The organism is Spirosoma gilvum, assembly GCF_054776815.1.
Genome location: NZ_BAAHBH010000015.1, coordinates 57672 through 115342 on the forward strand (window position 1 = coordinate 57672; position 57671 = coordinate 115342).

Annotated in this window: 47 protein-coding genes and 2 pseudogenes (1 of these 49 only partly in view); 17 read left to right on the forward strand and 32 right to left on the reverse strand. The window is 44.3% G+C overall.

Annotation, left to right across the window (positions count from 1 at the left end):
* Positions 1-787 precede the first annotated feature (787 nt).
* The 4 genes and pseudogenes from ACYVFD_RS30530 to ACYVFD_RS30545 all read left to right on the forward strand — a co-directional run bounded on the left by ACYVFD_RS30530 (position 788) and on the right by ACYVFD_RS30545 (position 5224).
* Complete coding sequence (locus ACYVFD_RS30530; RefSeq protein ID WP_461094406.1) at positions 788-1330, forward strand: hypothetical protein; 543 nt, start codon at positions 788-790, stop codon at positions 1328-1330.
* Positions 1331-1396: 66 nt separating this feature from the next.
* On the forward strand, positions 1397-1816 hold the full coding sequence (locus ACYVFD_RS30535; RefSeq protein ID WP_461094407.1) for a hypothetical protein: 420 nt from the start codon (positions 1397-1399) through the stop codon (positions 1814-1816).
* A gap of 1194 nt (positions 1817-3010) precedes the next feature.
* A pseudogene (locus ACYVFD_RS30540) lies at positions 3011-3772 on the forward strand (FG-GAP repeat domain-containing protein); the annotation flags it as partial.
* Positions 3773-3877: 105 nt separating this feature from the next.
* Entirely contained in the window at positions 3878-5224 is a 1347-nt protein-coding gene (locus tag ACYVFD_RS30545) for a T9SS type A sorting domain-containing protein (RefSeq protein WP_461094532.1), read from the forward strand.
* A 606-nt stretch (positions 5225-5830) separates the two neighbouring features.
* On the opposite strand, the gene ACYVFD_RS30550 is transcribed toward ACYVFD_RS30545, so the two are convergent.
* The 3 genes from ACYVFD_RS30550 to ACYVFD_RS30560 all read right to left on the reverse strand — a co-directional run bounded on the left by ACYVFD_RS30550 (position 5831) and on the right by ACYVFD_RS30560 (position 12951).
* Complete coding sequence (locus ACYVFD_RS30550; RefSeq protein ID WP_461094408.1) at positions 5831-7204, reverse strand: cellulase family glycosylhydrolase; 1374 nt, start codon at positions 7202-7204, stop codon at positions 5831-5833.
* Between the two features lie 940 nt (positions 7205-8144).
* Positions 8145-8813, reverse strand: coding sequence for a hypothetical protein (locus tag ACYVFD_RS30555; RefSeq protein WP_461094409.1), 669 nt, complete (start codon positions 8811-8813; stop codon positions 8145-8147).
* Positions 8814-9627: 814 nt separating this feature from the next.
* The gene (locus tag ACYVFD_RS30560) at positions 9628-12951 is read right to left on the reverse strand and encodes a CotH kinase family protein (protein WP_461094410.1); all 3324 of its coding nucleotides are present in this window, start codon (positions 12949-12951) and stop codon (positions 9628-9630) included.
* A gap of 132 nt (positions 12952-13083) precedes the next feature.
* On the opposite strand from ACYVFD_RS30560, the pseudogene ACYVFD_RS30565 reads away from it, so the two are divergent.
* Positions 13084-14149 (forward strand): annotated as a pseudogene (locus tag ACYVFD_RS30565) (IS701 family transposase).
* A 294-nt stretch (positions 14150-14443) separates the two neighbouring features.
* Here the strand turns inward: ACYVFD_RS30565 and ACYVFD_RS30570 are convergent.
* From ACYVFD_RS30570 to ACYVFD_RS30580, 3 genes are all read right to left on the reverse strand, one after another.
* Positions 14444-15205: a methyltransferase domain-containing protein gene (locus tag ACYVFD_RS30570; protein WP_461094411.1), complete on the reverse strand. Its 762-nt coding sequence runs from the start codon at positions 15203-15205 to the stop codon at positions 14444-14446.
* A 1017-nt stretch (positions 15206-16222) separates the two neighbouring features.
* Positions 16223-16615, reverse strand: coding sequence for a hypothetical protein (locus ACYVFD_RS30575; protein WP_461094412.1), 393 nt, complete (start codon positions 16613-16615; stop codon positions 16223-16225).
* Between the two features lie 373 nt (positions 16616-16988).
* Positions 16989-17459 carry a nuclear transport factor 2 family protein gene (locus ACYVFD_RS30580; RefSeq protein ID WP_461094413.1) on the reverse strand — a complete coding sequence of 157 codons (471 nt, stop codon included), beginning with the start codon at positions 17457-17459 and terminating at the stop codon, positions 16989-16991.
* Between the two features lie 1538 nt (positions 17460-18997).
* Between ACYVFD_RS30580 and ACYVFD_RS30585 the strand changes: the two genes are divergently transcribed.
* On the forward strand, positions 18998-19684 hold the full coding sequence (locus ACYVFD_RS30585) for a TMEM175 family protein (protein WP_461094414.1): 687 nt from the start codon (positions 18998-19000) through the stop codon (positions 19682-19684).
* 104 nt (positions 19685-19788) lie between these two features.
* Here the strand turns inward: ACYVFD_RS30585 and ACYVFD_RS30590 are convergent, their stop codons facing one another.
* Positions 19789-20895: a sensor histidine kinase gene (locus tag ACYVFD_RS30590; RefSeq protein WP_461094415.1), complete on the reverse strand. Its 1107-nt coding sequence runs from the start codon at positions 20893-20895 to the stop codon at positions 19789-19791.
* Between the two features lie 1326 nt (positions 20896-22221).
* On the opposite strand from ACYVFD_RS30590, the gene ACYVFD_RS30595 reads away from it, so the two are divergent.
* The 3 genes from ACYVFD_RS30595 to ACYVFD_RS30605 all read left to right on the forward strand — a co-directional run bounded on the left by ACYVFD_RS30595 (position 22222) and on the right by ACYVFD_RS30605 (position 23705).
* Entirely contained in the window at positions 22222-22500 is a 279-nt protein-coding gene (locus ACYVFD_RS30595) for a helix-turn-helix domain-containing protein (RefSeq protein ID WP_461094416.1), read from the forward strand.
* Between the two features lie 592 nt (positions 22501-23092).
* A complete protein-coding gene (locus tag ACYVFD_RS30600; protein WP_461094417.1) occupies positions 23093-23227 on the forward strand; it encodes a hypothetical protein in 135 nt (44 codons plus the stop codon).
* Positions 23228-23534: 307 nt separating this feature from the next.
* Positions 23535-23705: a hypothetical protein gene (locus ACYVFD_RS30605; RefSeq protein WP_461094533.1), complete on the forward strand. Its 171-nt coding sequence runs from the start codon at positions 23535-23537 to the stop codon at positions 23703-23705.
* 326 nt (positions 23706-24031) lie between these two features.
* On the opposite strand, the gene ACYVFD_RS30610 is transcribed toward ACYVFD_RS30605, so the two are convergent.
* From ACYVFD_RS30610 to ACYVFD_RS30620, 3 genes are all read right to left on the reverse strand, one after another.
* Complete coding sequence (locus ACYVFD_RS30610; protein WP_461094418.1) at positions 24032-24661, reverse strand: response regulator; 630 nt, start codon at positions 24659-24661, stop codon at positions 24032-24034.
* A gap of 32 nt (positions 24662-24693) precedes the next feature.
* Complete coding sequence (locus ACYVFD_RS30615) at positions 24694-26733, reverse strand: tetratricopeptide repeat-containing sensor histidine kinase (protein ID WP_461094419.1); 2040 nt, start codon at positions 26731-26733, stop codon at positions 24694-24696.
* Between the two features lie 319 nt (positions 26734-27052).
* Positions 27053-29026, reverse strand: a complete 1974-nt coding sequence (locus ACYVFD_RS30620) for a pyrroloquinoline quinone-dependent dehydrogenase (protein WP_461094420.1) — start codon at positions 29024-29026, stop codon at positions 27053-27055.
* A gap of 1000 nt (positions 29027-30026) precedes the next feature.
* On the opposite strand from ACYVFD_RS30620, the gene ACYVFD_RS30625 reads away from it, so the two are divergent.
* Together ACYVFD_RS30625 and ACYVFD_RS30630 are read left to right on the forward strand one after the other, a co-directional pair.
* Positions 30027-30260, forward strand: coding sequence for a hypothetical protein (locus tag ACYVFD_RS30625; RefSeq protein WP_461094421.1), 234 nt, complete (start codon positions 30027-30029; stop codon positions 30258-30260).
* Positions 30261-30278: 18 nt separating this feature from the next.
* On the forward strand, positions 30279-30554 hold the full coding sequence (locus tag ACYVFD_RS30630; RefSeq protein ID WP_461094422.1) for a transposase: 276 nt from the start codon (positions 30279-30281) through the stop codon (positions 30552-30554).
* An 860-nt stretch (positions 30555-31414) separates the two neighbouring features.
* Here the strand turns inward: ACYVFD_RS30630 and ACYVFD_RS30635 are convergent.
* A complete protein-coding gene (locus ACYVFD_RS30635) occupies positions 31415-31789 on the reverse strand; it encodes a reverse transcriptase domain-containing protein (protein WP_461094423.1) in 375 nt (124 codons plus the stop codon).
* Positions 31790-31823: 34 nt separating this feature from the next.
* Positions 31824-32750, reverse strand: coding sequence for a hypothetical protein (locus ACYVFD_RS30640; protein WP_461094424.1), 927 nt, complete (start codon positions 32748-32750; stop codon positions 31824-31826).
* Between the two features lie 1076 nt (positions 32751-33826).
* Here ACYVFD_RS30640 and ACYVFD_RS30645 point away from each other — a divergent pair.
* Complete coding sequence (locus tag ACYVFD_RS30645) at positions 33827-34987, forward strand: RepB family plasmid replication initiator protein (RefSeq protein ID WP_461094425.1); 1161 nt, start codon at positions 33827-33829, stop codon at positions 34985-34987.
* Between the two features lie 501 nt (positions 34988-35488).
* On the opposite strand, the gene ACYVFD_RS30650 is transcribed toward ACYVFD_RS30645, so the two are convergent.
* Positions 35489-35911, reverse strand: coding sequence for a hypothetical protein (locus ACYVFD_RS30650; RefSeq protein ID WP_461094426.1), 423 nt, complete (start codon positions 35909-35911; stop codon positions 35489-35491).
* Positions 35912-36248: 337 nt separating this feature from the next.
* Here ACYVFD_RS30650 and ACYVFD_RS30655 point away from each other — a divergent pair, with 337 nt between their 5' ends.
* Positions 36249-36539 carry a hypothetical protein gene (locus ACYVFD_RS30655; protein WP_461094427.1) on the forward strand — a complete coding sequence of 97 codons (291 nt, stop codon included), beginning with the start codon at positions 36249-36251 and terminating at the stop codon, positions 36537-36539.
* Between the two features lie 187 nt (positions 36540-36726).
* Here the strand turns inward: ACYVFD_RS30655 and ACYVFD_RS30660 are convergent, their stop codons facing one another.
* The 18 genes from ACYVFD_RS30660 to ACYVFD_RS30745 all read right to left on the reverse strand — a co-directional run bounded on the left by ACYVFD_RS30660 (position 36727) and on the right by ACYVFD_RS30745 (position 51952).
* Complete coding sequence (locus tag ACYVFD_RS30660; protein WP_461094428.1) at positions 36727-37356, reverse strand: hypothetical protein; 630 nt, start codon at positions 37354-37356, stop codon at positions 36727-36729.
* A gap of 1371 nt (positions 37357-38727) precedes the next feature.
* Positions 38728-39360, reverse strand: a complete 633-nt coding sequence (locus ACYVFD_RS30665; RefSeq protein WP_461094429.1) for a hypothetical protein — start codon at positions 39358-39360, stop codon at positions 38728-38730.
* Positions 39361-39386: 26 nt separating this feature from the next.
* The gene (locus ACYVFD_RS30670) at positions 39387-40406 is read right to left on the reverse strand and encodes a hypothetical protein (RefSeq protein WP_461094430.1); all 1020 of its coding nucleotides are present in this window, start codon (positions 40404-40406) and stop codon (positions 39387-39389) included.
* Between the two features lie 12 nt (positions 40407-40418).
* Positions 40419-40616 carry a hypothetical protein gene (locus ACYVFD_RS30675; RefSeq protein WP_461094431.1) on the reverse strand — a complete coding sequence of 66 codons (198 nt, stop codon included), beginning with the start codon at positions 40614-40616 and terminating at the stop codon, positions 40419-40421.
* Positions 40617-40634: 18 nt separating this feature from the next.
* A complete protein-coding gene (locus ACYVFD_RS30680) occupies positions 40635-41051 on the reverse strand; it encodes a hypothetical protein (RefSeq protein ID WP_461094432.1) in 417 nt (138 codons plus the stop codon).
* Positions 41048-41644, reverse strand: a complete 597-nt coding sequence (locus ACYVFD_RS30685) for a conjugal transfer protein TraO (protein WP_461094433.1) — start codon at positions 41642-41644, stop codon at positions 41048-41050. Before ACYVFD_RS30685 ends, ACYVFD_RS30680 begins: the two co-directional genes overlap by 4 nt.
* Complete coding sequence (gene traN / locus ACYVFD_RS30690; RefSeq protein WP_461094434.1) at positions 41641-42507, reverse strand: conjugative transposon protein TraN; 867 nt, start codon at positions 42505-42507, stop codon at positions 41641-41643. Before traN ends, ACYVFD_RS30685 begins: the two co-directional genes overlap by 4 nt.
* Before the next feature lie 47 nt (positions 42508-42554).
* Positions 42555-43796, reverse strand: a complete 1242-nt coding sequence (gene traM, locus ACYVFD_RS30695) for a conjugative transposon protein TraM (protein ID WP_461094435.1) — start codon at positions 43794-43796, stop codon at positions 42555-42557.
* Positions 43793-44110, reverse strand: a complete 318-nt coding sequence (locus tag ACYVFD_RS30700) for a hypothetical protein (protein ID WP_461094436.1) — start codon at positions 44108-44110, stop codon at positions 43793-43795. The genes traM and ACYVFD_RS30700 overlap by 4 nt, the downstream gene beginning before the upstream one ends.
* A complete protein-coding gene (gene traK / locus ACYVFD_RS30705) occupies positions 44107-44751 on the reverse strand; it encodes a conjugative transposon protein TraK (RefSeq protein WP_461094437.1) in 645 nt (214 codons plus the stop codon). The genes ACYVFD_RS30700 and traK overlap by 4 nt, the downstream gene beginning before the upstream one ends.
* A gap of 2 nt (positions 44752-44753) precedes the next feature.
* Positions 44754-45923, reverse strand: coding sequence for a hypothetical protein (locus ACYVFD_RS30710; protein WP_461094438.1), 1170 nt, complete (start codon positions 45921-45923; stop codon positions 44754-44756).
* 140 nt (positions 45924-46063) lie between these two features.
* A complete protein-coding gene (locus ACYVFD_RS30715) occupies positions 46064-48565 on the reverse strand; it encodes a TraG family conjugative transposon ATPase (RefSeq protein ID WP_461094439.1) in 2502 nt (833 codons plus the stop codon).
* The gene (locus ACYVFD_RS30720; protein WP_461094440.1) at positions 48513-48869 is read right to left on the reverse strand and encodes a DUF4133 domain-containing protein; all 357 of its coding nucleotides are present in this window, start codon (positions 48867-48869) and stop codon (positions 48513-48515) included. The genes ACYVFD_RS30715 and ACYVFD_RS30720 overlap by 53 nt, the downstream gene beginning before the upstream one ends.
* The gene (locus tag ACYVFD_RS30725) at positions 48869-49192 is read right to left on the reverse strand and encodes a DUF4134 family protein (protein ID WP_461094441.1); all 324 of its coding nucleotides are present in this window, start codon (positions 49190-49192) and stop codon (positions 48869-48871) included. Before ACYVFD_RS30725 ends, ACYVFD_RS30720 begins: the two co-directional genes overlap by 1 nt.
* A gap of 410 nt (positions 49193-49602) precedes the next feature.
* On the reverse strand, positions 49603-50130 hold the full coding sequence (locus ACYVFD_RS30730; RefSeq protein WP_461094442.1) for a hypothetical protein: 528 nt from the start codon (positions 50128-50130) through the stop codon (positions 49603-49605).
* A 23-nt stretch (positions 50131-50153) separates the two neighbouring features.
* A complete protein-coding gene (locus ACYVFD_RS30735; protein WP_461094443.1) occupies positions 50154-50723 on the reverse strand; it encodes a hypothetical protein in 570 nt (189 codons plus the stop codon).
* Entirely contained in the window at positions 50716-51201 is a 486-nt protein-coding gene (locus tag ACYVFD_RS30740; protein WP_461094444.1) for a hypothetical protein, read from the reverse strand. The genes ACYVFD_RS30735 and ACYVFD_RS30740 overlap by 8 nt, the downstream gene beginning before the upstream one ends.
* Positions 51194-51952, reverse strand: coding sequence for a ParA family protein (locus tag ACYVFD_RS30745; RefSeq protein ID WP_461094445.1), 759 nt, complete (start codon positions 51950-51952; stop codon positions 51194-51196). Before ACYVFD_RS30745 ends, ACYVFD_RS30740 begins: the two co-directional genes overlap by 8 nt.
* A 457-nt stretch (positions 51953-52409) precedes the next feature.
* Between ACYVFD_RS30745 and ACYVFD_RS30750 the strand changes: the two genes are divergently transcribed.
* Genes ACYVFD_RS30750 through ACYVFD_RS30760 form a run of 3 tightly spaced genes read left to right on the forward strand, consistent with a single transcriptional unit; the run spans position 52410 to position 56150 of the window.
* The gene (locus ACYVFD_RS30750; protein WP_461094446.1) at positions 52410-52832 is read left to right on the forward strand and encodes a plasmid mobilization protein; all 423 of its coding nucleotides are present in this window, start codon (positions 52410-52412) and stop codon (positions 52830-52832) included.
* 7 nt (positions 52833-52839) lie between these two features.
* Positions 52840-54144 (forward strand): relaxase/mobilization nuclease domain-containing protein, encoded by a 1305-nt coding sequence (locus ACYVFD_RS30755; protein WP_461094447.1) that lies wholly within the window; start codon positions 52840-52842, stop codon positions 54142-54144.
* Positions 54141-56150: a type IV secretory system conjugative DNA transfer family protein gene (locus ACYVFD_RS30760; RefSeq protein WP_461094448.1), complete on the forward strand. Its 2010-nt coding sequence runs from the start codon at positions 54141-54143 to the stop codon at positions 56148-56150. The genes ACYVFD_RS30755 and ACYVFD_RS30760 overlap by 4 nt, the downstream gene beginning before the upstream one ends.
* A 334-nt stretch (positions 56151-56484) precedes the next feature.
* Here the strand turns inward: ACYVFD_RS30760 and ACYVFD_RS30765 are convergent, their stop codons facing one another.
* A complete protein-coding gene (locus ACYVFD_RS30765; RefSeq protein ID WP_461094449.1) occupies positions 56485-57261 on the reverse strand; it encodes a M23 family metallopeptidase in 777 nt (258 codons plus the stop codon).
* 103 nt (positions 57262-57364) lie between these two features.
* On the opposite strand from ACYVFD_RS30765, the gene ACYVFD_RS30770 reads away from it, so the two are divergent.
* Positions 57365-57671, forward strand: the 5' portion of a protein-coding gene (locus ACYVFD_RS30770) for a DUF3945 domain-containing protein (protein WP_461094450.1). Its footprint extends 626 nt past the window's final position; only the first 307 of its 933 coding nucleotides appear in the window; it begins with the start codon at positions 57365-57367; its stop codon lies beyond the right edge, outside the window.

Consider the following 57671-nt stretch of genomic DNA (forward strand, 5'->3'; position numbering starts at 1 on the left):
CTTACTAGGCCATTCTCCTGTCTAAGTATGCTAGTGGTCCGCTCTACATGGAGGTAGTACTGAACCACCCTATGGGGCGATTCATCCCTGAACGGTGCTAGCGCTACCGTTTTAAAAACAAATCGAAAAGCCCCCTTTTCGGTTATAGCCCATCCGAGTGGTCAGTTGACTGCGAGTGGGGGAGGCAGTGAATTTGGATTGACATTACAGAAAGCAACGAGTTGTCTACCGGAGAACTTACTAATCAAACCTTTAGGTTACATTTACTTAGTATAAACCACGTTCATGTCTGCTTACAGGAGATGGCCTTCCACCATCAACTGGCGCTTGGGAACCGATTTGTTGGTGGAAGGCAAAGTCGTGATAAGTTACCCGACTATGACTTTGTATCTAAAACCCTAGTCTTTTTGCTGGGAGGACTGCTTTGGCCGCGAACTTTGTGAGTGCTGGTTTGACGACCACTGAAGAGTCCGTTTCAGTCACTTCCTACTGCGCTAACTGGTCCTAAGGTAGGCAACAAGCTAAACCCACAATTGGTCACCAGGGGAAAGTTTTGATTTCTCACGGGCTTGGTAACGCTAGCCTTTCTTTCCCTAGGATTTAGGTTTTGCCTTTTAGCGAAATTTTCTCGCTTAAACCATTGGTTCCTGCTAGCAGCTTGCCCCTTCCCCTGTCCGCTTCAACGCTAAAATCCCCTCTCCAATCAATCCCTTTTACGATTCAGTAACTTACATCAAACACAGACCGATCTTGGCCGCTTTCTTTTAGAAAACCATTAATCAACATTATGAAACACGCTACCTATTACGGCCTGATGGCCCTGACTTCAAGTTGGCTACTGATGAACTGCCAACGTCCCCAGGCTTATTTTCAACCCAGCCAACGGGACAACGTTGCTCAATCTTTAAACCGTTTCTCCCTGGCTGAAACTACTGCTCTCCAAAATACCCCATCCGCCCCGGCTGATGAACTACCCCAAGACCCCATTGACCAGTCTAGTCCTGCCCTGGCTTCGCGGTCTTATACACCGGCGGAGGTGTCGAAGACGCCGTTCGTTAACCGGTACAGACGGTCTCCTGCTTCGACCCAAACCCGGCCTCCGTTGGCTTCATCAACCCAACTTCAAGCTGCTTCAGTATTGACTTCCTCCTCAACCAGCTCGGAGGTACGCCGGCCCCATCGCAAGAAATCACTTTCACGAATGGTTCGGCTTGGCCTAATCATTGGAGGAGTCGGTTTGCTTCTGTGGATCGTTGGGATTCCTGTGATAGGCTACCTTGGCCTGTTGGCAGGCTTAGTCCTAGTGTTAGTGGGTTTGATCAACGGCTAACAAATGGTAGAGTTTCACTGGCGGCGATTCATAACCAAACTGAATTGGTTAGGCGGGTTACTTTTTGTGACAGCTTGCGTTCAAGTTCACTCCAAACAGGAACCCGCCACCGCTTCCCAAGCCTTAGCCTTAGTGGGAATTAGCACAAAACCCGCTCCTGAAGTGGTAGGTTATCAGTTTGAAGCAGGCCTTGATGACTACATGTCGTTAATCATTCGGGTGCCCAAGTCAGAATTGGCAGCGTTTTGGGCCAACTCCCCTTGGCCAGACCCAGTGACACGCCATCCGATGTCAGCCGAGCTATCGGGATTATTTTCTAAAGTTGACAAAGCGGGAGGACTCCGAGCTTGGCAGTTTGGGGCCCGCTCGACGATTGGTTACTACGCCCAAAGCCCTCTCCAGTCGACCTGCTCGGTAATTTACCTTTCTCTTGATAAAGATCCCCAGTTTGCTATTGGCTATATCCTTTGGTATGAGTTAGGGTAGACAAAGGCCTAAACTTATTAACAAATAACCCTTGGCTTACAAGTTTTTTGTCCGAGTCGTAGCTTCCTGACTAATTTCTTAGACTTGTTTCCCTGAGGAGTTGCTGGGCTGAGGTTACGCGAAACGACTCAATCGGTGGGGGATTCCTCTAAAAGACGATCCCTAAACTTTTTGCAATGTTTTCAGAAAGGTGCCCCAACTTTCTGAAAACAGGTATCCCCACTCCAGTGAACTATCTATATCTACTACTGCTTCAGAGCTGGCCAGTTGGTAAGGTAAACGAATTAATCGAAGCATCCGGGTCGGTCAAGAGGGAGACTTCGTCAAGTTTAGTCTAGAAAATCCCTTATCCACTCTAGTCAAGAAAACCACCCGACCATAACCTGGAATCCATGTTGCCGCTCGTTAAGGTATGAACCTGAACTACGACAATTCCAATTCTTTGGTTGTGTAGAGTTTGAGAAGAGCATGATCGAATTGTTCAACGATACCGTGTGCCGGATACGCTTGTCCCGCCTTCATCATTGATGTCTCACCCCTTGCTCAGGTCATAGAAATCGGAGCATGAGTAGTATAACATCACTAGGCTGCTCTCATCGATAGGCTACCGTTCCTCGATTACTTTTGAAAATCAATATAATCAAACTGTTTCTCATTAAAAATTTTATTAGTAAAGTTTCCCGCCAAATGGTACCACCCACTAAATCTATTTCGCTTCATGAGCTTATATCTAAACTTATGATAAGATACAAGGGGGGTTTGTGTTCCAATTTTTTACTGGTCAATACGGATTCATTACCTTCTGGTTACTTATTTAAAAAGGGTTATACGTAAGTTTTTGAATTTTAAGCCCAAAATATTTTACAGTCAACCTTTAATTTTTATGAATCATTTCTACAACCTTTTTAAGGTAAGGCCAATACAGTTAAACTTAATCCTTTTGGTCAGTCTGTGGATGGGTTTGCTAAACAACTCTTGGGGCCAGTGTAAACAATTTTTACCCCCGGCTACTTATCCGAGGTGGACTGACGGGACAGGAGCCTTAACTGTCCGGTCATTCGATGTAAATAGGGATCAAAAAAAGGACTTGGTTGCAGCCACCCAAAACGGTAGAATTTCCGTAGAATTTGGGAATGGAGACGCAACATTTCGCCCTGGAGTCTCTTCATCTATTGGGGGGCTTCCCCCGTCGCAATGGAGTTGGGGGATGTGAATAACGATGGGAAAATTGATGTAGCAACGGCTAATGCCTATCAAGGTTACTCAATCTTGTTGGGAAATGGAGACGGTAGATTTACTCAATTTTCTACAACTAGTTATCCAAGTTACGTAGGTAGTGTTGCATTGTCAGATATGAACGTCGACGGCAAACTAGATTTAATCCTTCAGACGGGAAATAGTCTTACCATTCGTTACGGAAGGGGTACTGGTAGTTTTCCAGACTCCACAATCTACAACCTAAACTTTTCACCAGCGAATATCACTGTAGGAGAATTTAATGGTGATAACAAACCTGATCTGGCCATTGGAAGCAATGAATCATCCGATGCAATCTGTGTTATGTTAAGTACAAACTCAGGTACATTAATACCTAATATGTATAGAATAGGTCATAGTTCTCCATGGATTGCTGTAGGTGACTTTAATAACGATGGTAAGCGTGATCTTGCAGCTGCGGGTGCAAACACGGATAAAGTATCAATTCTATTAAATACTGGAAACGGTTTATTTCAAGGACCAACCAACTTTACCGTTAATACGAAGCCTTATCACATTGTAGCTGCGGACCTTGATTCGGACGGAAAATTAGATTTATTTACGGCAAATGATTATAACGTTAGTACCTTAAAGGGAAATGGAGATGGTACATTTCAATCTCCAACTTATTATAGTCTAGGTTCTTCTCGAGGTCCTGTTTCAATTGCTTTAGCAGATTTCAATGCTGATAATACTATAGATGCCGCCGTTTCAAATTTTTACACAAAAAACTATTCTGTGTTCATCAATGGCCGCTCGCCTTCTGTTACAGTCACTGATGCTTCGCTTTGTCGGCCTTATCAGATGGAAATAGATTTAAACACTCTAATAAGTGAGGTTTACCCTTCGCACGCTAAAATCACATTTCATCAAACTCTTACTGATGCCAATGCCGGTACGAATCCATTGGCGCAAACCACAGTTTCTCCTGCAACTACGACCACCTATTTTGTTCGCCTGTCATTTCTTCCTTATTACGTAGATTGCGCCTTGGTAAAAAGTATTCAAATTAAAGTTGGCACTACCCCAATCGTTAAAATAATAAGTGGAGAAAACCAATCTATATGTCAAGGTGCTGTAAGCCAGCCCATATCGTTCAGTAGCAACACTCCCGGTGCTACCCTTACATGGAGAAACTATAATCCCCAGATAGGTCTGCCTATTAGTGGCACTGGAAATATTCCTTCTTTCATAGGTCAAACCTCTGGTGTTACAACTTTCTCTCTGGTTGCTTCCACAGACATTTGTCAAGGCTATGAAACTACTTATCTGCAAGTACGGCCATCTCCCCTAGTCAACCAACCCTTAAGTCAAAGCCTCTGCCAAGGCAGTCTAAGCCAGCCTATTACCTTCAGCGGCACCAACCTGGCAGGTACGACCCTATCCTGGACCAACTCCAACCCCCGAATTGGCCTGCCCGCCAGTGGCACCGGTGACATCCCAGCCTTTACAGCCCTTAATAACGCCACCAGTCCCATTGTGGCTTTGTTTACAGTGACCACTTCCACCAACAGCTACGGCTGCCAAAGCCCGCCCCGCACCTTTAGTATCACGGTCAACCCCTTACCTCAGGTAGCCACCCCAACCAGCCTCAGCGTCTGTGACGGCACGTTGCTACGGCCCATCGTTTTCTCGGGCAGCTCCGTAGGAGGCACCACCTACCGTTGGACCAACGACACCCCCCTGATCGGCTTGGACACCGCCGGAGTGGGCAACCTACCCGGCTTTGTGGCCAACAACCCTTACAATGTTCCTGTAACGGCTTCGCTACGGGTGACGCCCTGGTCCAACGGCTGCCCGGGTCCGGCGGCCAAGTTCAGCATCACCGTTACCCGCTGTGAAGCCCGCCCCGCTGCCGGCCGATTAGCTGCAGGAGCAGTAGGCGAACCCGGACCAGGCTTGCAGGTGGAGGTGGGCCCCAACCCCACCCAGCAAACCTTGTTTATTCGCATTCGGGGCGTGCAGGGGCAAGCCTTACAGGTGCGTTTAGTCAACCCCATGGGTCGGGATGTTCACCAGCAGGGCATCGAGCAGGCTGGGGAAGAGGAAAGTCTGGCCTGGGACCTGAGTCAGCATCCGTCAGGGGTCTATCTGCTGCGGGTCAACAGTTTGACTTCTCAGCAGAGCAAGACGCTGAAGGTAATCCGATAGGTAGTAGTGGGCCGCCGTGGCTACCATGCATCATCCCCAAGTTTTAAAGATAACTCGGTAGGTATTAAAGAGAGTGGTGCCACCGTAGGGTAAAGCGATGTCAGGATAGACTGGCTTCACTTTACCCTTCAATGGAACCATCTTCGTCGTAATCCTTTTCGCTTCTCAAGGACAGTAATCTAGCAGTAACACAGATAGTTAGGCTACCAGCCTGATCAAGTAGAGTTGGTCAACACCCATTGGCGGGGCGACTGGATCGTCAGTTCCTTCTTGCAAAAACGCCAACTACTCACAATCTACCACCGAGGGGCGTACGCTTACATGACTGACCAGACTAGATATTCTTCTTTTGCTAGTACAAGTAGGGAATCCGTTTAAAACAATTGCCTAGGTTCTCCACGAATACAATACAGAGTAACTCCAAAAATGGCCGCTTACCATCTTCACTTTTAGGTTAAAATATATGAAATAAGTATAGCCATACGTCTGTATTTTAGCCTAACAACTCACCCTTACCTCGTTTATGACGCATCCTAAACGTCATAAAACTCAAAAAAGGCTAAACCGGGGAAACGTTAACGCTCCTTATTGGCCGGTCAATATGCATTAGGATTCGACACGTAAGGTTATGTCATCAAACCAAACAATACCCGTATTCCCTTCAGATTTAAGTGAAATTTGACAATAAGCGGCATGGGCTGGTGCTAAACCGCTGGTACTCAATAAGCGCCAATCGGTTGTGCCCGCTAGGGAAGCTGACGTCGTACTGGACAAATAAAGGCGGTCTTTTGAAAACCAATCAATACTAATTCGGCTTAAACCAGTTGCAGACCGTGTTTTGGCCCAACCGCTAACGGTGACTAGCCGCTTTTCTGCTGTCAGGTTGGTAATGGGTAAGGTGTTATAATAGCCCACGTACCCCGTTTTACAATGACTCAACTTCACGGAGCCCGCCCCCGTTCGCCCTGTGCTGCCATCCCAAGTCAACTCGCAATTCGTTTCTCCACTAGCAAACCAGTTAATCGGTAAAAAGCCTTGATGAGCTGAAAAATCCTCATTCAGGCCCGCATCAATAAAATTTTGTTGAAATATCTGTTGCTGGCTAAAAGCAGCGGGTTTCCAGGAACCATCAACCCGTATTAAGCCGTAAAAATTTTCGGCGGAATAACTTCCTAAGGGCTGGCCTACTGACACTTGCCCCGACGGAAAGTCCTGTAAGATCCAAATCCCAGGAAAGCCAAAACCGAGCGATTTTGCGGCTAGGGCTATGGTGCGTAGGCCCATATCTTGCCGCATCTCTTGAATCAAACTGCTGGATTGTATACCATCCCATGAACTCAAGCCGGTCTCACCAACAAATACCGGTGCTGAACCAGCGATTTGCTTAACCCGGTTCAGTGTATAAGCCGCTGGCCCCGCCCCGCCGTAATAATGGACATCATAAAAATCAACGGGGGTAGCTCCTAAGGCTGGAATTAACAGGGCTAAGGACTCAGAGACGTCCAGACTCTGATTGGTAGCCATATGCTTGCAATTGGTCACTGAAACGGTTACAGGAAGCGAGCCAACATAGTCCCGCAAGACGGGGATCATATACTGCATCCACTTAATGGCCTCGACATTGCTGGGATTCAGTTCATTTTGTAGTTCGACAAAAGCAATTCGGGAATCATTCTTATAGGGTTGCAATACAGTCTTAGCCCACGTAGCGCTTTCAGATAAACGGGTATACAATCCAAAAAAATCAAATAGAGTCAGTTGAACTTGTAAGTTATGATTAGCCGCTAGCTGAATAGTTTGGGCCAGCCTCGCTTGCATGCTGGCAGAAGGGGTCGGCCAGCCAAACGCATTAACTTGAATGATAACCCGAACGCTGGTAGCCCCAAGTTGCTGGATGGTCGCAAAATCCTGGTCTATCTGGAAGGCATTAAACTCGGTCCACATGCGTTGCCAGGCCGACGTAGAGGGGTAATAATTCATCAATTTTAGACTACTTATCCGCTTTAAGGTTGCCTTGCTATTTGTCAAAACATAACCTGGGTCGGCGTTTTTAGCTTCAATACGAGCGTTCGCGGAGGAAGTAATGACCCAAGGCTCCCCGGTAGGAACCTCCGTAACGCATGCTTGTGCACTTAATAAGCATAAAAACAATACTAGAAGGCCGGTTGGATTTACGTTATAACGTTTCATAAAGTAGGCTAGTTAGACCGTTGATGGGGCTATTGATTGGCTGGTTTGTCTCCCTTGGTAAGATGGTTTAGCTGTTCCAAAATCATTTCTTTTCCATGGCTACCTTAAGAATTAGCACACTCTCATCTTACGTCGGAACATAGAAATGACGGCTTGGTAGGTTATACACAGGCATGCAACCTAATTCGGGTAACCACTATTCAAAGCGTAGCAGTTAGATATAGTTTATAGGGAATCCTATAAAATTGACTTAATCGATCAGTGAACCTATTGAAAGGTTAATTTTTCGCACTCATTGGATAGTATGGCCAGTTTATTATTGTACTAAATCAGCCTTTAGACCGATAGGTTAATACTTGTTGGTATGCGATGGGCCTGGCTGATGAAGATCTTATTGGCTTGGCAGACATGATTGACAAACGATCTGTAGGTGTAGAAGCCCAACCTTGAAGAATACTAGCTACGTACGACAAAAGGTTTAATTCATTAGGTAGGCATCCAATAGGGCATCGCAGTAGCGCACCACCCCGGCCGCATCTGTCCACTATCAGTTGACGATATACAGCTTTTGTTTCGGACTTGAGTTCTTTTGGGGTGATGTACAGCTGCTTCTTGATCGCCCGGGGACTAGTATTGAATTCTTCCACCAAGATGGCATCTTTTTTAACCTTTCCGCAGACCTTTCATGGCTTTGTTGAGTCGTTCGATGTTCATACGAAGGCCAACCGTTTTATTCTTCACTAAATTTCAAGATAGAATCTACTTGCTTTTGCCAGCGTTGCTGCCAATTCGGTCCATTTCGTATGGCTAAGTAAGCTTGCATAACCTCATTATAGCGATCCATGCCTGAAGTCGATATGTAGCCTACCCAAACCGGCTCAAATCCATAGTGCACGCTAAGGCGTCGAAAGGCTTCTTTCAGTATATCCCTCTTCCGCTGTTCGGTTTTATTAATGTTAATAGTTCCTGCAACCAACAACTTGGCTTTACCTTGGCTAATGTTCCACTTAGCCGTTAAATAGTTATAGGCCTCAAATATGCCATACCGTTCCAGTGTGGGAACGCTCGCCAACACACCCCCTGCTAGCAAGCCTGTGATCCCTAGCGCCCACCCTACCCGTTTACGTAGGGGGCGTATTTTCATTAACAGAAAACCAATCAAGCCACCAGCCAGCGCTATGCCCAACAGGACCCTAAGATCTTCATCCGTTGCATGCCCCCACACATCGATCGTCTCTTGTGGGTCATCTACTAGTGGAACCCCTTTCAGCAAGCTGCTAACCAACACCAGGGGAAGGAAACTAAGCTTTTTATGAATCAGGCTGCCAACACCTGATTTCCTTAAACCCGGCATTGAAAAACAAAATGGGTTAATGAAGTAATTATCGGCACAGGTCATGAGTACAGAGTTTGGGTTTGAATATATGACGCAGCCGCTTTATGAGGCTTCGCTAGGTACAAGTGGGCCTTTGAGGTAAATCCTGACTAAAACATGCGCCTAAGCCCATCATTGCCTTAGCGAAGAGAGTCAGGGGTTAGACTTTTAGATTAAAGGGGGTAATTGGGCAACTGAATGGTGATTAATTTAGGCGTTAGTTTCTCCGGCCAGAGCGGTTTGGGTCCTAATTTCTCTGCTCATAAAACGTCCGGTCAGCTTTAGGGGATCGGGCGTAAGAACCTTTTTTCACTAGCTTTATGACAATGTCTCGTACGCCCGCTTACCCACTTTGGATCACAAAAAAGCCGAGTCGCAGCGCAACCAGGCTTTCCAACTACATTCTCAACCTATATCTTAAAAGTGTGTATGATCTACCGAAAGTGGACAGATGCGCCCAGGGTGGTGCGCCACTGCGACGCCGGAGCGGAAAAAGAAAGGAGATGCTTTTTAGTACTTGGTAAACACTTAAAAAATATGACGGCACAGTCATAGTGGCACACCACCCGCCCTGCACAGCGGTGAGCCGTTTAAGCATTGACAACTGAATTTGTTGCTGCTGAATCAAGATGGGATGTTTACGCTCCCAATAGGCATCAGCTGTCCGGACATTACCTAACGATCATGGTACCGCTATAGGCCGCATGGATGCCTTTAAAACCGCTTTTGTTTAATGCCCACCCTCCAGTTATTAATTAAGTAAACAAGAAAATTATTTTTTACTATCCAATCCCGAAAGCGCCATAAATAGTCTCTACTATCTTCTCTCCACCACCTACTATGGGTTTTTAAGAAAAACCGACGCGCTGCTATTCAGATAATGAAGCTGTCCTGTCGGTTCAAAGCTTATGCTCCGGGCGGTTGCGCTATTGGCCGTAACGGTTACGGTATGCCCATCTTTAATCACTACAGCATCACATATCGTAGGCACTCGGCCACAGGTCCAGGTACTGGCCGTATGCCAGCTCCCCGATGCGGCACTCTGACACCCACCCCGGCGGATAATAATATCATCGATCCGCAGTTGGTCGCGGGCACCTGAGCTACCTACACCCGTATAATAGTATTGCCATAGTAGCTGGATGTAAGGCTTATTAAGCAGAGAAGCCGGTAATGAAACAGGCCCTATTACCTGGCTATGGCCCGCTGTTGTGTTCCGAACATATTCCACTGGATTATTGGATGCATCCAAAAGGTCTGTAAACGGCCCCGAGCTTCCGATTCGATACCGAAGCCGTATGTTGTATTGGCGAGGATTGGGCGTAACCGTTCCTCCTGTCCATTGTACAGACGCTTCTGTCAGGTCAGTTGTACGAAGTGCTAGCACAACCCCGCCCAAAGCCGTAGAGATATAACCAGACGGAGAACTACCCGTATTGATAAAAGCCAGCCCATCCGTACCCAACCCATTGATTCGAGTAGCACTAATCAGATTGTAGGCTCCTTTCACCGTATCGGCCACAGCATACGTGGCCGATAGTGGAGGATCAGCCCGATTCATGCTTACGAAGTACATATTCGGTGGGTAGGTTCCTGCAGGCATTGTCGACAGTAAACTGTCAAACCGATATTCACAACTACTGAGGGTAAATGCTGCGGGCTTTCCATTTACCGTATTGTCGATGTCGAATAGGGCAGTCAGTGTCCGATTGACAGTAGGATTGAATGTGTATGCGGTATCAGTTGAAATGGTTGCCCCATTTTCCTGCCAGGCAATGAAACGATAACCGAATAGTGGTTTGGCAACCACCCGAACCGAATTGCCCTGAAAATAAACACCTGTCCAGGGATAAGGATTAGTGGCTACGCCGGGAGTAGTCGATAGAATGTCGATTGAATTTATTTTTATATACCCCTGGCTAGCATCTGATACAGCAAGTGTAACGTTCCGATTGGCACTCAATCCAAATCGACCACGTATATGATCACGTACAGAGGCCGGGCGCTGTTGCAGGAAGGTACGAACTGTGTTCAGATTGGTGAGCCATTTGGTAACGGAATTACCCGTCTTCCAGCGATTGAAATGCTCAGCCATATAAGGTTGGTAAGCCTGCTGAAAGGTATCGAGCAGGGCAACAGCCCGGGATGGGCTAAACGTGGTATTGAGCAAGTCGGCAAACCGATTGATAAAGTACGATTTGTAGCTGCTAACTTCCAGTAATCGACGTAAAAAACGTGTATACTCCGTCACCGACGCATCATAACCCGCCGTTGACGTAGCCCGATCCAATGAGTTTGACGTATAGGAATTTCCGGCACCCAGTGTCCAGTCCATATCGTTCATCATCCAGCGGAAACGGCCATCATGACCTTTGGCGGCATTAGCGATATATTGACTAGTACGTTTACGCCAAAGCTGTTGATTATTGTAGGGCCAGTCGAAATTGCCCGAATAAATTTCAGTGATCTGGTAATCCGAAAAACTCTCGACATCCATCATGGTAGCTACCTGGGCATAGTCGATGGTTGGCGTTCCCACAAAATAATCTTTCATGGCATAAAACTTCACCAGGTCTCCATCGTCGGCCAGGTAAGCTCCATAATCGAACTTGATGACATCGACACTATCGGTATCGACATTATAATTCCGGTTCACATAGTATCTGTCATACCGCTCCATCAGGTTATGAACACCCCAGTATTCACCATTCATCAACACAATACTCGGACGATTCGACTGGGTCTCAAATGGCAGATGCTGCACCATCGTTTGCATCAGACCATCAATAAGCGTGGTAAAGTCCCAGTCGTTTCCACCGTTTCGGAGCAATAACCGGTTATAATACTGGTTGATTGGACGATTAGGGAAAAACGCGTAGTTGAAATCATCATCGCCATACAATCGTACTGCTTTTCGAGGTACCGATCGTGAACAGCCACCGTTAATTGATATATCTACTCGTTGATTTAGAATTGAACTCCCATTAACGAAGAACTGAGCATTTGCCGATCGTTCCCAGGCATCTCCTTTTAACGTAAAATTTCCAGGCGAGCAGAAGATCGTTTCAGCGGTAGGGTTTCCTGTTCGCCACCCATCGAATGTTGCCCCGGCCGTATAGATCCCGGAATTGTAATCGAATAGCGATTTCTCATTTGTCGCGATTGACACAACGGGCAAGTTTCCAAACCGGCTAGTAGGGGCAATTATATAGGTTTCTGTGACAATATCACTCATCATCGCATTGGGCTTATAGGCCACAGCCCGTACTACTGTCCCCTTGAAGACCGGCGAAGTGGGTGCATAATAGGGTGATGAATTGAAAGTAGATGATTTGAGTGATACTTTATTGGGAGTACTGCTTTGATCGCTAATTGTTAGTGGCGCTGAATACGTAAATGACTGATAACTCCCGGTTAACAAACCCCCAAAGCCTTGTCCGACCAGCTCAGGATAATTATTTTTATATTGAAAGGTAGTTGGACCGGGGCTTGTAGGGTCAGGTTCTGAACCATCCAATGTGTAGTAAATAGTGGCTGTGGCATCCGGTGCTGTAATTGTCAGACTAAATCCACTTGTGTAGAATCCTCCTACTTGTGAGAAAACCGGTGGGTTTACAATAGACGCATAACCCGTTTTGGCATTGTTGCTAGCCCCAGGGCTCGTATTGTTGACCGAGTTGGTTCGCTGAAAGTAGAGCCAGTTTGCCGAACCATTGGGTTGTCGCCCCCAGGAAACATCCGTGCGTTGAGGGCCAAATGTTACCTGGTCAACTAGCGTAATTCCATCAGGCTGTACCAGGCTAAGCATCTCTCCGTCGGCCGAAAGCTTAAAGCCTACATGCAATGTTCCCCGGATTGGCATATCACTGGCCCATAACACGATAAACCCATTGGCAGGAATTATGGTCTGTGATGAACCCGTTGGCAAGCGATATTTTGTCAGCGTGGTATTATCAGAGACGTAATACCCGGCAATATCAACGGGTGTAGCATTCGGATTGTAGATTTCAAACCAGTCTTCATAAGCGCCCGAACCATCGGTAATTGTGCGGGCGTTCGAAGCCATCAATTCATTAATATATAGTTGCTGTGCCTGACTGGTCAGACCTACTAGAAATAAATAGGTAAGTAACAGAATGATCTTTAAATTTTCCTTTTTCATGGCGGGATAAATTTGCTTTTCCATTGATTAGTTAGTAACTAATGGTACGCCACCAGTTGGGTGGTTAGTTTAAATTTGAGTATGTAAACAACGCTTACCCTCTATACCGACTACTTACTCAGTAGCTTTGGCCTGACTACCACTACGGGTCTCTCCCGGCTGACTGACGGAGCCGGTGGGCATGATGCGGTCACTGGTTTACTCAACCTACTAGATGGCACTAACGGAACCCTATGGCTACACGTCAAACCCCTAATCCGCCAAATTCAAGAATCGAATGGGCTTTTGTTGACTGATGACCGTATTGCCCAAAACCTCACAGCGATGAAAATGGCCTACTAACCAACCACAATGCCCATCTCAATGGGCAATATGTAGGAGGCACTGGTCTTTGGGTTTTGAGCCAGTTATCAGTAGATAAAAACCCGTAAAGTTGTCTAGCGTTCGGAGCGTCCGCACGGGCGCACCCTATGTTTTAGGATATGGTCAGGCATGCTCACCAAAACGCGGTCCCCTTTCGCTAAATTTTGGCCGACTCGTGGTATACCAATGCCGACACTATCAATTTGGTTTTAGGGCAAAAGCACCACTAGTTAGGAGCCATCAAATCCAATCCGGAACCGGGCCGCTGGAACGGTAGCCCATTCCAAGCACAACCGATCAATGGGTGAATTTGTCAAAATCAGCAGTTAAACACTTCAGCCAGGCATTGTTCAGATGGGCTACATTCGCTCTGTACAAGCACCTGTAGCGATCTGTGGCGACCGCAACAGCAGACCGGTTCTCCCATACAAGGGGTCAGTCGGTAAACTCTTGTTGCTCACCACTAATGTGACAATGACTTACCGACAACCGCCCGGCGGCCAAGTCCTGACAACCGCTCCGGCGGACCGGCTACCAAAAACGGTAGAGCATTGAGCCAGACCGCTGGGCGGAGTCCCATAAATCGCTTAAACAGAATACGTCGCTGGAAAAATTACCCATGCGTACCCACCATTCTGAGGCTAGTCACCGCGCAGGCGGCCCCGTTGTTTGCCAGAATATGCGCTTATGTCAGGTAGAGCAGTTGCAGCCAACATATTAATCATTTTGCCTTGAAAGGCCTGTTATATCTGAAAGCTATGCTAGGGGCTTTTTTTCTGAATTGGCCGTCTTCAAAAATCAACTTAGCCAACAACTAGACATGGGATTGGCGTAACATCAGTTATGAACTAGATAATATATTTTATTAAAACTTGTATTTCTAGGCTTAGACCAGCCTGCTAAAGACAAAATCTAGAAACCCAAGTAGAGTCTATAATCCGTTCATATGTCTTCTCTGACTAACCGTTAACTAAGATACTTCTACGCTAGTTGAGACGATTTTTTTATTTTTTGCAAATACATCCAAAATTGTTTCTTCCAATTTTCACCGTAGTGTCACGGTCCGCCGTTGCGGGCTCGCCCCTTTTTGTTCACTTCCACATGAAGCCATATAATTTATCCTGCTTATCTACCAGAAGGTAAGTGGTGTAGGAGCATCAGGGGCGGTCGTTTTTTTTAATACTATATGAATACAGTCGCGCATCGTTGGTACACAACGTTTTATAATACTAGATAAAGCAGAAGCTGGATAGAAATCGGAGAACGTTGAACTCTCAACTGTAAACCCAGTTAATAACGCGTATTCCTCCAACTCTTTAATAGTATACTCACGAAAGTGCCCTGGATTGTTAATAGTTATCCTAATTTTTTCATATGGGTTATTTCCTATTACTATATGAGCTCGACGGCTAAGCGAGACAGCATTAGGGGTACCAATCAGCAAGTACCCACAGGGTTTGAGTAACGTCCGTAGGTAACCCAAAAAGTATTCAGGAGCCGTGTGTAGATGTTCGAAAACTTCAGCCATAACAATAATATCATGTTGCGGAGCGTCAATCCATCGATCAGGATAAGGACTATCATTTAAGTCAAAAGTATAATGTTGATTGACAACTCCTTGTGGGACGATTGGATCTCCAATTTCCCATCCCAATGAATTAATAATAGCACTAGGTCCCAATGTTTCTCGAATTAGTGTAGTTTGGAAATGGGGCCCAATATCTAATATTCTAATAGATTGACTGACGTGCTTACAAATAAGAGCCAACCTATTCACTTCTTTAATTAAATACTTAAAGCGATTTTGATGAAATCTTAAATAAGCACTCCTCTCAGAGTCGAGAGTAGGTTGATATGTATCAGCAAGATTCAACCTTAACTGATTGGACATAAATGAGCTATTTATCGTTATGTTTTATTGGTATTCCATTTACATCTGCAATTTAATTTTAGAGCAAGTTTTTCACGTAGTTTTCTTATTATCCGCGCAATCTGCGACGTGGTAACTGTACTCGGGGCGTTGCCCAAAACACCAAGGTCTTTTTCAGGCGTCCGCCATCCCGAACAGTACGTATGGCTAACCCTGATACCGAAAGGTTAGAAAGGGGATAAAACATAAAAACAGGACATGGCGAGCTTGTTTTTCTGAGTTTTCAACAGCCTTGAATATCAAGGCTTGTAAATAAAGATTTTATGCGCAAAAACCACTAAGTCATACCGAATTCTGTGACTGACTTAAAAAAAGCAAAACCCTCCTGAACTTTGTCGTCGCCAAACTACAAGACAGGATGTTTTCTAATTAATCGGCACTCTGGACTTGCCTAACTACGCAAGACCATGCAACAAACCAGTAAATCCAATATTCGGCGAAACTATAACGCCGACTTTAAAATGAATCGGACCGATTTATATGGATTAAGTTTGGGCTGGCCTATAATTTTTGGCCGCATCGGCGGTCCGAATATTTTTTCCCCGCTTGACTACCACATAGGCTCGATAAACGACCTGCCGTCGGGGCTGCCATCTTCTTGTTAATAATCAGAATATAGCTTATTATTACTACCATTTCTCGCTGATTATAATCCTGAAATACCTTAACGATTCCGCGCCAGAGGTAAAGCCCGTGTCAGACTCAAACTTAGGAAGCCACTTACAATAAGAGCCTTCGTCAACGCTTCAGTCAAGCCATTAGCCAAGTTAGTATGCTGTTTCCAAACCAATTCACACGGTAATTGTAGAAGGAGCTATGATTAAGAATATGCCATTTCTCGCCTATGCACTCGAACCAAACTTGTATTTTTGACCTTAACTTCATTAAGTTTCATGGCAAATTTAAACCTCCTATTTTAACAGTATTGAGGAAGTTTTCAACGCTATTTCAACTCCAATGCATGGTAATTTTTACGTTTCAACCTTTCTTATCAATTTCTATTTTTCCTCCGATAGCCCCCTTTTTTCCTAGCACTTTATACTCAGTGAGGCCTTTTTGAGTGATAGTGGATTGAATCCCTTTTAAGCCATAACTCTTTTCAATCCATTGATTGATAGCTTTCTTTTGGCAACTGAATTCGACAATCAAGCCTCTTGTAAACAAATTTCCTGTTTTTCTAACAAAGAGATCATCTGCATTGGGAGGCAGGTTTGCTAGTCCGCCCCATGCTAAGCAAGTCTCAATCGCATTGGCTTGTTGCCAAGGCCTGACTAGGTTGGTAAAAAAAGTCATAATAAATAAGCCCATTATCAGGATAAATGCTGCTAATGTTCCGATAAACACTTTCAGGAGTACTTGCCATCCTTCCACTTTTTATTTTGTCAGTTAATATTGTTTAGCAACTCGAAAACACTCAATGGGAGTATCTTGGACTAAAGTCTGTATATTGATAGGTAATGCGTCGCCTTGCAGGACGTTAAGAGCTTGTTTTTAGTATCTATACCTTCGATTGACGATACCATTAAAGGTGCGCCACGTAGCCAAAAGACTTAACTATAGGCCTGGTATGATTTTAGAAATGGGAACTTAAATTGGCGCCAACAACGATCAATCGTCTAGAAGCAAATAGTTGACTAGCCAACTGTGGGAGGGTAAGAAGTAGCATAAGGAATTGGCTAGTCACAAGCAATGAGAAAAGCAGTCTATTTTCTTATAAAATTGCAAAGAAGACTGTTTATACACGTTATTTTCTCTGCTCATTTAGCAAAGTGGCTTGAGCCGACAAAGCCTTCCATGCTCCTTCTCGTTTCACATATACATCCGTGTAACAAAAGCGGTAGGTCGCTGACTGGTCTTTATAGGTAATAGTCTGCGTAAATTTACCGGTGAGAATAGCCGTATTTTCAGATATGCGTACGCGCACGTCTTCTGTTTCATAAGGCTTTATCTTATACTCTCGATTCCCCGCAAAGTTTAAAACCGATCGACGTTCGTAAATCTTTCCATCCGCCGAAAGAAATAAAAATTGAGGATCTAGTAAAGTTGCTAGATAGGTCGTATCATGATCAATTATCGCTTGGTTCCAGCGTTTTTCAAGGGTTAGTAGTTCGTTTTCAGAAACCAATTGCCCACCCGGCTTAGTTAGAAATTTTGACGTTGGTTGGGTGATGGGATTTAACCCAATAGTTAGTGATAGTAACCAAAAAAGTACCATGGATCGAGTTAGTGATGTCAGAAGATACGGGCTCAATTTTTGACTTTACATTTTGAGACCCCATAAAAAAAGTGGTTAAAACTAAGTAGCTCCTTTATACGATTTATAAGATTATGAATGAAGGGTAGTAAAGTGGTTCTGGATGAAAAAAAAAAATGATTGGATTGTATAGTAGCCTGCGTTGTTACCTTTAAAAAATAGCTGTTTTTTTACTGTTCACTTATAAGTAAAGTCGAATGCATTAGAATTTGTAGACCTTCTAAAGGTTTATCGTATCCGATTAGTGTATTAAAAAAATAGTAGGATAGCAGTACTATTTTCAATGCACTGTTAGTTACTAGATGAAAAACGCTTCGTGAGAAAATCAATAGACGGCTTAGTTATCGTAGCTCGATATACATTTATTCAGTACTTCAGCAGTGATAAAATGCAAATAAGTTGACCTTAAGGTACTACACCAAGAGCCATCGAACTCAACCGGTAGGTTGGCTATTTGCTAGCATTTCCCAACCACTAGGATGATGCCAGAATAGGCTAACCGTACCTCAAAAGACCTACCAGAGTAGGTACAAACCGCTCTATATTCGTGTATATGCAACGACGATCCAATTACTGGTTAACTAACTTGAGAATTTAGCCCCTTAATTGGTGGGAGAAGTACGAAGGGTTTCCTACCAGCCTGATGGGCTGAGAGCTGAATCAACGAACAGGGTTGTTGAAACTGGCATAAAGAAACATGTTCTTGCTAGGTAGGATCCGATCATATCGGTCAATTACTTACGACAATAGGCTTTACACCTCATCAGTTTTTGGCGGGCGGATTTGTAGTCAAACTAAAACCCTTTGAATGCCATTCAGAGCGGACGTAGCCAGTTATCCAGAATATGGCTTCCATCCATCAGATCCTAATCCTAAAGCCTGAGTAGAGTACTTCCATTTGAACTAGCCAACAGCCTATGCTTTTACCTATACCCTTGGAATAGAACCTATTAGACAATTCTTTACCAGCCCAAGCCCTACATATAATGGACTTTGGCCGAATGCTTATTTTAATTAATAGTCGACCGGACAGGTACGGTTCCTAAAAAAGGGAACATGTCTTTAAGTAGGTGCGGGTATGGCGTCGATACTAGGGTATTATTTTCTTTCCAGACGTATTCACGCCACAGTAAGAATAAAGGACATATATCGATTTACCGGGTTGGCAACAACCCCATTCAAGTATAGCATTTTACTTTTTAGCGATGGATAACGCCAGATCAGCGACTTTTAGGGTAGGCTTTCAATAAACAAAATTAACTTGCTCTTGCTGTCACTTGACGCGGGCTCGATTGTAGCTACCGAGCTTGTGGATTAGGTTAACTTCGTTTGGCAGAAACGGCAAATTATCCCTAAAAAGAGAGTGTAAGAATTAACAAGTCAAAACAACATGCAAAGCCATTGATAGAAAATATGAGCTTATTCAATTGACTACAAGTAATGAAACCGTTAGGGTGCAATCAAGCTATACCTATAAGATATATACAAAGGCCCAATATATGAAAGAGTTAAAACACAATAACAAAAAAGAATTTCAACTCCAACGTTTATTTTTTTTTAACGATGCCATCTTTGCTATCATGCTTACGTGCGCTATGCTTGATCTGAAATCTGATTTACTTGTCGAATTAAGCTCGGATCAAAAGATGATTTCTTCTTTTATTAAAGAATTACCAAAATGGGAAAATAATCTAATTAATTTTTGCATAATCGGCTCTTATTGGGTACTACACCATAAGATATTTGGGTACGTATGGACGTTTAGTCAATCCCTGATTTGGTTAAATGGTTTTTTACTGATGGCCATCCTAATCCTACCAGTAAGTGGTTCTCTTTATGGTCAAGTAGGCAATCCTAATCTGCTGGTTCCAATTGCTATTTATACCCTAAATCTGGTGTTTATTAGTTTATTTAGTTATTTACTTTGGCGTCTAATCAGTAATCCAAAAAATAATTTAAGCTTAAATGCTGATACTCAAACGCTGAAAAATCGGATAACGGCCTATATATGGGTTATTCCTTGCGCATTTTTAACGAGTTTAGTAGTGATTATAATCTTACCTATTGATTGGCGGTGGGTATGGCATATAGCCCCTATTTTAGTACTACTCTATTATTACCTGATTAATATCATCTTTAAAACTTCACTAACTAATTACAAGGAATACGGATTTTTTTATGACTAATCTTTTTTATGTACTATACTAAGCACATAACCTATACGGGCAGAGGGTTAACTGAATTAAAAAGCTGTTGTTTTCTGGAGAGGTCGATTTCAGAATAACTTGCATTACTTTAGTAAGGGAACTTTAACCACAAATTCGTCCTCCCTTTGCCCAATCCAAACAGCCTGTTCACTCAGTAAAGCATACCGACTAACTATGTTTTGTAGCCCAATTCCCGTGGAATAAAAGGGTTTTTGACGAAGTTGAAGCCGGTTTGAAACCTCAATATAGTCCTGGACTACCTTTATAGTAACCATCATTGGCTTTGCAGTTGACATTGTATTGTGCTTAATTACATTTTCCAATAGAAGTTGCAAGGTCAATGGGGCAATTAAATAGTTGGTTTGCTGGTCCGCAGGTATAGCTAATGTAACAAAGAACTTTTCTTGGAAGCGAATTTTCAGTAAAAAAATATAGGCGTCTAAAAAATCCAGTTCAGAGCGAATACTGACTAATTCATGGTCCTTTTGTTCAAGTATATACCGGTAGGCTTTAGCCATCTGATTGATAAATTGAATGGATAAGCTCGCATTCGTTCGGGCTAAAGACGAAAGTATACTTAAATTATTAAACAAAAAGTGTGGATTTACTTGGTTTTTCAGTGCATTGTACTGGGTTTGAACGCTTTCTTTTTGAAGCCGTTCCGCATTAAATTTAAACGTTAACAGTTGGTTTGTAAAGCGATTGTTCAACAGGACTACATATAAGGTAAACCCAGTCATCATGTAGAAACCCTGCCTCACTAAATCAGTATAGAGTAAATTATAGGGAATCGCTTTATTTAAGAGTTCTTCATAAAGAAATGTTAGTACAGTGTTCTTTACGAATTGGTTAAAAAGCATAGTTAGGCAGCCTGCTATCATAATCAGGATGGTTTGGGGAATCCAATGGCTAAGTTGCCCCCCATTACTATATGTATCTTCACCGAACCATTTACTAAAAAAGGCTTGGAGGTACTCTGTCACATAAAGCCAACAAACCGATATAAATATTCCTAAAACAAATTCACACAATAAAGCTGGTACTATTGGTTTTAATCCAAATAAGGTACGCGCTTTTAAATTTGCATATAAAAAAATAGGGAAATAAAAGCCCATAATGGCCGTAGACAATAGCCATTTTTTTTCTAGAGGTAAGTGATAGAGCGATTTTGAATCCGGATTGCCGAACATACTAGAAAAGTACGCAGTAAAAGAGCAATATAATGATCTGTTTTCTATCAATCATACTACTGAAATAAGTTTCAATGTCTTTTTGTTTTTATTCTCCATTTTCCAGCTGCTGATTAAAAAGAATGATTTACATTTTATCAACTAAGACAGTACAGTAATTGACTACAAAGTCGCCTTAATTTATAATTAAATGAGTGGAAATTTCTCTAATACCTTATAAATACTGGTTTTTAAGTAGAAAGAAATACTCATTGCCTAGAGCATTAAGTTAAAAAGCAGCCTTTTCAGGTCCATTTACAAAAATAGACTATACCTTTTTCTCAGCTCGCACAAAAGCTTAATCGATTCATTTGAGCTTTGCTAATCTCGTATTGGTAGCAATCCGACCCTAAGACCACTCTTGTGCTCTCCTACTTCAGTTTAAATTGAATTAAAATGATTAATCAACTTGCTAACCCCAGCGTTGTTAACTTTTTATGACTAACGTACGATTGTGTTTGTCAATTTGTGGTGCCACTCCAATACATAAGCGGAACTTAGCAAATTGATTGGATTACCAGTTCATCAGCTGGTTAAACTTAGAGGGATACTGAGTCGTCCCATTTTAAGCAATATTTATTACTTTTTATTATATAAGTTGTCAATAATTGGTGAATAATTGCATCTATTTACTAGCAATACTACTTCTTTGACCGGGTTGTTCAGTAAAGGCTTAAAGATATAGATTAAATTACAGTTAATAAATTGCTTTTTTATAGGTAACTCAATACTACTTATTTACTAAGGACCCCTATGTACCGGCAGGTTAACCCTGTGCCGTTAGTACGTACACTTATTGAAACTATAAACAGCATTGGCTCATAACTTATGATAACATTTTCAAGGCTAAATTGTCTCAAATTTAGACTTTAGCGCTGAAAGTTAGTAGTTCTTGTTATACTCTTTTTAATCCAATTGTAAAAATTAACACCTAGCCTATAACTTACCTTACCGATAAGCTAAAATACCGTTTTTAACATCTTAACCCTATATTAATATATTAGATTAGTATGAATAGCCGCATTGTGATTTACGTTTCAACACCTCGTAATTTATATACTATTCTCTTTTAACTTAAGTTACCATTTATGGTATATGGAAAATATTATTGCATTTATTGATAACTAAATTTATACTTGTGAGGTAAATGGATATTGTTAGGCTGGTTACGACTATTTTTTAAAAAAGTTCACTTATAATAAAATTATCTTCATTATAACTGAACCCGTACCCATGTACCAAATGGCAGATAAGTTACTAATAAAAAGTTTTTTAAATTAATATGATATGGCTGAGCTTGAACCGAAAACAGAAATAGTATTTCTAAATGAAGAACGCCTCGTTAATAAGCTGCTAGATATATCCGAACGTGTTCATTTCTTATTAAAAGAAAAAGGAATGTCACAAAAGGATTTAGCGGTTACCTTAAACAAGTCAGAATCTGAAATAAGTAAATGGCTGAGTGGAAGCCACAACTTTGAATTGAAGACCATTATCCGAATTGAATCAGCTCTTAAAGAAGAAGTAGTTATAATACCTTCTTATATAAATAAAACAAGTAGTTAAAAAAGACAAGCTATATTCTCAATTTGATTTTAATGGGTAAATGAAGGCCTACAATGTAAATCCAGGTAATACTATAGTCTATTGTCTCAGGCAGCCTATTTCTACTATGCCATTGAAGACTAAACCGTAAATCATACTTGAGACATATTTTGAAAATATAAAGGACCGTCATTTGAATTGTATCCTTTAACCGCTTCCCTAAACTACTTTATAAATAAACCATTATTCCATTGTATTTAGAGAGCTTAACACCCTTTTTTGGCGCAATCCGATGCCTAGTCACGCTGATCCGTTCACCTTTTTTGTCGCATCGAGTTGGTAAAACTATCCGACCCTAGCCAATCATGCCGGACATTGTAAATTGTGCTTCCATGATTTGCTAGGGCTGTAATCTGGGCATGAGTCGGAAGCGCAATAGTCGAAAAAATTCTTTCAGTGAGCACTTGATTAGCCAGTCGGATGGTTCTTTTCAACCAACAATCCACGCTAGCCCACTGAATGATGGTTGATTTTATGCACTGAATCCCCTTGCCAATCTGTTTTAAAAGATGAGCGGATAATGCGTTCGTCCCCGGATGGCTAGAAATATATCATGACTAGAGACTCGACCCACTCGACCAAATACTTCAGCAAAAAGAAAGACATCACCATTTACAGCATTATCGACAAAAATTACCCACTTTTTCATAAAACCACGTTTTCGGCGGGAGATCGGGAGGCTTGGTAGGTCTACGACGGCTTACTGCATCACTAACAAATTAACAGTCCTCCGTAGCAAAAGTGCATAGCACCGATATGCATGAAGTATCACTGATCAATTTTCCCCTGCGCTTCCTTTTAAGCATTAATTTTCAGCAGCGTATTGAAGAATTTCACAAATGTAAGCTACGGGGCATTGCAATTATGTCCATTTTGCAACAACTGGTTTACAGTGTTCGGGTAGACGAAACATTAATACGAGCCTGATCGAGCAACACTGGGACAATATTCTCCCGTTAGTAGTGAGGCTCTAACTCCAGTATGTACTGCCGTCGATCTTACTGAAACGACTCAATTCATACGCGAACCAGTATCCTCTATATCAGGCTCTGGTCGAGTTAGGCAAAGTGGTGCGCATGATTTTTTGCTCAATTACATGGATGCTGGTCAGTTACGTCGTCGGACTCACCAGCAAACCACACAACTGGAGAGTATCCAGAAGTTAGTCAAACTACTCGATATGGTTGATGAAAGAGCTATCCAATTTGTACCCGAGAAGAATTAATGTTTATTACGTTTAGCAAACGCTTAATGGAAGCCTCCGTTCAGGAGTGCCATGAATTGATGGATACGATTCCTTTTCAGCCGCCTTATCCTGGGACCATATCAACCTGCATGGTGAATATGATTCTGGGGAAGACGTTTTGAAAGATGCCTCGCGTTTTGAATTAGAAAAGTTGCTCCAATTAGTCAATCCGAAAAGTGTAACGTACTGGCTTTCATATATGTAGTATTTGTAAATGAATCATTTTTCCCCGTGTAGGCAACCTCCCTATACCAAGCCTATAAGCATAGCTTGTTTAATTAAAGTGGCCACATTGTTTACCTTAAACTTAAGTAATAAATTACGTCGGTGGGTTTCAACAGTAAGTATACTTATGGAAAGACGTTGAGCAATTAGTGTGCTAGTTAATCCCTGGGCAATTAGGCTAAGTACTTCTTTTTCACGACGAGTAAGCAGTAGCTCAGGTGATGCACTAGCTGTGTAACACTCTAAAAGAAGCTCTTGAATAGAAGGGCTGAAATACTTCTTGCCAGCGTGCACCTTTGTAATTGCTTTGGCTAACTCATCTGTCGAGGCGTTTTTTAAAACATACCCTACGGCTCCGGCTTGTAACATGCCAATTAGATAGCTCCTCTCCTCAATGCTCGTTAACGCTAGCACTTTCAAATGAGGATATTGAGTGGTTAAGCACTGACATAGCTGAATGCCATTGAGGTCAGGTAGATTAATATCGAGCAATACTACATCAGGTTTACAAATAGCTGCTGTGGTTAATGCTTGAGCGGCACTTGAAGCTGTAGCGACAATATCAAGGTAGTCGATGGGTTGAAGGAGTATACGCAATCCTTCAAGAATCATGGGATGATCATCTACTAACAAAAGCCGAATTGGGATCATAGATTTATCAACAGGTATAATTGGTGGAACACTTAGGCGTTAGTGGACACCTTGAAGTCAATAGTTAAACTGGTCCCTTTATTAGGAGCAGTTTGTAGATCGAGGGTTCCCCGGAGATAGTTGACTCTGTCCTGAATACTTCGCAAGCCCAGTCCTGTCCGTGGAGCAGCTAAATCAAAGCCAATTCCGTTATCCTCAACGACCAGCTGCACGTGGTTTTTGTTGCGAATTAACTGAACGATAACCAGGCTTGCTTGCGCATGTTTTAGTACATTGTTGATTAGTTCTTGGAACAGTCTAAATACAGTTACTTCTATGGCGGCGGGGAGCCGTTTGTCTAAACCAATCGCTTGAAACTGGATATGCCGATGGTTCTTATCACTTAATGAGTGACATATATCACTAACGGCCGACACAAGCCCAAATTCACGTAAAGATTCTGGCATTAAATCACGAGAAACACGTCTTAACTCATCGATGGTACTATCTAGAAGTTTTAACGAATCCGAAAATGAAGTATCGGTTTCTGGAGTTAATACAGTGGTTTGTTTAATGGAATATAAACTGTATTTAATGGAGGATAACATACTTCCTATACTATCATGTAGATCGCGAGCGAGCCGACTTCGCTCCGCCTCCTGCCCCTGAAGCAAAGCATTCGCGGCTGTAATTTGACGTTCTTGTTCCAATTCATAAATTCGCTGACTTTGTAGTAACTGCTGTTGGACTTCCATTCTACGGCGATTGCGAATAAGCACATATCCTAATAGAATAAATCCCAATAAACAGCCTACCAAGATAAAGCTGCTATAGCTAAGCCAGTATTGACGCCGTAACGATTCCGCTACTAACCGATGATTGTGTTGTAATAAGCGAATTTGTTGACTTCGTTGTTTGGCTTGATATTTCGTTTCGAGCGCGTTTATTTGCTTTTGGACAGAAGCATTCCTAACTCTATCAACTAACTGGCTCCGACGCCGGTAGTAATCCAACGCAGACGCATAATGGCCTAGCTTCTCTTCTGTATTTGCCAATAAATTTAATGTTTCTATTTGTACATGAGGCTCACTATTTAGTTTTAATAATGATAAGCTCTCCAATAGATGCAATCGGGCCTGCTTGTAGTTTTTAATTTTTATATACTCATTCCCAATTTGATTTAAATTTTTAGCCAGTAAATTCACTTCTCCACGCTGACGGGCTAGCGGAATGGCTTTACGAATATAAAGTAAACCTATATCTGGCTTGTTGCATTTAATATAATAACGACCTTGTATACTATAATAAAAATCTAGGTAATAATTTCTTGGATTTCCTAGGACTGATTCCCGAGTCAACTGCAAATACTTAGCTGCTAATTGTAGATTATTCTGATCTAAATAAAAACTAGCTATACTTGCTGCTATGGCGGTTTTATAGTCGCTATTTTTTAGCTGAGGATAATAACTCATTGCTAGTTTCCAATAGTGGAGGGCACGTTCATTCTGGTCAAGTTCAGAAAATTGACTACCAAGGTTATAGTACACAACGGCTAGACCTAGGTAATCTTTGGTATAATTCATAAATTCAATTGCCCCTAATAATACCTGAATGCTTGCTCCCAAATTTTTACGACGTATCAGTATCGTCGATTCATTGATGGCTAATCTTCCCAACAACTTAGCCACGTATACTTCCTTACGTCTTAGATAAAGAGGAGTTAGTAGTTTTTTTGCTTTCTGTAAATACAAACTATCTTTTTGGAGCTCATTTCGGATACTCGCTAAATAAGCTAGCCGTAGGTAAGCCCTTGCCAACCCTAAATCGTAGTGAATTGCTTGAGCAAGCTTAACAACTTGCCTTAAATAATACTGGGCTTGAAGTGTATCAGGGCACAGGCGGGGATCACTTAATTCGAGTAATGTGTGAACGCGAGCAGTGTCGGTTAAAGTAGACTTAAGCCGTTTCTGTAGCATTCCCACTTTATTCTGGTCTTGCGCTTTACCCGGTGAGATTAATAAGTGAATTAGTAATAAAATGAGGAGGGGGCGAGGTAATATGTAATTAGATAAAGTGGAGATGATACTATTCATAGATAGCCAATGTAAGGACTACTGACTAAACCAGTTGGTTAATGAAATATAGATGGGGACTGACATCGTAGATAAACAAAATTAACGGTTATTTATCTGATGTGTATAATGTTCCTAAAACCTGGATCTTACGCACTTTAAGTGGTTTACTATCATCGATTAAATACTCGTTGCCACAATAAGGCCAGCTTAGCTTAGCCACTCATCTGTCACTTAATAAGCTTAAGTCTGTTACCTATCCTGGGTGGCGTCCGCTTCGGTTTGGCCACTATCGCATACATTAACCCACTCCAATGCGAAGATACCGGCCAAAACAATACTATGGTAATCGGTAAGCGACTACAAAGTCACCAAGTTTTGTCCCTAATTTCCCGTGTCCACCAGCGGCAATCACCAAGTATTGTTGCCCATTAATCTGATAGGTCATCGGTGTGGCCTGGCCCCCCGCCGGTAATGGAACTTCCCATTGTAAGCTTCCATCCTGGGTTTTAAATGCTCGCAAATGTCCATCTAAACTGGCCGCCACAAACACTAATCCCCCTGCAGTAACAATGGCTCCTCCAAAATTTAATGAACCCCACTCTTTAGCTTGCGGATACTTATCTAAGTCCATCATATAGCCTAGAGGCACCTCCCATTCTAATGAACTTTTTTGCAAATTCAAGGCCACTAATGTTCCCCATGGGGGGGAAGTTTGCATAAGCATTCCTTGTTCATTTCTTGTAAACAAATAGGTCCGCTTCATCACATAAGGTGTTCCCAACTGCATTCCGCCTTCAGTACGCATCAGTTCTGGGTCGTTTTTAATTGATTCTGCCAATTTTTCACGCGGTAATAATCCAATAATCGCAGCTATGCGGTTGACGTTTGTGATGAGTAGTCCTGACTCTGGATCATAACACATCCCCCCCCAATGCACCCCTCCTACGTTACCCGGAGTCATGAGGCTTCCTTGTAGCGATGGGGGAGTGAAAATTCCTTCATAGTGAAGCGTACTAAGGCGTCGTTGGGCGGCTGATTTAGTATCAGGCGTTGGTCCCCAAGCCTCTACTTTTTGCAGTCCTAGCGCTGGTAAAGTTGTTGGAAACGGCTGAGTGGGAAAGGCTACCTCTCCAGGAATAGAGGATTTAGGCACTTGACGCTCTTCAACGGGTAATAACGGAACACCCGTTTCCCTGTGGAGAATGAATACATGCCCCATTTTTGTGCCAACGGCTACGGCAGGAATAGTTTTACCATGCTGCTTAAAGTTGAACAGTAATGGTTGTGATGCATTGTCGTAATCCCACAAATCGTGATGAACCGTCTGAAAATGCCACACAACTTTTCCCGTTGAAGCCCGAATCGCCACAATTGAACTGGCATTCAGATTTTTCCCCAGTCGTTCGCCCCCATAATAATCTGGGCTGGGGCTTGTAGTTGGAATAAAAATCAGATCGCGTTCAGCATCGGCAGAAATTATTGACCACGCATTGGCCGCGCCCGTCTGATTGGCATTAACTCCTTTCCAAGTGTCAAATCCTGCCTCTACTGATGTACGGGGGATCGGGTCCCAACTCCAGCGTAAGTCACCCGTCAACGCATCATACGCGCGCACTACCCCCCGTTCGGAATTGAACCGTTGGTTATCGCCAATCGATGACCCAACCACAATCGTATTGCCAATTACAGCGGGTGGCGAGGTAACACTAATATTGCCAACCCCATGCCTCAAATCAACACTGCCCGTTTTCCCAAATGAATAAATAGGCTTACCCGAAAGGGCATCCAGGGCAATCAGTCGACCATCAATTGTAGCCACAAATATTCGTTTTGTTGCGCTTATAGGAGCTCTTTTCTCAGTGGGTGCTGGCCAGATCGAAACGCCTCTGGATGTCAGTTCTGATAAATCTTGGCGCAAATAAACGTCGGGATTATAGTCCCATTTTTTTTTCCCAGACATTGCATCTATAGCAAACACCCGTGAGGTTGGTGTACTAAAGAAGAGTGTTCCATCAACCATTAAGGGGGTGGCTTCAAAAGCGGCTTTCTCCTCGGCCGAGGTGCCTTTATAGTATTCTAGTTCGCCCGTTCTAAACGTCCAGGCTACGGTTAACTGCTTCACATTAGCCGAATTGATTTGAGTAAGGGGAGAAAACCGCATTCCTCCAGCATCATTCCCATACGCTGGCCATTCAACGGAAGGTGTTAATTGTTTTTGAGTAAGTTGTTGACCAATCGCCAACAGTGGTAGACTAAAAAGCACAATCCCTAACAGTTGGGGTTTCCAGGAAGTTTTACCAGTAGAATTCATTTACAGATTATGACTTGATGTAAAAAACACAAAAGTGGCCATTCAAAGCCGGAAACGCCTATTTGCCGATCGGGATGAAGTTCAAGCCGGACGGAACGAACCAGTCCATGGCTCCAAATCCTGTTAAATTATAAGATGGACAATTCGTTCGTTTACCTCCTAGAAAACCAATTGAACGGGATAGCTGCCAAACGCAATACTCCTGGCTATTAGGAGATTTATAGATGCAAGAATCTAGCACAATAATTATTCTTTGGTAGTATGCTTAAGGAGTTGAAAAGATTCGATCCGGTATTCATTGGCTAATCAGTAAAGATGAAATGCTGCCGTATTCAGCGCCCAAGCAATTAAAATAACGATAGATCCATTACCGGGTAGTCGGTTAGAAGTTGTTTGAGATAATGTCAAACTCACTTTATGGTTCGCCTGATGTACGTCAGTAATCTTCTCTAAAAAGTGATCAGTTGAAGATTAGAACCTTCCCAGTGACTTTTCATAAAAGGGCGGCCGCCGCGTGGAAGAAAGATGAAAGCAAACCGCTCCGATGGCCCGGCAATTCAGTGAAACACCAATTATGGCTATCCTTAAACGACACCATACGGGTCAGACTGTGTACTAATCACTCCTCATAATAGCATTTGTGAATCGCGAGCTCCGGCTTTTAGGTTTTGTCACGTTCGGGTTTGAATCGTAAGATTGCTACCCAAGACGAATTAGAAAGGAAGGTGTTAGGCCGGGCAAGGGAGGGCAATCCGGCGGAAGTAAAAATCAAGTAGCAGGTCATCCCAACGTTTATCGTTATGCACAATCCTATCGTAGTCTAGGCCTACAAGGCTACCTGGGCAATGCCTACCAGGGTTGGTGAGGCGGCTCGATTCCCAGCAGCTTAGCCAGCTTCAGGCTGAACTGCGCCGGGGCTTCTATACCTCAACCCAAATGGTGGCCGACTTTATACAAGCTAGTTTTTCCATCAAATATCATCTCCGAGGTCTTCAAATTATTGCACCGGTTATGCTTTGCGCACAAGAAAACCACGTTGGTCGATCCCAAGGCCGACCCCCAAAAGCAGGTTGAGTTTGTCACTGAGCTTAACCAGCAGATTCGACAATTACCTGACGATGAAGTTGTTTACTTTGCCGATGCGGTGCTTCCGCAACATAATACTCGGCGCGCCCAGGGTTGGATCGACGTTGACAAACAGCGACCCATTGCTTGTCATTCATCCCGCTACTGACTGAACATAAATGCGATTGTGAAAGCGCTTGATACCATCCAAGTCATTACTGTCCAGGACAAAACCGTACGGGCGGCCCCGAATGATTCAACTTCCACCATTGCCCTATTGGGACAAATTCTAGCAGCCAATCCGGGCAAGCCCATGATTCATATTTACTGTGATTGGGCTCGCTATTACATCAGTAAGCAGGTTGCTGACTGGATTGCGGACAAGCCCATCAAGTTGCATTTTTTGCCAGGTTACTCGCCTAATCTGTATCCTATTAAACGACTCTGGAAATTCATGCGGTAAAAGGTAATTGAATCGGTGTACTATCCTGATTTTACTGTTTTCCAGTTAAACGTAATGGCTTTTTTAGGCCATTTGGAGCCGAATCATGCTCAATTCGAAAGCTTGTTAGCGCTACGCTTTACAATTATCAATAAAGACGGTTTAGTCGCAGTCTAAATTAGCTCGCATATATAATATACTACTTCTGTTCTTTTACTGCGAAAATACTGGTTTACCAGTAGTGCTTTACCCGGTATTTTGGGATTGACAACTACGAACTAAGTAAGGATGTTTGCTGAATCTATAAGCCTTACTACTATGATTAAGTCTTCGCTCAGATTAATAGGCTCATTCAGCCTAACCTTCATTTGTAACATTACATACTTGATTTGTGTCGACAAGCTAACAACAACTTTGATTCAACAGGGTCTAGGCCATCAATCTGTTGGAGAGATTTTTTGAGAAGGCAACTATTGACTAACCGGGTAATAAGTGATATCTCCATCTGCCATTTTTTGTGGACATTAGCAGTTCTGCCGTCGGGTGATTCGTTGTTTGCTGGGTTTTAACTCGGCTGACTTTCGTTAATTGCGTTTCTGCCAGTATGAATGTAACCCCAGCAAATCTGGAGAAGCCGTATGCTCAATCAAAAATATGCCGTTAGAAGGGCGACCAGACGAACTTCTGGAGTGCCATGCCCGTCTGCTTATTCCCAAACACCCACTAATCCTAGCGATCTAGGCTGAGCCGTCCCCAGTACTTGGCTTGTTTCCATCGGACTGTCGAAGCGGGCGTAGTTTTTATGGGGGGCATCCTACCTACTTCCCGTGATCCAACTTGGTGAAGATCTCGTGGACGAAGCCTATACGAAAGTAGTTCGATTAACCCCGAATGATAAGGCTGAGCCGTTTGATAATCACTTCTAAAAGCTGGGCTGACAACGATAAACACTTGGTTATCATATTGATATAGGTTCTATAGGTCAATGCTTCGCTGTGTTTGATGAGCGTTTTCCAACCCGTACACGTGTTGCGACTCGGATACTGGCGTACATGGAAGCCTAGAAAATCAATTCCATCTTTTAGATGCACAATCACTGTTTTTTCCTCCGACAGTTGTAAATCCCGTTCCTTCAACCAGTCTAGGAGCAACAATACGATTTGCCAGGCGTCTGAGAATGATATTACGAAGTCATCCGCGTATCCAACCGTACGACGCGGCCCGCACGTTTGAGTACGACTGCCTCTGTTTTCCACTTAAGACAGAGGCAGCGCACAATACGCCTACTTTTTATTCAAACAAAGTAAGTGAATCGCCGGAGTTAGGACTAGAAGTACGCTTTGCTTTCCTGTCAGTTGGTAGCATCCATTCCTTTGACTCAGTTTCAACTTGACCCATCTTTTTTTGCTGTTCAAAGGCGTCGATTCGATTGGCTTCTAGTCGACGACGGGCATACAATTGCTGACGCCCTAACTGCGATTGCAACGGGAACCGTGCTAAGAAACGGTCTATCTCTTTATGTTGATGGGGATGTGGTCGGTAGATTTCACCCGAATCAATAAACACTACGTTGTACCGCATCTGGGTAATATTGCCGGCCCGGTCTTTCTGAGGATTAAGCATGTGTTCGTCAGCATTAGCAAACTCATCCGTTCGCGTTATGTACTTGTAGTTCATGGTACAGTAAAAATGCCCCCGTTGATAGTTAGAGACAGCCAATTCATACTCCTCCATATGGAGAAGAACATGGTTCCAAGCCGTAATTTGCTCCTGCATTTGACCAATTTCACTCTGCAATAGGCTAAGTCGAGGACCGCTTAGTCTGGCAATGTTTTGGCGTTGAATTTGGAGCTTGATGTATAATTCATTGACGTAGTTTTCTACCCATTGTTGCTTGTCTGGCAAGGAAAGCTGTTTCTCTTTAAGTACCCAAAAGCGGTGTTTACGGAAAAACGTTATCCGCACGGCAGGTCGGCCCAAATTAGCCAATTTAATCGTTGTACAGACGAAATCAGCAAAGGGCTCAAAAAGTGATTCGTATTGGAAGTCAATGAAATATATGGTACCTGTACCCGACCAATCGCCTTCAATGTCCCAGTTATCCCGGTCTGGATAAAGTTTAGGAATAGAATCGATCAGAGCCGTTAACGCCACTAATTTTTTACGATACTCCTCTGGGTTAAGCTTATTCTTGCGACGCGACTGAATAGTTTGCATAAAAAGCTATCATTTTTTGTAAAGTTGCCAAAAAGTACTTGCCCTCACAACTATGTTTCCTTTTAAAGGAAACATAGTTGTGAGGGCAAGTACTTACGAGGTCAGATTCATTTATTTTTGATTTATATGGCTCCTTTTTTGGTTATCCACATTCTTTAAATGCCAATAAATCCCTTTTATATATAAGAAAAAAATAGTCTAAATTTATTACAGATGAATAGATATAGAATAGCAGTAGTGAAACTACTTGATTACCAGTTAACTATAAGGCTATCCCCTTACAAATCTGCTAAGTAGGCTTACAGATCCGCTAGCTAAGCTTACAAATTCGCTAGGTAATCTTACAGATTTACTAAATTATCCTTACAAATCTGCTAAAAATGAGGCCTCTACTCTTACAAATCCGCTACCAAAAAGGACAATATCCTTACAGATCCGCTAACCATCCTTACAAATCCGCTAATAATAGAAAGTGAGCTAGCTTTCCCCGTATTCTTTGGCAATAATCTAGAATTTGACTGGTAAAAATGTTCAGTATAGTAGTGGCTATCGGTAGATGTATTACAAATTAATGCTGTTATAAGTGAATTTTCTATTTCTAGTATAAGGCGGTTACGTATACAAAACTTAACTGTTGTTAAGCCTATTATAAACCATTAATAAATGTAAATATCTGATTATCAATAGATTAAATTAATTAAATTCTATATCCCTTACAAATCCACTAAAATGATAATTAAGCAATCCTTACAAATCCGCTAAGCTATACTGAAGTGGAATTAAGCGCTTATGGACGTAAATTTCTTTATCAAAGGGGCCATTTATGTACTTTAACAAAGAAATTATATAATTTTTTTGTATAGTGATGGGTTTACCAATCGGCTTAGTCTTACAAATCCGCTAACCTAGAGCAGTTTTAAACGGGTGCCGGTGGTAGCTAAGCTTACAAATCCACTAAGTGTTTAGGGGGTTATAGAGAGACTTTTTTGCCCTAATACAACAAATTCCCGTTTTTCTTACTTACAAATTATTAATTTGTAAGCAAGAGCCGATTTCCAACAAATAGTATATTCCGCATGGGAAAGAAAACGATTCGATCACGCATGGTTCAGCGGGTTAATTCCGAACTAATGCAAACCAGCAATGAGGCGATTCAGCTTGAGTTCGATTTTTATAGCGATAAAGCCCAAAAATTATACGACCGTCCAGAGCGGCAGATTTCCGAGGGTGAACAAGCGAAGCAGTTGATGGTAAAACAAATGGTGCGCGAACCCATGCGTATGCTTTCCACTTTATCGCATCTGACCGTTCTCCAAAGACGCGTATATTGGCTGATCCTCTACCAGGTTAAGCACTTACAATACAGGAACGTAGAAGATGCTAAAGATTACAAATCGCTTACGTTTCATTTTCACGCAACCGATATTATTAACAACGATACCAATTGGAGCGTTACCTACCTGCGAAAAGTAGTTGATGACTTATCGAACGTTTCCGTGAAATGGCAAGACAACAAGGGTATTTATACGAATGCGAAGGTCTTTCCATTCGCCCAATATATACCTGGGAAAAAAATTATTGTTTTGCAAGTGCAGCCCATGCTAATTCCTGGTATGCTTCAGCTCGGTAATAACTTTAGTCAGTACGAGTTGGATGCTGCTCTAAAACTAACCAGCCAATATGCTCAATTATTATATGCCTACATGTGTCGCCATGTTTGGCGAAAAAAGTGGTTAATTACCCTGGACGAGCTAAGAACCATCATGGGTCTCTCCGAGATGAAAGCGTATGACGAGTTTTCAAATTTACGCATCCGTATTCTGGATCCGGCCGTTGATCAACTCCAAACGCACTGCGGCTTAAAGATCACTTACGTAACCTTGACTCAGGGAAGAAAAGTAATTGCATTAGATTTTTCCATCCAATTACTCGATGAAAAGGCGCAAATTGAAGAAAAAAGCCGGGAAAAACTCAAAGAAAATTTGGCGATAATCCAGCAATATAGTCTGGAGGAAAAACGCTTATTCGCTCAGGAAACGATGCGGTCCTACTACCGTTCGTTTACCCTAGACCAGCAGCGACAAATCTTAGAGAATCAGTTGTTATTAGAGCGGTTTTGCGTGGCAGAATGTTACGTGATGTCGGGGCAAGTCAACCCTGAGAGTCATGATAATTACGTGCTTAAAAGCGTATTTAATCCGGATACACCTGCCAAAACCTCTTCACGAAAGTCCTAGGCGCCCTAACTATTTGCATTACTACGCTGAATATCCATGAATTAATCTCTCATAAAATCTACTAAAGAGTGCTTTTACTAAATCCGTAACACGCTGAATTTGTCAGATTTGTAAAATGGTCTCGTTCAAATTGTTCAGGACTTTAATTGAACTCAGACAACGATTTCTCATCCGTGACTCTGCTGATTATTACCGCACGGACAGTGGAGTTTAAAACCATCACCAACGTCAAAAAAGCTAGCCGCTTTGGCCTTTATATTTGAGCCGTTGTATGATTCCAAGGTGAGTCGCCTAACTTAATGCCACCGCGACGGCGGACCGTTCACAAACCGTGAGCGACCAACCGCTGCGGTGGACCCTCCCAGCAGAAATACCTTAGTCGGCAAGGCTTGCGACCTATGGACCAAACGGTCCGCCGTCGCGGTGAATATATTTTCTTCAATCAGTTTAGCCGTGGACAGTAGACTGTAACTCAAAATCTGATCAGATCGGAATTGAGTCTTACCGCGATGCTCTGACGAAAAAAGCATTTCCTGTAAATGAGATATAGTTAGAGGTAACAATACCTAAAGAGTCGGTTCCGTTCATCATTGCGAATCGGTTTGCATCCATCACCGATAGTTTAACATTGCTTACATTGGTTGATTCCGTTTGACCGTCTCTGTTCAGCGTGAATTCCAACTCAATATGATTATTGTCAATTTTTGTTGACTTGACAGTGGCTGATATAGTTGGAGTCGGTAAATGAAGTAACTCTTTATTTTTGTTGAAAATACTTACTAAATAAGCACCTTCTACTTTGGAAGCAAAATCGTTATCATCATGAGCTTCTCTTGACGATGAATTTGCAGGAATTGGTGTCGATTGGTTTGAACAGGAGGAAAATACCACTACAGTCATTGCAAAAAAGAGTATTGTTTTCATAATTAATATGTATTTAGTGAATCAATGAATAATCATAACCATTCTAATGGCCTTCAATTAAAACGTATAAATTTTATAGTCGATTTTATCATTTTACTGAATAGTGTTAAAACTGTACTGTATCGCTTTTATACCAACTTGAATGGGATATTACCGTACTGGGCTGGACTACTAAATGGGCACAGTGAACTTGCTTCACTTTCAGACCACCGAAGCGCCAAGCTCTTGTAGCCCCAAAATGAACCCTTTAAACGGCGTAAAATCGACCTCACCAGCGGACCAGCAACTTTTAAAGCGGACGTCTTGAAAAAAGTTGCCAACCGACAGATCATACCCTATGTGGCACAGGCGCTGGGTATCAGTGAAGCACTTATCTACAACCCCGACGGCGGAGCGTTGGAAACTGAGATACGAACAGCAGTTTTCGAGTCAACTATTAGACGTACTGATTGAAAACCAGAGACTGCTACAACGAGTTAGTCAACTGGAAATGGACCGGACGGCCGAAGCCGTGCGAGATTATAGAAATCGGTCCGATCTAGTAGTACCCATAGACGTGGACATTAGCCCTGATCGGGCCGCATTGGCGGTTCGAATCCATGTGCAAAAGCGAGAAAAGGCCGTCTAGCGACCAAATCCTTCAACTTAATCCCCTTTCCTATGCAGTTACTACGCTATTGTGTGGGTCTGGACAATAATGGACGACGCGCGGTAAGGATTCGCTTCTGGATTTAAATCGATGGGCGAGTCGTTGTCATAGGATCGATAAAACCAGGCGACTGGAGCCGTGGCTAACAAAACACGGTCCACCGTTCTTAACTATTGACCAATGCGGGTGAAAAGGCTAATAGCATTGCCCGTAATTCATCTAGTCTGCTTTCCAAGAGCTGGATAGTTAGTTCTAAGCCTGTTCGTTCCTCCTCCCACTTCCTGCGCTCTAGATCCATCTCATATTCACGTTGTTTATCTGTCTGTTGAGCTTGCTCAACCAGCTGGTAGTTATGAACAAGTTGCTGAATGAATTCTTCCTTTACTTGGAGCTGGGTTTGTAGGTGCTCATTTTGGGTACTTAACTCGATAACAATTGTTTCACACGCTTGCAATCTGTCTTCACACGCTTGAAACTTTTGCTGGTTTTCAACCAGGAACGTGATAAAAAAATTGGCCAGCTCTTTTCCGGAATACGTATGGACGGGTTGTTTTAGTTTAAACTCATTTTCCTGATCTTGCTGAAGGGATTCGGGTAAAACGATTAACTCGAGGTTATTTAGATCGGGATAGCGGCGTAGGGTCAAGTGCCCTTTCGCGATGAGCTGGGACAAACGTGCTGCCGAACATGGCTTACCTTGCTTGTCCTTAATCCGTAAATATTCTTTGCGTGTGACGGCTTTTGTTAAATCAATGACTAGATGTTGATCCGTCAAAATTGTTACATTCTTACCCATCCAACTTTCCTATTATCTAACAATCACTACATTAATACGATTATACCTGTTAACTTCTAATGCAAGTTCTTTCCCCACAAGCCCGTTGTTACCCTACTTAATGAGGGTAGCGAATTGAACTGCCTACTGTCCTCATTACTGTTTTTTGGTGCGGTATTGGCTTCTCCCCACTAAGCGCATATGCGCTTGGCTACAGGAAGGCATCAATTTGGAATGAGTCAACCTTTTTATGACAAGCGCAGAAATAATAAGGTCGCTAGATACCTGCTCACTTGGTCATTGAATGTTGTTCAATTGATTGAAAATTCTAGGGTCATTAACGTTTTCTTATTTCTGAAAATCACCACTTGCTATTGCGCTACTGGACAAATGCTGTAGTAAAGAAAGAATGTCCTAATTAATCGCTAGATTCATATCAACTGACAAGTCTAATGTTATAAATCTGGATTGAAGTGGGAGGCGCAAACAATGTCGATGTGTTGAGGCTGTATTAATTTAGGCTTTTTACCGGGTTTACGATATCGTTCTTTGTGGAGTTTACCACATATAACACACTCTACGGTAACAAATTGATAGTAATATGGCGAGTTCATAACGATTTGAGTTACTAGAATTCATTAATGTAAACGTTTTAAATACGATACAGGAGCTGGTGAAGCCTGTCAACTTGCATTCTTTAGTTGACAGGCTTCACCAGCGGTTTTAGCCGGCTATTGCTCATTTATACTTACCGAGTAGGCTCAAAACGGCCGTTTAGAACTTTTCCGACCGTGGCTGGTGAGGTAGTTTAGAAACCAAAGGCTTACCCATAACTTAAATTTATTTTTGACTAAGAGAGAAACTAATTAATGACCCATCATGCACTTGGGTAAACTCAGACATATACTATCCTAATGTTACTTTGAATTGGTTTTGGTTTATCCTTGAGTGTATTTTCAAATATATTAGCGACTATAAATGAGATCAATTATTTCTAACTGAAAGGTTATTTAGGGCCACTGAAAGGTCAGTAGTGACAACCAAACTTACAGTTGAGTCTACGATTAAAATAATAAGTCGGAGTAGCAACTTAACTGTAAAGATTTTTGATACATCTGCAGAACGCGCAACGAATTTTAGGCAAACTTACTTTATTGTCTACCTCGTTCAAGCAAGCCGACGATGAGCCGTGTAAAACCAAAATAATTGTTATCAGGATCAACTTAGTATCCCGGCTGAGACTGCGTTCAACGACTACTAGTGAAAGTAGTAATGGAAAACCAACAGCGAATATTAGAATGCATAGGGTCACAAACAACCGGGCAACCTGGCCACCCCGTCGGCGTTTTTGTAAAAATAGGGGTACCATAAAGATGTTTGGGGAAGGACGTGTTATTCGACGAACAGTAAATCAAATGTGGCTGTAACAGCGTAATCCTTGGTTGAAGGAAGGCCAAACCCTGTGCCAAATAGGGAGGCCTGAAACGTACCTTTGATGCGATAAAGCTTATCAACGCACTCTGTTTTGATAAGCGTTGACTCCGCGATAATCAGGCTTCCAGTTCTGGCCTGGTACAACTGAGGACCTGGTAAGTTCAAGATCAGATCCGCCTGCGCACTAGTGGGGGTTGGCTTGGTTTCAAACCCCATTGGGTAACTACCTGGATCAATCGCATTAATCACCAGTAACTGCCCGTTGGATTGATACGCTGCCGGCACGGCATAGGATTCAGCAAACGTTCTGGGTTGGCCAACAGTGAAGTTAGCCGTGATATCCCCAAGGACGATTTTGCCTGATACACCGGTATAGGTCTTGGTATTGGCTTCCTGGACTTCTGAACCCTCAGCCAGTAAGCTAAGTCCACCGTTGATGGCTATGCGCCCGGAACCAGCATAACCGGTCAATGTAGCCGGAATTCGGAGATAACCAGGTAGTTGCGCCTGTGGATCTGGATCTTTCTTACCACAGGTCCATAAGCTTACCGACAGGACTAACACGAAAACATAACTAGCGTATCGTTTCATTTCCCTTTCCAACCGTGTGACGGCGGCTACTTTTTAGGTCCGTATAAAATCGTTTCGTTGCGCGATTGGGTAATATTCTCGTAGCGTTTCTTTACCTCAGAGTTCATGTTTGCCCGAAGCGCCATACCTTTTTGAAAGCATTCGGATATGCGCGTATGTAACTCATCGATCATCTTAAGCCGCTCAGCATCGGTTAGTTTTAACGTCTCCGAGTCATAGTACTCATCGGGTATTGCAAACTTATCAACAATAGAACCTACTAAACCCGATATAGCACTGGTGTTACCACTAGCAAGGCCAGCAATCAACGTACCTGCGCCTGGTATGCCAACTAAGGTACCAACTACATTTCCAAGCAGTGTTAGGGAAGATTTGGTTGTAGACGCCATTGATTCCTTAAGGTTCTTTTCAAAATCTGCTTTTGCAGCATTCACCGCATTGTCAAATGCCGTGCGTTGATCAGCCGATAACTTATCAATGTCATCCTGTGATTTAATCCCAAATGAGGCCATAATGCCATTCATGGTACTGGAAAAGGAGCCGACCATATCATCAACGGAAGAGGCAGGCGAAATACTGAACGTTGGCATGGGTGGCAAAGCAATAGGCTTGCCGTCTTTGATTAGAACACCCAGTTGGGTTTTAATCGCTCCAGCAGTACTCATGGCTTCGTTGAATTGGCGCATATAGGTCCAGACGAAATTATTTCCCGCTTCCCCAAAGCCTGGATTCGCTTTAGCCAGGGCATCCGCTTCAGTGGTTAGCTGCACGCGCATTCCCCACATCTTATCATGCATCTGTAAGATCTCGCCAACCTTGTAATAATTTTTTACGCCGGTAGACACTAATACCCGGGAGTTAAGTTGAGCGACGGTTAGCTTATTGAGTCGCTCCTGGAGAATACGGATCAACTCCAGCTTAGCCGCCTGCTCGGTATTGGCGTCTCCCTTCAGAGCAATATTCAATACATCGCCGGCACTCTGGGCATTCGCCAGGGAGCTGCTAACTAAAAGCAGTGTGAGAATGGGAAGAAAAAGAGCTTTCATGTCTGGCTTGATTTAAGATTGATTACCGGATAACTTATTAATCGCAACGGATTTGCCAATTCCAAAAGACCCAATCAGTAATATGCCTTGAAACGGTTCAGGCCTACCCGATTGGAGTAGCTTTTTGGTCAGTAGCCAAATGATTAATTGGTGAATTTCATCACTGGTCAGCTTGGAAATTGCTTTCTGAATAGCAGTTAGTTTATGCATGATAAGGTCGCTTTGAGGTTAGGGAATGACTTGAAAATTGATCCGAACCGTATCCAGTTGGGTATAGCCCCGCTCCTGCTGAGCAACAAGGACGATTTGGCTAACACCAACTGCTTCCGGTGTGTATAGCCAGCTTGACTTACCTAGTGGAAGATTGACGCCGACTTTCTGCAGAATGGGTGTAGTCTCGTCCTTGCTTCCCCGGTCGAGTCTGCCTAGGCCCGTTTGCTGATAAAATTGAAGCTGGTAACCATACTCAGAATAGTATGAATCAGTCAGTAGCTCCAGGGGCAAGGCGTAGCGTTGGTGAACCTTTAAGGTGTCACCTGGAGAGGAAGCCTGTAACCGGATTCGGTAGTTTGCCCGAATGTCTAAAGATTCCGACTGGCAGCCCATGGCCAGCCCGATCAGCGTGAGGTAGATGAGATTTTTCATTTATAATCCGAGTCCGTGTCCAGAATGAATTTGATACCTACACCCAGATTAAAGCGGGTGGGAATGATAGTAGAGCGAAACAGATAGTATTCCTGTGCCCGGGCAACTAGGATAGTTCGGCCGGTTAAGATGTATTCCCCTTCAATGGCCAGGGTAGGTCCGACAATCCACTCCGATCGGTTCATAAGACTAGCTCCCTGAACTTCGCCACGGTCCTGATTGATGGACTCGTAGCCACCGGCAACTCCGCCCCCAACATTAATGACCCAGGAACGATTGATCAGCCCCATCACCCGGGTGAAGTAGGTTGCCTCGCCCAGCCACTGAGACACCGGCACAAATGCTTTATCATAGGCGTAAAATTTCTGATTGAGGTGCACCGTGCCTTTCCAGTACGTATTCAGTGATCGGTATTTGCTATAGGACAGACCACCGAATACACCAAAATTATCCTGACCTGGTAGTTTAAATCCGTCGACGATACCCGCGGATAATTCAATGGTCGTTTGGCCTGCCTGATGGATTTGCGCACGGGCAATTGTGGCCAGGCAGAGCAGACTTAACAGCCCCAGAGTAGTAAAATGATTTTTCATAAAGGTCGGGCGGTTGCAAGTTCTTCAGGACCAATTGAAATTGTGAGTTGACGTCCACCACTTTCCTCCCCTACCTGGACGACCAGTCGACGATCTTTTTCGAGGGTAAGCCGTTCGATGGCAATGACTTTGGTAAGCTCATCATGCCTGGGAATAACCATTTCACTGGCATCAAAAACCCGAATTGGATCGACTGGTACATCCTGAGTAGCTGAGCTCTCCCCTACCCGCTTCATTTGCATGACGTACGTACGCAGGTAATCAATGCCATAATCGAGTTTGGAATCATTTTCCATACCCAGAACCACGTACATCACATCGTCCTTATAGAGGATGTTGCGCAGGTATAGATTCATACCCTGCGTTTTGTAGCCGATATGGCGAATCTTACGACGGCTGTGCATGGCCAGCTCACCCTGACGGTTCAGGTTGTCAGCTAATCGGGCCTGCGAACCAGAATTTACCTTGGCTGATTTTGATACATCGCCATCAAGCAGCACCTTCGTCAGATCGTAGGTTACCGCATCGGGTTGGTCCTTATAGCTGACCATAAAGCTAAACAACCGTCCGTCGGCTGTTACAATGGTCAGGTTGGTTTCCATGAACGGATTTTGATGAATGGCTTTCAATCGAAATACGTTTCCCGCTTTCTCCACAGCTTCTCCAGCAATGTCTTTGCTACCCAGATCCGCATAGCGAATTTCGTAGGGAAAAATAATGTGAGTGGTTTTATTGGCACTCACCTGAAGAGCGTAGGAAGGCCGGATCGTCGAATTAGTCATCGGTAGCACAAAGGCCAATTGTGCCATCGCCGGGGCCGTGGCCAATGCCAGGCAGAAGGGTAAAATAAACCGCTTTTTCATTGCTAATAACTGCGTGTTTGGTGATAGGTTAATTATTAAACTGATGGTTATTGAGCCTTCAGAAATAGATTGTAACCGGCCCGTAGGCGAATCGTGGTCTGACGAACGGAATTTGACGCACTCATGCGGGCTTGATTGGCGACGTTATTAACCAGGCCCCCCAGTCCCGGAAGCTGAATACCCTGAATGGCTGAGGATTGGATTTGACCGCTAGCCTGACGAGTCAAACCTGGTACGTTTACGCCCATTGATCCATCGGTATCATAGACATCCAGATCAAGTGGTATGAGTTGGCCACCCAGTTGCAGACTACGAACGGTCAATCGTAAACGATCATCCGACAGCTGACAGATGGCATGCAGAATTGTGTTGGTAGGAATCGTAACACCATCGGCCGTAATCTCTTTCAGTAGCCGCAGCTTCACCTGCTGGCCATCATGAATCGCCTGATCTTCATGCACGACAACAGGGATCATCCAGGCAATAACTTTCTTTTGACCATAGTTGCCACCAGTCAGCACCGCACGGGAAGGCTCTTTGCGGGAGCCACCGGTTGGCGCCGTTAAAAACGGGCTCTCAGCCTCTACCGGATCGGACAACCGGCTTGCCATTAAGTTATCGCTTATCCGAACAGAGGCCGTATGACCTTCTGAGGTGCCCTGAGCAGGAGGTACCATGGATGCCTGACTAGCATATGGATTCGAAGAGGGCGTTTGCCGACTCGTCTCATAAGTCCGCATCTGAGACTCCAGCTGCTTATCGGTACCGGTATAGTAGGAGCTGCCCTTTGGCGCATCATAATAGTAGGCTCCTGCTTTATCCGCTTGTTTTCGAGAAGATGCCCGCTTGAGCGGAACGGCCGAATACGTGCGAGTCGTGCCAGGATCTGAAACCGGAGTCGCCGCACCAACCAGACTGGATCGATGTTGAGTAGATGTGCCGGCATGACTCACCGGAATCGCCTTTAATTCTCCAGTAGCAGAATCCCGACGTGTGTGGCTGAAGCTGGAGAGAACCTGGCCAACCGCAGCTTTTCCGTAACCAGGGCCTTCCACATCACGGCCGTTAATTTTACCCGTCTTGGCATTGGGCATGCTGGCATTAAAACCACCAGCACCAGGCTTGCCCGCGGCTATTTCTTCAGCCCTGTACCGCTCCCCTTTTCCACCCCCTAGAATCCAGAATAAGGCAAAAATAAAAGGGAGTACAATCCAGGGAAAAACCAGCATGGCTTTCCGTTTCCGAAAGAACGCATCGTCACTGTGCGTTGCTGATAAAGCGATGGTCATGGTCGATGAGGAGGTTTTGTTGAATACTGTTTAGCCAGGCTATCCAGCCGCTTCATAGTATGTTGACGAGCCTGTTTATACTGCCCAACGTTCGTTGAGGTTTGTAAAAAAAGTTGCTGCATGGGCTGGATGAGTTGATCAGGAGAGGCCGCTGGCATCGGTTGATTAAGCCTATCGATGCTGACAATCAGTTTGTAAATGGCTCCTCCACCCAGTATTAGTAATAGTCCAAAAACAAGGGCTTTGCGAGCCCCATCGGAAAGCTTCATCAGGAAGTCCCCCATTCGGGTGACTAGGTTAGCGATGTGTTTCATTGGCGCAGACGTTCTTCAATGTCGGTATTATCCACCACGGCAAACTTTTCAATTAAAAACCCATGCGGATTAATCTCCGAACGGCTCACATTACGCAGGTACCCACTAGTGATCAGCTTGCGAACCGTGATGTTAGTCAGACGAATAATCTGCTGTCGGGCATAGGTTCGGAAGTGATAGGGGTATTGATTCAAATCCAGCTGGATACTATCCACCTGAATTTCCTGCGAAGCCGAAGCCTGAATCAACTGGCTGTAATACCCTTTCTCTTTAGTATCCAGATAGAGTCTCGATACACTTTCATCCGCATAGGGCAGTGCTTCATTGATATGCTCCTCGATGCTTTTCGCGTCGGGATCGAGCGTAAAAAACAGTTCGTGGAACCGTCGGATGTGATCACGACCTTCCACCGGCCGGTTTTCCCGCACATCGTTGCGCAGAGCCGCTATGAGCGATTTTCCCTGCTCGACGACATAGATCCTACTTTCTGAATCGGTCTTGACCGTGTAGGCAAATACCAGGCATCCTATGGCAATCAGCGTGAAGGCACCCACACTGACAAAGGCCAGAATCCGAATGTTGCGGTACGAGGTTTCCAGATTCCGGAGAGATTTAAAAAAGGTTTGATCTTGAGTGGCCATGACTATTCCTGATGTTTGGTGATGTTCCTCATGTTGTTGTATTCCTGTTTGACGGCTTGTCCATAGTAGGAGCCGTAGTTAGCAGCAGTTTGTCCAACCGCCCGAGCAGCTACCAGAGTTGCCCCCAGTCCCATCATTGCGGCCCCGCCAACAACACCCGCCCCAGCTTTGCCTATATCCACAGCTGCACCCGCTGCGTGGCCAGCCGCAGGCACGGCTCCATTCATGACCATAGCCGTAGACATACTCGTCATCCGCTGAAGAGCGCTTCCCACACCGGAGGATGAAATGATGTAGGAGCCGATGGTGGGAATGGTGAAGTAAGCCAGGGTAGCGATGATCATAAAGACCATGTAGATAAGCTCCCCGCTCTGCGCTTCGTCGGGTACATTATTAACCAATTCCAGGTATTGCAGGGTGATCACTTTACCCTGGAGAAAGGTCACAATCGTACCCAGAATATTAGCCAGGGGAACCCATAACGAAATCTGCACATACCGGGCAATCCACATTAAATGCGAATCCTGAAAACCGGTAAAGATGGCTAGGGCAAACGAGAGCGGACCGATGATGGTCAGCACGATTAAAAAGAAGGCGCGGGTTGTCAGGATGACTAATCGAGCGGCCAGATAAAGGGCATAAAACAGATTCTTCAGCATCTGATCAAATCCCTGACTTAAATACAAGCCCATTTTTTCAACTACTAAAGACATGTATTGGCCTGTCGACGTCCACATGCTAACCTCTTCCAGTTTCCTGTCCAGTTGATTCATCTTTTCGGCTATCTTCTCCGTACGCATCGTTTCCAATTGCTGAATGCGGGTCGTCTGCACATCGATCATGTTCTGAGTGACGACCTCCACCGGTTTAATCAAGGCGTCCAGAAAGTCGGTGACAATAGTGAAGTTGAGCACCAGAAAGCCGATGGCGAAGGGCCGCAGCAGGGGAAATACATCGATGGATTCAGCCCGGGCGAAATGACCCAGCACCCGCATGCCGATGTATAGGGTTGCCGCAATTGCTGCAATCGAAGAGGCAACAGCTCCCAGGTTGCCCATCCCCTGCTGTACTTCCGTATAAGCCGTGGTGATGGCTGCTTCCATGGACGAAAACTTCTGATAAAAGCCATAGTCCACGTAAGCGCCACCGCCTGGTATTTGTAGTAAAATCATGTCGATAAAAGGGAGATAAATAAAGATGAACAGGGCTTATGTTGATCCGGTAAACAGGTGGAGCCAACGGAAACCTGTACTTACATGCTGGTCGATGTAAGTGTCTTACAGAGAGTGCATTGCTTCTTGCTTAGCATCGATCAGGCTAATTCAGGCTTACGTCTGGCATCGGCGAAATCGACAATAGCGACCTGGATATCGCCACCATTCTGATTCGTTCGACGAATAACTTCAGACTTCTCAGGACCTTCCGTTGTGTAGGCGGCATACTCCTCCAGACTTACTTCAGTGGCATACACTTTGGCCCTCGCTCCCAGGGCAATGAATACCTCTTTGTATTTACGCCGGGCGTCATTGTCCTTATTGACCGACAGAATCAACTGTTTCTGTTTTTCGGATAGACCCAGCAACTGACGGACTTCTTCAAAGCGGTGCTGATACTTACTCTGATCGAGTAGAATCTTACAATCCGAGTTGTTGATGATGGCATCTTTAACAATGTTGTTGCCGATGATATCATCAATTTCCTGGGTGACTACCAATGCTTCGCCAAAATGCTTCCGGACGGTTTTAAATAGGTATTTGATGTAGTCAGCCATCGACTCTTTAGCAATCGCTTTCCAGGCCTCTTCAATGACCATCATCTTACGAACCTCAATGGGAAGCCGGCGCATCTTGGAGACAAAAGTTTCCATGATAATGAGCGTCACCACCGGAAACAGAATCGGGTGATCTTTGATGTTATCAAGCTCGAAGACAATGAACCGTTTGTTCAGCAGGTCCACATTCATATTCGAGTTGAGCAGGTAGTCATACTTACCCCCTTTGTAGAAGGGTTGCATGGTGATGATAAACTGCTCGATGTCGAAATACTTGTCCGTGTACTTCTTTTCCTTCAGGAAGGTCCGAAACCCTTCCTCAGAATTACAGTACTCGTAGAAGCCATTAAAACTAGCCTCCGCCTTATTCTTTTTCACCTGCTTGATGAATTCCTCAACCGCATCCGACAGCGCCACTTCTTCAGTCCTGGAGAAACTTTCCGTTTCATTTTTCCAGAGCGTTTTCAGGAGCGTATTAATCGAGGTGATTTTATCAATCGAATAAAACCCATCCTCCACGTAGAAGGGATTGAACGTTATAGGCTTGTCCTCTTCGTATGTCAGATAGATGCCATCTTTACCGCGCGTTTTACGGCGTACGAGCTCACAGAGGCCTCGGTAGGAATGGCCGACATCCACCAGCACGATGTGGGTATCCTGTTCGTAGTACTGGCGTACTAAGTGATTCATGAAAAAGGATTTCCCTGATCCCGAAGGTCCGATCACAAACTTGTTACGATTGGTCACCCACCCTTTCTGCATGGGCTCATCCGACAGATCCACCCAAACCGGTTTACCCTGCCGGTCACAAAGGCGAATCCCAAAGGGCGAAACAGATGATTGATAAACCGACTCCAGATTAAAAAAACAAACAGCCTGCTCAACGAAGGTGTAAAAGGTTTCGTCAAAAGGCAGATCACCGGCGTTTCCTGGTATGCCAGCCCACAGGAGCCGGGCTGCATCCATCGAATTCTGCTTGGGCAAACAATCCAATTGAGCAATAGCCGAAGACGTACGGGCCCGAAGGTAATCCAGCTGCTCTGGCTTTTCGGTCCACACCATGACATTGAAATGTGAACGGCAAACCGTTCGCTGTTGCTGAATGGCTTCCTGAATGTAGCGAGTTGTCCAATCCCTATTAATGCCGTTTTCAGACGAGAATTGCGAAAGGGAATTCAGATGCCGGGCCGTCTGCTCGAACTCCCTGAGGGCAGCCTGCGTATCATCCAGACAGATATACTGATTGTAGACGTGATTACAGGGAAGCATGAGACCCACCGGTAAGACGTTACCAACGGCAAACTGCGTGCTATCGGAAGAGAGTGGACCATAATTGGCCATCACATCAACTACCTGAGGCATCGTATCCGCATCCGATATCGTAAAGCACATGACTTCTTTGGAGCCAATCCGAACCCGGCCATCAATGTCCCAATCTTCCAGAATCACTTTCTTGCTGCCATCAGGCTGAAGCCGAAAATAATTAGGGACAATACCCCTGTCGCCTTTCTTACTGACCAGCTCCTCATCGGTTAACCTTTGAGCCGTTATGCCACCATCCAGCAGAATCCGCTCAAATTGAGAGATGGCATCGAAGAAGGGTTGTAGTTCACGCCCGCTCATCTGCTCTCTGGGTACCAGCCGGCGTTTGGTCAATGAATGCTGATTGCTCTTTTGCTTCTGGCGATACTTGGGCAGCTTGGAAATGTAGAGATAGCAATGATGATTCAGAAACGGCCGCTCGACGAAGTGCCGCTGAAAAGCCTGGGTTAGAAAACTATCATCCCCCTGCTCATGATCAGGTTGATACCTCTCCTCAATAAACCAGTCCTGTTTGTGAATAACTGTACCGATCGGCATAAGCTTAATGGCCTTGGTTAAGGCATTATGCAGTGATCGGTAATCATCAGCTGACAGCGTAAAAATTTCGGGTAGATTCAGTCGAAACCCAACAGTAATATCAGCCATTTTGCTGACCAGGCAGTTGTTTTCAACGGCTAGTAATGGTAGTGCGGCTTCGAGACTTCGGGCGTTTAGTTTCACGGAGTTGGGCGAATGGTTTGGCAGAGGTGACAAGAATTGCCTTAGGCTGATTGCGGGTTGCTTCGAGCTTCAAGAGGCCCGATACGCCGTGTTTTGCGGAAAGCCGCATGCAGTACCAGATCCCACCTATCCCACTGCCCACCACAATGAGCGTGGCCAAGTAGGTGTTTAGACCGAAAAGCCCGTAGAGGATCAGGGCGAGTACCAGGCTACTGACGATAATGCCAGCCGATAAATACAGATACGTGCCTTTTAGTCCCCTAAATTCTACGGGCTTGCCGATACCCTTGTTGATTTCCAGCATTAACCGAAAAAACTGGTTAGAATCGCGCCGACAGCCACCAGGAAGAGGGCGGCCCCAAACCAGCTCACCATCGCCTTCTGCGTATCCGGATCACCATTGTGCATTTTGCTGTACACTCGAACCGCGCCAATCAACCCGATGACCACACCCAGTGCCAGGATAATCGTCTGGGCTGCGGTGCCATAACTTCGGATAGTAGTGGCTGTCGTAGTCAACGCAGCTGCACCATTACCAGCGGCCTGTGAATTGGCCACCATCGTCATAAACATCAGGTCAACCGTCAGGGCAACCTGCATACCCAAAGTAATCTTCCGGTTACGCATAAATTGAAGAGTTGGTAAAAGTTTGATTTAAATTTCAGAAATAATATAAATTCTGAAACTAAAGTACATGTAAATTTTAAATTCAGTAAAATTTTAGAAAAAATTATTTCCCTATAAAAATCGTATTCTATATAATACTTTAATTATCAATGAAATAAGATAAAAATCTATTCAGTTTATTTTTTGGCGTTTTCATACTGGCCCCTCCCCTATTCGATTTGAAGTACTCAAAAAGCTTTACTTTACGGCTGGTTACATGGAATATAATACATGTATTTACAATGATTGTATATTTTTAATATGATAGTTATAGATTTTATTAATTTTGCTTTGCGGAATTACAGATAGGGGCAAGTAAAAAGGCCAGACACGTCGGTCTGGCCTTTAGGGAATTCTTAAACGAAATACGCTTACGCTGTTTCGGCAAATAGCTCATCCAGGTAATCATACCGTCGGATCAGTTGCCGACCAGACCGTTTTGGAAACGGAGACCGTTCATTGACATCTTTAATCAACGATTTTAAGGAAGGCTCTTCCGTATAGATGAGCGGTGGTTTAGGGCGAGACCAGTATACCAGGCAGCGAAGGCCGACGTATACCATGAAGGTCAGTAGCCAGGTCAACCCAACATTTCCCACTACGTGCGACTGCTGAAGGAGCACCAGCAAGCCAGCCAGTAACAGAAAGCAGCCCCAAAGGATGGCAAACCGAACATGAGCCTGGTTCCAAAAGATAAACCGGGATTTTTGATAGGTCTGCTCATCGTAGCCAATCAGAATGGCCAGTAAAAGCTTTGCCGGTGTGTGCAAACCGAATTGGGTCATAAACGCTATAACGCGTTCGGTACCAAGGGCTAGCCACCAGATTAGCCGAAAAGCAACTACGAGCAAACCCCCGCAGAAAACCAGCGCAAGGATACCCCAAAAATCAAGTTTCATCAGGATCATGATCGATGTAGCTTTTAGCGGGTAAAGGAAATGCCAGCGAGAGCAGATCGGTTCTGCTGTTGGTTGATAACCTCAGCCAAATTAGCGGCAACAACATCAGTCGGGTCATCTGGTATTAGTATCCCTTTATCATTCGCCTGAAGGCGCTGTGCTGCGCTGATCAGCTGTGCAACTGACTGTTCTGCCGGGCGCTCGGCATCACCCGGAATAGGCATGCTCAAAACAGTCAGTTCATCCTGATCTAGAGCTATGCCATTCAGGTCGGGTTCAGTAGCCTGAAAGTTTGTTTCTGGCACTGGTGAAGCGCTCTGATAGGGGCTGCTTCGGGCAATAAGCTCTGATTGGGAGGCTTCAACCGGCTGTTTACTACCTACCGGCGCATAATGACTGACTGCATAAAGTTCCGAATAATCAGTCTCTTCCGATTCATCAGTACTGGGCTGCGGATCAGGTTTATTACCTCTACTGCTGATCCATTCCCGGATATCTTCCCGGTAGTACTTGATCAGCACATAGGCGTAGTAAATAATTAAAGCGACGAGGACAACTTTAATAAGATCCCCCCAGGAATATTGACTAAGCATGGTTTTGTTGTTCACGCTGATAGGTCTGATCAAGGGCCTCCAGCAGGTTATACAAAATGGTGTTCATGGGTTTGCGGTGCTTATAAGCAATCTCCCGAAGAAGTTCATGATGTTTCTCCGCGATTCGGGTCATCTTGGCAAACGTTTCGTCTTCGGGAGCTTTAGGGCCAATGATATCGTCCATTGACAGCGTACTACTTCGTTTGCGGGTCGACCTGGCCACGGGTGCCGGATCAGCTGCTTTCGTCGTTTCACGAAGCTGATCGGTTGTCAAGGTCGTTCCTTTCCCTTCAGCGAAATCGGATTCACCCTGTTTGATTACATCAGACAGCGATTCAACTGGTGCCACCGGGGATGGTTCAGCAACGACAACCGGAGGTTGCTGTTCGGGCGCCGAAGGAATGATCGATGAGGCAAATTTGGTAACCCGGGCCGTGTTATTTTGCCGGGCGACATCAGAGAGTGTCTTCTTATTCATTGGGCTGATGGTTTGGTAAAAGGGCTTCAATTTCAGTGAACAGATCCTTCAGACCACTGTTGCGCAGGTAGGCTGTCGGCATTGGAAATAAAGTCGAGCGGTTTACCGTATCCTGGTAAGAATCCCGCTGCGGAATTCGACTCTTCAGGCAGGCAAAACCATACTGGCCAAATCGTTCCTCCAGCTGATCAGCGATCTCACCATCCCGCGAAGGTTTGTACTTGTTCCAGACTACCCGGCACCGATCGGTTGGCAAGAGCCCTACCTGCTTGATTGCCATCAGGTAGTTAAAGCCAGTGGTCACCGAGTACTCTGAGGTCTCCATAGGGACCAGCAGATAATCCAGTTTTCCAATGGCCAGGTCATAGCCCTCAACATCGATGTTACCGGGCATGTCGATCAGCACCAGCTCGACATCGGCCGGGAGTTTGGCCAGCAGGCCTGGCACGTTCTGGGGATTGCCCGATAGAATGGCATAGGGTTCAATATCCTGCTCATCAAGCCGGGCCGTCGTCTCATCATCCATGCTTTCAATTTCCCGAATACGCTGATTGTAGACCGAAAGCTGAGAGCCATCAACATCGAGCAACGCCACCTTGATCCCCCGCTTATAATGGAGCCAGGATGCGACTAAAACGGATAGCGTTGTTTTTCCCATTCCACCTTTTTGCGTGGCAAAAGCAAGGATAGTAGGGATGCCTGTAGGCTTGGCAGCAGTCACCGGTTGGGACTGTAGAGTAGGAGTGGTCATGAAGGTTTATGTTTGATAACGGAAGCAAAGGAATTACATATTTTACAACTTTACAACTTTACAACTTTACAAGATAACTAATTACGTAATTACTTAATCAATTGACTAATTAATTTACAAGTTTACAAGTAAACTACGTAATTAATTAACAAAGAAGAGGTAAGACCGTAAGAAGTAAAGAAGTTTACAAGTTTACAAGTCAATTAATTTACTAAAATGACAACTCATACTATCTTGCAGAATCTAGTAAAGTAGTTTACAATTCTACAAGTTTACAAGTAAACTAAAATTAGGAGCCCTTAAAAGGCACTCCGCAGTTATAAATTCTGCACCTGAAAAAAAGGATCGCGTTACGATAGCAAGATGTGTTTTTGTCTGACAAAAACCTCTTCTCACCCTTAAAATGGGTATTCACTGACAGGCCTTCGAAGTCGGCCTGTTTAAATCAAAAATCGCTATGGAAAACAAATCATACCGGGGCGGAAGGCCCGAGTTGCCAGAAGAAGAGCGAAGTGATTTCAAAGTAACAGTTCGCTTCAATAAACAGGAACATCTACTCTTAACCGAACGAAAGGAAACGACAAAATCCAAGGATTTATCGGCTTTTATCCGGGACGTTTGTTTGCAAAAACCTTTGCTTATGAAGACTCAACTTGACACGTATCAGGACGAAGCGTTGTCACTTTTAGTTGAGATGAGAGCCGATTTATTGCGCATAGGTGTTAACATTAATCAATCATCAAAGCGCATAAACAGTACAACGGATTACCACGATTTACAGCGGGATGTCAGTAGCATGGCTACCAACATGAACCGCATCGATCAGCAGTTGCAACAACTCATGCAGATCCTAACCAGCGAATCCCAACCTGTTTACTGAAGGCCCGATGGTTATTCGAATCAGTAGCGGGAGTTCACCGACCGGAGCCGTTTATTATAACGAGAACAAGGTTGGAAAAGGGGAAGCAGAACGTTTGGCCGTGCGCAATTACCGAGGCATAAAATTACCGGTTCAGGAACTAGGACTTGCCACAGTAGCCGCTAAATTGGAACAGCAGGCGGAACTGAATGCGAAGATAAAAAAGCCCACCTTTCACGCTAGTATTTCCCTGGCTCAGGGTGAGAAGTTAACACCCGTGGAGATGCTGGCCATCGCCGATCGGTACATGGATGGACTAAAATATGGCCAGCAGCCCTATGTAGTTTATCAACACTTTGATACCGATCACCCACACCTGCATATTGTTTCAGTTCGCGTTGATCATGCCGGAAAGAAAGTTCCTGACGCCTACGAACGGGAACGCTCCAACAAACTCCGTCAGGATATGGAGAAAGAGTTCGGTTTACAGATTGCCGAGAAAACAAGCCTTCGCCCGGAGCGTGCCCAGCTGCTACCAGTCGAGTACGGCAAAGGCGATCTAAAACGGGATATATCGGCCGTCGTCAATGGTATTTTAAAGGATTTCACCTTCAGCAGTTTTTCGCAGTTTAATCAGCTGCTCAGCATTTACAACGTGAAGGCCACAGAAGTGGCTATGGAGGGCAAAAAGCCCGGGTTGGTGTATTCGGCTATCGATAGCAACAAAGTCGCTCAGGGAGCCGCATTTCGCGCCAGTAGCCTTCCGCTGCAACCAACCATGGAAACTGTCAACCGGCGCATGAATGCCGGCAAGAAAGTCAAAGGGGACCGTATTACCAGGCTTCGATCCGTAGCCGAACCCATCCTGAAGGAAAGCAAAACGTGGGATGACTTTCAACAGCACCTTTCCAAAACCGGTGTTGAGGTAATCCCACATCTGGGAAAGGATGGCAATCTGTTTGGCATCTCGTTCATCGATGTACGACAGCGAGTCATCTATACAGGGAGTGAATTAGGAAAAAGCTTTACGGCAGGATCGCTCAAGACTGAACTAGGGGAAACCTACACCCCACCCAGCCGGCGTGAAGTGCCAGAATCGAATCCAAAACAGAGTAGGGGAGAACATCAGCAGAAAACCATTGATCAAGCTAAATCAGATGATCACCACGAGAAAATTACTTATCAAAAACAGGAAAAGGAGTCCGAGCCTATGCACAATCTAGACCTGGTAAAACAATTACTGTACGCCATCGGCCGAGGTGGCGATGAGCAACAGAGTGAAGAAGAGTTAAAGAAAATGCTTAAACGAGCCCATAAACCCCGATTGTCATGAGAGACGACCGCAAACAACTCAATCAAGGTTCAGAAATTGTATTATGGTTTGGTCTGGCTGCCCTGGCCTTTCATCTCTACATCGAGCTCCATACGTTCTGGAGTAGCTACGGCTTGGCGCATCCAATCAGCGATGGGATGCTTGACAAGCTGGTTGGAAATTCACCAAAGCTGGTGGACCATTACTGGGTTAAGCTATTTGGGGGGGTATGCATCGGGCTTTACAGTTACGCCAATCGGGGGGTAAAATCAGTAACCAAGACGTTTAAAGGCGTCTCAACCGACCTTGGCATAGGTCTGCTCTTGTACGTGGGCAGTATACCCATGCTGAGCAGTGACTGGCTGCTGGAAAAAACAGGTGTTTTCGGCCTTAGCGTCAGTTACCCGGTCCTAACCATCGCCGGCGTTCTCTACATCATCAAGGGCGCTCAGGGCCTCAATCGGCTGATCAACTACAAGCCCGGTGAAGATGAAATGAATGAAGAGAATGAAACCTTCCTTCAGGAAGAGCGGCTGCTGGAGAATCCCTATTCGGTCAATCTACCTACGCAATACACCTACAAAGGCAAGATTCGGAGAGGTTGGCTTAACATAACTGCTCCTTTTCGGGCGATGCTGGTTATGGGTATTGCCGGATCGGGCAAATCTTACGGCATAGTCAATAGCGTTATCCGGCAGCATTTGTCCAAGGGCTTTTCGATGTATGTCTACGATTATAAATTCCCTACGCTCTCACTGGTGACCTTCAACGCCATGATTCGCCATAAAAAGAACCTGGCCAAGAATACCAAATTTTACTGCATCAGTTTTGAGTTTCCCCAGAAATCACACCGCTGCAATCCATTAGACCCCCGTTACCTGCCAACCCGGGAAAGCGCAGCTCAGACTGCCCTGGCGATCATGCTCAACCTCAATAAAAAGTGGATTGATAAAGAAGGGGAATTTTTCGTCGAATCGCCCGTCAGTTACGTAACGGTTCTGATCTGGTTTCTGCGCAATTATCAGGGTGGAAAGTACTGTACTGTGCCACATCTGGTCGAGCTGGTCAACAAAGGCCATCGGAAGCTTTTTCCGATCCTGGCCAGCTATGAAGATCTGGAGGTCAATATGGCTCCGTTTATTTCGGCTTATGAAGGCGGGGCTATGGATCAGCTGGAAGGCCAAATGGCCTCCTCACAAATCGGGTTTGCAAGGCTGTCAAGCCCTAATCTTTACTGGGTCATGAGCGGCAATGATTTTATGCTCGATATTAATAATCCCAAAGAACCAAAGGTTTTGTGTCTGGGGAATGATCCCAAAGTGGATAAGGTGTACGGGGCTGCACTGGGTCTGTATAATTTCCGGATACTGGAATTGATCAATCAGCAGAAGCGGCATCAAACCTCGGTTGTTATCGATGAATTACCGACGATTTATTGCCCTGGCTTATCAAACCTCATCAATACAGGTCGATCAAACCGGGTAGCGGTGACGATTGCTATGCAGGATTTTGCCCAGTTAGAGGACAAGTATGGCCGTACGCAGGCAGAGGTCATTAAAAATACCTGTGGTAACATCATCTCTGGCCAGGTATATGATAAGACCGCCGAAGCCATGCAGAACCGATTGGGGAAAAATGTGCAGCAAAAACAAAGTATCAATATCCAATCGGAAGATACCACACATGGCATATCGACCGAGTTAAACTACATGGCTCCAGCGGCTAAAATCGGTAGGTTGTCTCAGGGTGAAGTGGTTGGTGTACTGGCTGATAACAAAGGCCAGGAAAGTCGAAATAAAGCATTTAACGCCCTGGTGTTAATTGACGATAAGGATTTCCAGGCAGAGCAGAAAGTAGAAGAATTGCCCAACTTTTCTACATTTGCTCATCAGAGCCTGGAAGAGAGGATGCTTGAGAATTACAAACAGATCAAAGCTGACATTAATGAGCTGGTCGAATCGGAACTCGCAAGACTCGAAAAGGAAGTAAAGAAGGCTCCTAAAAAACCAAAAACTGGAGACAACTAATGGCAGACGTAATTAGCGAGCGGTTGATTAACCTACGTAAACACCTGGGGGAACGTCAGGGCACCAAATTAACTACTCAGGATGTAGGCGAAAAGTGTGGTCTGGAGAAGCACAAGGTGTACCGACTGGAAAACGGTTTAGGTGGCAATACACACGCGCTAGTAAATCTGCTGTTATTTTATCGAAGCCATGGTTATAATCTCGACTGGATCTTGATGCCTGATAATAGCCGCATTCCAATGATGCTGTCAAGCGGAAATGAACTGTTGAAAATTAGTAACCAGATCCACCAGTTAAGCCGCCTATTAAATAAGGGCTATACGGATTTAACCACTCAGTTACGTGAATTGGGATACGAACCCTTCGACGATAAAGATCTTCCCGGATCGGAAACAGAATTACCTGAAGCGGCTTCCTTGATGACACTTTGAAGCCAAAGCCGACGTCTTAGCAAAAAGCAAAATTCAAACGGGTCTATAACGGACCCGTTTTTCTTTATGACGTAGTGAAGGTGAGGACCAGTAGCCAGGCCTGTACTTCCCACCTTTCCGATTTGCTCACTGCGCACCACAATCTGCCCAGGTTGAACGCAATAGCCTGATAGGTGTCCATAGGTCGTTTCAAAGCCAAAAGCGTGCTGCACGCGAATAAACTCACCCAATCTCGGGTCAAACCCAACCTGACTGACTACACCTGGTGCCGTGGCCTTAACGATCATGCCGGCAGCTGACTTCACATCGATACCGGCATGAAAACGAAGTTGCTTATGAATTGGATGCTGACGAATGCCAAAGGGAGATGAAATCCGAAACTGCTCGATAGAAACCTCAATAGGCAGCACAGCCGGTAGCGAATCCAGATACATCGATCGGGCCGGCAGGGTAGACAGTAGCCGGTGAATCTGCTGATAGGTTTGGGATGTCTTCAGCATCGTGACTTCCAGCGAGTCCAACACCCTTTGCAGGGAATCAGACCAGGCCGTTGCCGTCAAATTTAGTTGAAGGGTATCGGCATTTGTCTGCCTAACCTCACCCGTTTGCGCAACACTCACCCGCTTGCTCATAAAAAGCAAAACCAGCAAACCAACCCGAATTTTATTACGTAGTTGCATATAGTGTAACTAATGTTACACAAATTTGCAAATTTTATTTTTACCGTCTTTAATTTTTATACATTTACCAAAACTTAAGATTTCACCCTTTAACGCCATGCTCATGGAACAAGCAGCCATTAATTTTGCCCGAACACAGGCGGATGGTTTGGATAACATTGCGCCAACTTCGCTTCAGGGAAAAGCTGCCTGGCAGTATGCGCAGTCAGACAATTTTTTTAGTTCTGAAGAACAGGCGGCCGTACTTCGCCGTGAACTGGAGCCTTACCACGCGCAGCTTGAAACCAGGTTAGGTCAAATTGGCTGGGGGCCTGATCATCTGGCTAAACTTCCTACCATTCAGGATGCGCTGTTTTCGGGTCGACAGACCGTTCCGCTGGAAATCAGCTTAGGTCAGGGTTTAAAGATGT

Bases quoted from the DNA above. Each gene is read 5' to 3' on its own strand.
- ACYVFD_RS30530 (WP_461094406.1), top strand. From the start codon at position 788: ATGAAACACGCTACCTATTACGGCCTGATGGCCCTGACTTCAAGTTGG.
- ACYVFD_RS30545 (WP_461094532.1), top strand. From the start codon at position 3,878: ATGGAAATAGATTTAAACACTCTAATAAGTGAGGTTTACCCTTCGCAC.
- ACYVFD_RS30550 (WP_461094408.1), bottom strand. From the start codon at position 7,204: ATGAATTATTACCCCTCTACGTCGGCCTGGCAACGCATGTGGACCGAG.
- ACYVFD_RS30555 (WP_461094409.1), bottom strand. From the start codon at position 8,813: ATGACCTGTGCCGATAATTACTTCATTAACCCATTTTGTTTTTCAATG.
- ACYVFD_RS30560 (WP_461094410.1), bottom strand. From the start codon at position 12,951: ATGAAAAAGGAAAATTTAAAGATCATTCTGTTACTTACCTATTTATTT.
- ACYVFD_RS30570 (WP_461094411.1), bottom strand. From the start codon at position 15,205: ATGTCCAATCAGTTAAGGTTGAATCTTGCTGATACATATCAACCTACT.
- ACYVFD_RS30580 (WP_461094413.1), bottom strand. From the start codon at position 17,459: ATGGTACTTTTTTGGTTACTATCACTAACTATTGGGTTAAATCCCATC.
- ACYVFD_RS30585 (WP_461094414.1), top strand. From the start codon at position 18,998: ATGAAAGAGTTAAAACACAATAACAAAAAAGAATTTCAACTCCAACGT.
- ACYVFD_RS30590 (WP_461094415.1), bottom strand. From the start codon at position 20,895: ATGTTCGGCAATCCGGATTCAAAATCGCTCTATCACTTACCTCTAGAA.
- ACYVFD_RS30595 (WP_461094416.1), top strand. From the start codon at position 22,222: ATGGCTGAGCTTGAACCGAAAACAGAAATAGTATTTCTAAATGAAGAA.
- ACYVFD_RS30600 (WP_461094417.1), top strand. From the start codon at position 23,093: ATGACTAGAGACTCGACCCACTCGACCAAATACTTCAGCAAAAAGAAA.
- ACYVFD_RS30610 (WP_461094418.1), bottom strand. From the start codon at position 24,661: ATGATCCCAATTCGGCTTTTGTTAGTAGATGATCATCCCATGATTCTT.
- ACYVFD_RS30615 (WP_461094419.1), bottom strand. From the start codon at position 26,733: ATGAATAGTATCATCTCCACTTTATCTAATTACATATTACCTCGCCCC.
- ACYVFD_RS30620 (WP_461094420.1), bottom strand. From the start codon at position 29,026: ATGAATTCTACTGGTAAAACTTCCTGGAAACCCCAACTGTTAGGGATT.
- ACYVFD_RS30640 (WP_461094424.1), bottom strand. From the start codon at position 32,750: ATGCAAACTATTCAGTCGCGTCGCAAGAATAAGCTTAACCCAGAGGAG.
- ACYVFD_RS30645 (WP_461094425.1), top strand. From the start codon at position 33,827: ATGGGAAAGAAAACGATTCGATCACGCATGGTTCAGCGGGTTAATTCC.
- ACYVFD_RS30650 (WP_461094426.1), bottom strand. From the start codon at position 35,911: ATGAAAACAATACTCTTTTTTGCAATGACTGTAGTGGTATTTTCCTCC.
- ACYVFD_RS30655 (WP_461094427.1), top strand. From the start codon at position 36,249: ATGTGGCACAGGCGCTGGGTATCAGTGAAGCACTTATCTACAACCCCG.
- ACYVFD_RS30660 (WP_461094428.1), bottom strand. From the start codon at position 37,356: ATGGGTAAGAATGTAACAATTTTGACGGATCAACATCTAGTCATTGAT.
- ACYVFD_RS30665 (WP_461094429.1), bottom strand. From the start codon at position 39,360: ATGAAACGATACGCTAGTTATGTTTTCGTGTTAGTCCTGTCGGTAAGC.
- ACYVFD_RS30670 (WP_461094430.1), bottom strand. From the start codon at position 40,406: ATGAAAGCTCTTTTTCTTCCCATTCTCACACTGCTTTTAGTTAGCAGC.
- ACYVFD_RS30675 (WP_461094431.1), bottom strand. From the start codon at position 40,616: ATGCATAAACTAACTGCTATTCAGAAAGCAATTTCCAAGCTGACCAGT.
- ACYVFD_RS30680 (WP_461094432.1), bottom strand. From the start codon at position 41,051: ATGAAAAATCTCATCTACCTCACGCTGATCGGGCTGGCCATGGGCTGC.
- ACYVFD_RS30685 (WP_461094433.1), bottom strand. From the start codon at position 41,644: ATGAAAAATCATTTTACTACTCTGGGGCTGTTAAGTCTGCTCTGCCTG.
- traN (WP_461094434.1), bottom strand. From the start codon at position 42,507: ATGAAAAAGCGGTTTATTTTACCCTTCTGCCTGGCATTGGCCACGGCC.
- traM (WP_461094435.1), bottom strand. From the start codon at position 43,796: ATGACCATCGCTTTATCAGCAACGCACAGTGACGATGCGTTCTTTCGG.
- ACYVFD_RS30700 (WP_461094436.1), bottom strand. From the start codon at position 44,110: ATGAAACACATCGCTAACCTAGTCACCCGAATGGGGGACTTCCTGATG.
- traK (WP_461094437.1), bottom strand. From the start codon at position 44,751: ATGGCCACTCAAGATCAAACCTTTTTTAAATCTCTCCGGAATCTGGAA.
- ACYVFD_RS30710 (WP_461094438.1), bottom strand. From the start codon at position 45,923: ATGATTTTACTACAAATACCAGGCGGTGGCGCTTACGTGGACTATGGC.
- ACYVFD_RS30720 (WP_461094440.1), bottom strand. From the start codon at position 48,869: ATGCTGGAAATCAACAAGGGTATCGGCAAGCCCGTAGAATTTAGGGGA.
- ACYVFD_RS30725 (WP_461094441.1), bottom strand. From the start codon at position 49,192: ATGCGTAACCGGAAGATTACTTTGGGTATGCAGGTTGCCCTGACGGTT.
- ACYVFD_RS30730 (WP_461094442.1), bottom strand. From the start codon at position 50,130: ATGAAACTTGATTTTTGGGGTATCCTTGCGCTGGTTTTCTGCGGGGGT.
- ACYVFD_RS30735 (WP_461094443.1), bottom strand. From the start codon at position 50,723: ATGCTTAGTCAATATTCCTGGGGGGATCTTATTAAAGTTGTCCTCGTC.
- ACYVFD_RS30740 (WP_461094444.1), bottom strand. From the start codon at position 51,201: ATGAATAAGAAGACACTCTCTGATGTCGCCCGGCAAAATAACACGGCC.
- ACYVFD_RS30745 (WP_461094445.1), bottom strand. From the start codon at position 51,952: ATGACCACTCCTACTCTACAGTCCCAACCGGTGACTGCTGCCAAGCCT.
- ACYVFD_RS30750 (WP_461094446.1), top strand. From the start codon at position 52,410: ATGGAAAACAAATCATACCGGGGCGGAAGGCCCGAGTTGCCAGAAGAA.
- ACYVFD_RS30755 (WP_461094447.1), top strand. From the start codon at position 52,840: ATGGTTATTCGAATCAGTAGCGGGAGTTCACCGACCGGAGCCGTTTAT.
- ACYVFD_RS30760 (WP_461094448.1), top strand. From the start codon at position 54,141: ATGAGAGACGACCGCAAACAACTCAATCAAGGTTCAGAAATTGTATTA.
- ACYVFD_RS30765 (WP_461094449.1), bottom strand. From the start codon at position 57,261: ATGCAACTACGTAATAAAATTCGGGTTGGTTTGCTGGTTTTGCTTTTT.